This window comes from Bacillus sp. AFS029637 (assembly GCF_002584985.1).
Lineage (GTDB): Bacteria > Bacillota > Bacilli > Bacillales > Bacillaceae_G > Bacillus_A.
In genome coordinates this window covers 1-57,671 of sequence record NZ_NUPZ01000024.1, presented here as the reverse complement: position 1 = coordinate 57,671, position 57,671 = coordinate 1, and the positions used below count along the sequence as shown (strand labels likewise).

Genomic DNA, 57,671 nt, shown 5'->3' with positions numbered 1-57,671 from the left:
TTCACCTTCAACGAGTTTTGCGACAGGAATACCCGTCCAGCGTGAAACAATATCTGCAATCTCTTCTTCACTTACTTCCTCACGTAATAAACGATTTTCTTGTTTATTATGCGCGCCCATTTCTTCTGCTTCTTTTAACTCTTTTTCAATCGCTGGAATTTTCCCGTGACGAAGTTCAGCTGCTTTATTTAAATCGTAATTACCTTCCGCTTCTTCTAACTCTCGGCGCAGGCGCTCTAAATGTTCGCGTAAGTCACGAACTTTGTGAATATCTTCTTTTTCTTTCTCCCATTTCGCTCTCATACTACTTGCAACTTCTTTTAAATCCGACAATTCACGTTGCAACGTTTTTAGACGTTCTTGGCTACCACGGTCTGTTTCTTTTCCAAGAGCTGCTTCCTCAATTTCTAACTGCATAATACGGCGCGTTACTTCATCTAATTCTGTTGGCATAGAATCAATTTCTGTACGAATTGTTGCGCACGCTTCATCAACAAGGTCAATCGCTTTATCTGGTAAGAATCGATCAGAAATGTATCGATCTGATAAAACGGATGCTGCTACAATTGCACGGTCATGAATATTTACACCGTGATAAATTTCAAAACGCTCTTTTAATCCACGTAAAATGGAAATGGTGTCTTCAACAGTTGGCTCTTCTGCTAATACTTGTTGGAAACGTCTCTCTAGCGCTGGATCTTTCTCAATATATTTACGATATTCATCTAATGTTGTTGCCCCAATACAATGCAGTTCACCACGCGCAAGCATCGGTTTTAACATATTTCCTGCGTCCATCGCCCCTTCTGTTTTACCAGCGCCGACGATTGTATGAAGTTCATCGATGAATAATAAAATGCGTCCTTCACTCTTTTTAATTTCATTTAATACAGCTTGCAAACGCTCTTCGAACTCACCACGGAATTTTGCACCAGCTACGAGTGCACTCATATCTAACGCAAAGATTGTTCTATCTTTTAAGCCTTCTGGTACGTCCTTTTTCACAATACGCTGTGCTAATCCTTCAACGATCGCTGTTTTACCAACACCTGGTTCACCAATTAAAACCGGATTGTTTTTCGTTTTACGTGAAAGAATGCGGATCACACGGCGAATTTCACTATCGCGGCCGATTACAGGATCAATTTTCCCCGCTCTCACTTCCGCCACTAAATCACGGCCATATTTTTCTAACGCTTCATAAGTTGCTTCTGGATTTTGACTAGTCACTCTTTGATTCCCCCGAACTGTCATTAAAGACTGTAATAAATTATCTTTCGTAATATGAAGTCTTATAAATAATTGATTGATATCGCCTTTTTCTTCAGCAAAAGCAAGCAGTACATGTTCGACTGAAATGTAATCATCCTGCAGTTTTTCGGCTTCCTTCCCTGCTCTTACAAGCAGTTGTTGCAGAGTGCTTGTTATATACAATTTTCCAGCTTCTGCTCCACTTCCCGTTACAGAAGGTTTCTTTTTAATTAAGCTTTCTACGCCTTGCTTTAATGCTTCTATATCAACATTCATTTTTTGAAATATACGTACTGCTAATCCATCTTGCTCCTCTAATAATGCAAGTAATAGATGAACAGTATCTACTTCTTGGTGATGATGAGATACCGCTAAAGATTGGGCACTCATAATCGCCTCTTGTGTTTTTGTTGTCATTTGATTTAAGTCCATCTTTATAGCCCTCCAAAAGTTTGACTTTCTTTGACCTTTGATTTGATTATACGCCAACTGACTTTTTTATACAATAAATTTGCTTATGTATTTTCAAACTTATTATTGGAAAAAGAAAACAGGAACATGCATTGATGCTGTTCAAAACGGTACGGTAAATGAAATTATAATGCGTAACGTAAAAAAAGCCGCAATAACGATTGCGGCTTCTTTTACGGTTTTCTTTTATATGTCCACTGACGGTTATGATTCGTGTTATCTGGAAACTTTTCCCCGGCAGTTAATTTCACCATTTGCGGATCTTTCACCATGCTTCCTGTTTCACCAATTTCTACGTAAATTCCATCATTTGGCGCTTTTTGTCCAGAACGAAACCTGCGATTTTGTCCCATTTCCATTCTCCTTCCATGACGTCTTTGCCTCATTAGTATATCCATTTTAGAAGAAAGCTTTTCTGTCATGTTTAGGAAACAAGTACTACATCTCGTTCTTGTACATATATATGAATGACACAAGCGTAGAAAAGGATTTCTTTCCTATTTGTAAAAAAAGAAACCAACCTACTCTAGGCTAGTTTCAAAGGAGAGTCAAACATATACGAGAAGATTACATGTTCATTATAAGCTCCCTCATACGAGCAATGTAACCCTTTTCACAATTTGTACATAATGAAAGAAACATTGTTTGAACTTTCTAAAAAGATATTGACTTTTCTTCATTTCCAACGATAAATAGTAGACACCACAGCACTTTGGGACGTAAGATGGATATATAGTGAACTTTCCATCTACGGTGGTCTCACCGAGTCTAACCTCTTATTTCTGCATATTAAAAACGGAAATACAGATAGAAACAAAAAAATTATTATAAGAGGTGAAATTATGAACAAACAACATTTAATCGCATTAGACTTAGACGGCACTTTATTAACAGACAACAAAATAATTTCCAATCGAACGAAGCATACAATTGAAAAAGCAAAGGAACAAGGACATATTGTCGTTATTTCAACAGGACGTCCATTCCGCGCTAGTTATGATTATTATAAAGAACTTGGTCTGAACACACCTATCGTAAACTTTAACGGCGCTTACGTACATCATCCTCTTGATGCAAACTGGGGAACACATCACTCTCCTCTTGAGCTAGCAACAGCGCAAGAAATCGTCCGAGCTTGCTTTGATTTCGGCGTAAAAAATATATACGCTGAAGTAATGGATGATGTGTACGTTCGTGAAATTGATGAAGATAAAAAACATATTTTCGAATTCGGTTCTCCAAAGATTTTCACAGGAGACTTATTAAATATTTTAAATGATCATCCAACTTGCTTATTAATTGACGCACATGACGAGCATTCCACTGCCATTCGTCAACATTTAACTGATATGCACGCTGAAGTAATCGACCATAGAAAATGGGGCGCACCTTGGCCAATTATCGAAATTGTGAAAAGCGGATTAAACAAAGCGGTCGGATTACAAAAAATTTCTACTCATTACAACATCCCAAAAGAGCGAATTATTGCTTTCGGTGACGAAGATAACGACTTTGAAATGATTGAGTTTGCTGGTCACGGCATTGCAATGGGAAATGCCATCCCTGAATTAAAAACACTCGCTAATCATACGACGTTAACGAACGAAGAAGATGGTATCGCTCTATATTTAGAAGAGGTTCTTGGGTTGTAATCTAAAAATTCCCTGCTTATAGTTTCTCGCCAAATGTTCATACTATAATTAGACGCAGCATGATCGCGTCGATTGTTTTCAGCTAAATAAAGGGGGTTTTTCGAATGGGTAAAAAGAACAAATCAAAACGTTTTATCCAACAAGGAGCCGATTCTATTATGAAGCACGATGCAAGATTCCCGTACAGAGGTACATTAGCTGAGGCAGAAAAAGCGAGAAGTAACTCTTCTTTTGGAGGGGTTTAAATGGGGAACTTACTATTCCAACAAGCTAGAGACGCTGTTGCAAGTGCCGTTTCTTGTTCAAGTGGCGCTGAGCAACAAGATCTCGTATATAGAGCAAAAAACGCTTTGCAATCCGCTTATGCAAACTCTTCAACTGCTGAAAAAGTTCAGCTACGCGAAATGCAAGAGCAATTGCAAAATATTACGAACTTGCATTAAAAAAGAGGACCAGCTTTGGTCCTCTTTAATCTTTTCGAAACAATCCAAACACCCCGACCGTTTGCAGTATGTTTGTAAATGCACCTGGGTCCACTTGTTTAATAACCCTCTCTAATTCATATAACTCATAACGAGTAATAACAATCATTAGCATTTCTTTATTTTCATTTGTATAAGCACCTGTTGCTGGTATCGTTGTAATCCCTCTTACTAATCGCGAATGAATCGCCTTTCGTACATCCGCTCCATTCTTCGTAACAATTAACGCTGTAATCTTCACATGGCGAGTATGAATCGCATCGATAATTCTCGTTGACACATATAAAGTAACTAACGTGTATAATGCTTTTTCCCATCCATACACATAGCCAGCAGCGATAATGATAATTGCATTAAAGAAGAAAAAATACGTACCGACAGGCTTATCCTTTATTTTCGATAAAATCATGGCGATAATATCTAAACCACCTGTAGAAGCACCCCACTTTAAAGCAATCCCTACCCCAATTGCCGAAATAATCCCGCCAAAAATTGCATTCAAGATGATATCATTCGAGACCGCTCGAACTGGAATAATTTCTAGAAATAATGTCATAAATATGACGCATAGAAAACTAAAAAACGTAAAAGCCTTCCCAACCTTTTTCCACGCTAAAATAACGACAGGAATATTAAATAAACTAAACAATACTCCCGTAGATATATGAATGGATAAAAAATCACCTAATATTTGCGATAATAATTGAGACAATCCAGCAAAGCCACTCGCGTATACTTTCGCTGGTGTTAAAAATAAATTCATCCCAATCGCATTTAATAAACCTGCGACGATTACAACGATTAACTTCTTTATAAGTTCGGTATAATTTAACTTTAAATCCATTTCCAATCCACCTTTATTATTCATAAATGCACCGCTATACATAGTCTTTACGAAAAAGGAAATGATAAACGTACAACGTTTAGAAATGGAGTTGATACATATGCCACATACGAGTGATAACGACAAAAAAGCACGCGATAATAATGCAAAGCGCACACAAAAAAATGAGCAAGAACAAAAAAATATTCAGCAAGGTAAGCGTACGTATTCTAAAAAGACCGATCACCTTTGATCCTATCGTACATCAACATAATTGTTGATGTACTTTTTTACATTTTACAGGGAAAAACATTAAAAATTCACTTCATGTTCACTTCTATATTCTACAATAGCGATAACATATTCGGATGAGGTGTTAGCATGAGAGGGAAACATATTTTCATTATTACTGCACTAATAAGTATATTAATGCTATCTGCTTGTGGACAAAAAAACGGCTCAGATACAGTCGCTACAGCAACAGACTCAACCATTACGAAGAGCGACTTCGAAAAGCAATTAAAAGATCGTTACGGAAAAGACATGCTATATGAAATGATGGCACAAGATGTTATCACCAAAAAATATAAAGTATCTGACGACGCTGTAGATAAAGAAGTAGAAAAAGTAAAAAACCAATATGGAGACCAGTTCAAAACAGTACTAGAAAACAACCGTTTAAAAGATGAAGCTGATTTCAAAAATCAAATTAGGTTCAAACTTGCTATGAATGAAGCGGTTAAGAAAAGCGTTACAGAAAAAGATGTGAAAGACCACTATAAACCAGATATTAAAGCGAGCCACATTTTAGTAAGTGACGAAAATGAAGCGAAAGAAATAAAGAAAAAACTAGACGCTGGCGCTTCATTTGAAGAATTAGCGAAACAAGAATCACAAGACCTACTATCAAAAGAGAAGGGCGGAGACATCGGATACTTCGCATCAGGTACAATGACACCTGAATTCGAAACAGCTGCCTATAAACTAAAGGTCGGACAAATTAGCGATCCCGTTAAATCATCGAACGGTTATCACATTATAAAATTAACTGATAAAAAAGATTTAAAACCTTACAATGAAGTAAAAGACTCCATCCGCAAAAATTTGGAAGACGAACGTATCGCTGACCCTACATTCAGCCAAAAATTGTTACAAGATGAATTAAAAAAGGCAAATATTAAAATAAACGATAGCGACTTAAAAGATACATTTACACTTGTGTCTGAGCCAGTGAACTAAAAAAGCACCGCTTTATTTTTATAAAAAATAAGGCGGTGCTTTTTATTCAAATTATTTCTTAAAGTACGTCCAACCTTCTTCTTGGTACACTTTTTCTTCTTTCATCAACTTACCAAGCGCACGCTTAAATGCAGCTTTACTCATATTGAAACGCTCTTTAATGTCTTCTGGATAACTCTTGTCCCAAAACGGCATTGCTCCGCCGCGTTCTTCCATATACTCATAAATTACTGCAGCATCATCTTCCATTCCTTCTTCTTTACGAGGAAGAAGCGAAATGTTAATTGTACCGTCATCTTTCACATCAATAATACGACCTGTTACACGCTCACCAATGCGGACTTGTTCTTTTCTTTCTGTATGGTGTAAGAAAGCACGGAAATGCTCATCAGTTAATATGAATGAACCTACTTGAAGTGAACGATACACACGTCCATTTACGTTTTTATTGCGCATAGATGGCGTCGCATCTACGATAATCTCTTGCATATCACTATCTCTTGCCGGAAGCGCAATTAAACGATCACGATTCGTTAATTTTAACGTACAATATAATTCGTCGCCTACTTCTGGCCATACCGGCATATAAATTGGGAACTCATCAGCCGGGATTAGTATATCTTTTGATACACCAATATCAACAAATACACCTAAACTAGGAATAACCTCTACAACCTTTACCCAATTCCAATCATATGTTGTAATAATTGGTTCCTTCATTGTTGCTGAAATACGATTTTGGTGATCCAGGTATAGGAATACATCAATCGTATCGCCTTCTTCAATTTCTCCAGCTACTTCGTTTTTATGTAGGAAGATTTCTTCCTCTTCGTTTCCAACCATATATCCAATTTCTGTTTCACGTAAAACAGTTACCTGTTCAATCGCTCCTAATTGCAAATACATATTTTTTTAATTCCCTTCTATATATATCAAATTATCTTTTTTATCATTCCAAACAAAAGTTAATTATAACACGATTTTTCCTTTATTTGTCCAACTGTCCAAAATTCACTATAATAAAAGGAGGTTACATGAATATAAGTATGAAAACACTTAAGTCTAAGCTCGTTTTCAGCTATACTTTAGTATGTACAGTACATAAAAAGATTAGAATTTTATTTGGAGGTGCTAACTATGGCAAAAGATAGTTCTTTTGACATCGTTTCGAAAGTAGAATTACCTGAAGTAACAAACGCAATTAACATCGCATTAAAGGAAATCCAAAACCGATATGACTTTAAAGGAAGTAAAAGTGATATTAAACTTGAAAAAGAAGTACTTGTTTTAACTTCTGACGATGAGTTCAAACTAGAGCAAGTAAAAGATGTTTTAATTTCTAAACTTGTAAAACGTAACGTTCCAATTAAAAACTTGGACTACGGTAAAGTAGAAGCTGCGACTGGTAACACCGTTCGCCAACGCGCAACACTTCAACAAGGTATCGATAAAGATAACGCGAAAAAAATTAACAATATCATTAAAGAAATGAAATTAAAAGTAAAAACACAAGTACAAGATGATCAAGTACGTGTTACAGCGAAAAGCCGCGATGACTTACAAGCAGTAATCGCAGCCGTTCGCAGCGCTGATTTACCAATCGACGTACAGTTCATTAACTACCGCTAAAAAGAAAACTCCTCTCATGAGAGGAGTTTTTTATTATGAGCAGCAATATATTGCTTTATCAAATGATTTTTCCGGAATATACACTTTATCGTTTTCGATTTTGTATTTAATATTATTCCTCTTAAGAACTGCCGTATCAACAGAATGAACACTATCACCCCACTGAACAAATTCCCCATCGTCACCGTTGTCCCAAAAACGCAAACTTACGAATACGATAAGAAAACAAAAACATAGAACGAACCACTTCTTTTTCTGCAAATATCTCACCTCTTCTTAAACTGCAGGCGAACTACTAAAGAAAAGAGTTACTTATTTCCGTTTCTTTTTAACCGCAATTAAAAATGCAATAAATAATACGTTCACACCGACGATTAAGGAAATAAATAACCAATTCATACCTGTCTCTTCACTAACTTTATATACATTTGATTCTTCTCGCTTTAAAACGAGATAAAATCGGCCGTTTTCTTCTCTTATAATTTCATCTTCCAATAAGCCACGTAATTCCTTTTTCTCTCCAATCAAATTCGCATGAAGAGGAACTTTTTGTGTCTCTTTCGTATTGTTAATCGCTACTAGCGTTACCTCATCTTTATACTTTCGTTTTAATACACTCATTCCATCTTTATCGTATAGAAGTTCAAACGTCCCGCGTCGCAAAGATGGTCTCGTTTGCCTAAGCTCACCGAGTTTAGTGATATGCTGCATAAACTTTTCATCTGATTTAAAATCCATTAATCGTCTATTATCCGGAATATCCCCTCCATCTAATGCGATTTCAGTTCCGTAATAAAAATTCGGTATCCCTGGCGATGTGAATAAGTAAGTGAGCGCTAATTTTAAACGAGACGGCGGATAATACATATTTTCTTTTGCAATACGGGTAAATCTTTTTGTCTCCTGATTATCTAAAAACGTATTCGTTAACTCCTTTTCCTTAGAAACAACATGCAATCGTGTCAAAGATGTATTCGTTTTCGAAAATGCTTCTACAATACTTTCATAATACTCATCATCTTTACTACCTTCATCTGTCATAACAAAAAAATCTTTCTTTATCACTTGCATATCTTTTTGCACTTCATCCCAAAAGGAATGCGGCTTTTTCTCACTATGTATCACATAACTTCCATCTAGATCGACTTCTTTTATCCACCATTTCATTGAGTCAATTACTTGTTGTTCGTTTTCTCCAAGCGGAAATTGAAATACCACTTTCATTCCTTTTTCGTGAGCTTCTTTTACAAGCTCTTTCACATCATTTTCCGTTCCGTAATGTTCATTTACTTTTTGAAAATTTTGCACGTCTAATCCATCGTACTTTCCACTTTCAAATAGCGGAGAAAGCATAACAGTGGTAAATCCCATGTCTTTTATGTAATCTAATCTTTTTATAATTCCTCTTATATCTCCGCCCTGATACCCTTCTAAATTAACGACGTCTAACTGTTTGTCATTTTTCGGCTCTCCATTATTAAAGCGATCAATCATAATAGAATATATGACTTCGTCTCGCCACTCTCTCTTTTCTTCTGCAAAAGTATGTATTGGCACAAACAAAATGACAGCTAAACAAAAACAAATGAATAGTTCCCTAGTCCGTATTTTTCCCACATGCATCCCCCACGTTTTCAATTGTAAGAATATTATACCAATTATTCAAACGAAGCGCATACGCTGATTTCATTCCTCACAAAATACTTCATGTCAGATTTTCTAACATCAATTATAAATTTTCTGAATTTTTAGTTGATTTTTCTTTTTATTTCGAATATGATATGAAACATAACAAATTGATGTTATTTTTTGTAACATCAGAGGAGGGAACAGAATGAATACAGGAGATACTGTTTTTATGTTTGTAACGACAGTAATGGTCATGTTAATGACACCAGGATTAGCACTTTTTTACGGGGGCATGGTTCGTAGTAAAAATGTACTTAGCACAACAATGCATAGCTATAGTGCAATGGCAATCGTTTCAATTCAATGGGTTATGATCGGTTATTCTTTATCATTCGGACCAGATTGGCACGGACTTATCGGCAATCTCGATTGGCTCGGTCTAAACGGAGTTACCTACGCACCAAACCCAGACTACTCATCTACTATTCCTCACAATTTATTTATGATGTTTCAACTTATGTTCGCCATCTTAACTCCAGCTTTAATTTCAGGTGCATTCGCTGAAAGAATGCGATTTTCTGCCTTCCTTATTTTTATCCTTCTATGGACAACACTCGTTTACAATCCTGTCGCTCATTGGGTATGGGGCGTCGGCGGATGGCTAAGAGAACTCGGGGCACTAGACTTTGCTGGTGGTAACGTCGTTCATATTACTTCTGGTGTTGCCGGCCTTGTATTAGCAATTTTCCTCGGAAAACGAAAAAATATAAACGGTACTTCTCCTCACCATTTACCATTTACGATGTTAGGCGCTGGGCTACTTTGGTTCGGCTGGTTCGGTTTTAACGTCGGCAGTGCATTATCCTTAAACGACGTAGCTTTAACCGCATTTATTAATACCAATATAGCCGCTGCTGCTTCCGCTCTAACTTGGATGCTTTCCGAATGGTTCTTCCAATCAAAACCGACTGCGATGGGGGCTGCTTGCGGCGTTGTTTCTGGTCTAGTCGCTATTACGCCAGCTTGCGGATTTGTTACACCTTTCTCCGCTCTTCTTATCGGAGCAATTGGTGGCATATTATGTTTTGGCGCTGTGTTCTTCTTAAAAACAAAATTCGGATACGACGATACACTCGACGCTTTCGGATGCCACGGCATTGGAGGAACTTGGGGCGGGATTGCGACCGGACTATTCGCAACTACTACCGTAAACGGGGATGGTGCGAACGGATTATTTTACGGGAATGCCACTTTACTGTTTAAACAACTTGTAGCAATCGGCGCAACATATGCATTTACCATCATCATGACGTACGCCATTATTAAAGCGATTAACTTCTTCCTCCCTGTTCGGGTCGATGAGCACGAAGAACAAATGGGGCTTGATATTTCGATGCATGGAGAGAAAGCTTATGAATATACTGAGCGAGTGAATTAAAAAAGAGATGCAATCTACTAGTAGTAGATTGCATCTCTTTTTATTGTACTTGTTGGTGATATACCCCATCTAGTATCGACATAAATATATCAGCGATTCTTCGGATATATCGACGATTTTTTAAATATATCAGCGATTCTTTCAATATATCGACGTTTCGACACAACATATCGATTTACTAACAAATTTCGACATGATTTAAACGTAACATACCCCGTTAAATTTCACACAAAAAAGACGACCGAAGACCGGTCGTCTTTCCCTATTTATTTCGGAGCATTTCCTACATATTGCGTAATATCAACATTTAATGCCTGCGCTAAACGCATACCGTACTCTTGGTCTGCACGGAAGAAGTTACAAACAGCTAATAACTTCGTACGTTCATTTACGTCTTTTAGGTCATTTTTTAAGTTCGCAATTAAGTTATCTTGCTCTTCTTTAGAGAATGAACGGTAACGCTCACCTGCTTGTTTGAAATCATTTGGTTTCTCAATTTTTTCACGAGATACGTAGCCTTCTACTTTCATAGTTGAATCACGGTACGCTTTGTCTTCAACCGGATTTTCTGTATGACGACTCGGTTCGTAGTTTATTGTAGATGGATTTTGATTAACTTGCATTGCACCATCACGTTGTTGGTTACGAACAGCTGCATACGGGCAGTTTACAGGAATTTGTAAGTAGTTTGCACCAAGGCGGTAACGTTGTGTATCTGGGTAAGAGAATAAACGACCTTGTAATAATTTATCTTCAGATGGTTCAATACCATTTACAGTTGCACTTGGCGTAAACGCCGCTTGCTCTACTTCTGCGAAGAAGTTTTTCGGGTTACGATTTAACGTCATTGTCCCTACTTCAATTAATGGGAAGCGATCTTCTGGCCATACTTTCGTTGGATCTAGCGGATCAAAGTCTAAAGAATCCGTTTCATCTAACTGCATGACTTGTACGTGTAAATCCCATTTCGGATAGTTTCCTTTTTCGATTGCATCAAATAAGTCACGAGTTGCATGATTGAAGTCTTTTCCTTGTACCTCTTGCACTTCTTTCGCATTTAAGTTACGTACGCCTTGCTGTGGTTTCCAGTGATATTTAATGTAAACAATTTTACCTTCTGCATTAATCCATTTGAATGAATGGACGCCGAAACCTTCCATTTCGCGATAATTTGCTGGTGTACCATAATCAGAAAATACCCATGTCATCATATGTGTTGATTCTGGAGTTAGCGTCATGAAATCCCAGTAACGATCTGGTGTTTGAACATTTGTATCAGGTGCTGGTTTTAAAGAATGCACCATGTCCGGGAATTTAATTGCATCACGAATGAAGAAAACTGGTAAATGGTTACCTACGATATCATAATTTCCTTCTTCTGTATAAAATTTAACAGCGAACCCACGTGGATCACGCGCTGTTTCTGGAGAACCTTGACCATGAATAACCGTTGAAAAACGAACAAATACAGGCGTTTCAGTTCCTTCATTTTGTAAAAATGCTGCTTTCGTATATTGTTTCATGCTTTTTTTCGTTACGAATACACCGTGAGCACCTGCACCACGTGCATGCACAACGCGCTCCGGAATACGTTCACGATCAAAGTGTGCAAGTTTTTCTACTAAATGATAGTCTTCTAACAATACCGGTCCACGGCGACCAGCTGTACGAGAATTTTGGTTGTCTCCAACTGGAGCACCTTGGTTTGTTGTTAAGCGATTATTTGGATTCATGTAGGGGGATCCTCCTCTTTCTTTCGTAGTAATTATTGTTTGTTTAAAATTATTATAAATTAATTATCATTCAAAACTAGATCTTTGTCAACTATTTCCTTCATACCCTTTAAATATGTTATTCATTGGATCTGTTAATTTATGCGCTTACTCTTTCGTAATTTTCGCAAGTGGTGAAATGCCGCCAATCACTTTATAGCGTCCGATTAAATCTTGGAGCGCTTCTACGTTATCTAATGATCTAATGTTTCCGGTGTTCCATATGCCATTACGAGTAAACCTATTTTTTCTTGGTCATCTATATAACACTTCAATTTTGTAAATGAGAATCTTTTTCAAGAACATTCGTTTCCAATTGTAACAAACAATAATAAGTACGTCAAAATAATTATTATAAATAAGTATTATTTCTAATATGATTTTGAATTTTATTTGACAATTTTTTTAACAAAAAAGCGACTTACACAAATGCAAGCCGCTCTTTCTCTATTCTTTAATATTTACCCCGTACTCTTTAAACCAAACATGAATTTGCGCTAAATGAGCTAAAAGTTGAGGCCCAGTCATTAATTGACCGAACCATGGTGTTTGGAATGCACTTCCGCCAGACTCGATTAATCCACTCAGCTGCTTTTTATCAAACAATTCATGCAAAATGGAGCCTTTATCAGTTAATAAATCTTGAAGCCATACTGTTACCGCTTTTGTATAGTGCGGATTATGCGTTTTCGGATACGGACTTTTCTTTCTATACAATATATCATTTGGAAGTAATCCTTCTAGCGCTTTACGCAATAGACCTTTTTCGCGGTTTTTATACATTTTCATTTCCCAAGGAATATTCCACGCATATTCGACAAGTCGGTGGTCAGCAAATGGAACACGTACTTCTAAGCTTGCTCCCATACTCATACGGTCTTTTCTGTCTAATAATGTTGTCATAAACCATACCATGTTTAAATAAAATAATTGTCTTCTTTTCGCTTCTAGTGGGCTTTCCCCCTCTAAAATCGGAACCTCTTGAATGGATTCTTCATAGCGCCTTTGTACATATTGTTGTAAATTTAGTTTACTTCTCCATTCTTTTTTTAGCAGTTGCTCCCGCGCCTCTGTAGAACGCATCCACGGAAATGCACTTGATTGCAAATCGTCTTCTCTATAAAACCACGGATACCCACCGAATATTTCATCTGCACATTCTCCAGATAAACCGACAACAAAATCTTGTTTAATTTCACGGCAAAACCATAATAATGACGAATCAATGTCTGCCATACCAGGCAAATCACGAACGAGTACTGCTTCTGTTAAATACTCTGCCAGCTGTTCATTCGAAATGACGCATCGATGATGAATTGTTTCAAATGTCTCCGTCATTAAATTAATAAACGGCGCATCTGAATTTGGCTGGAATGCATTTGCTTTAAAGTATTTTTCATTATCTTCGTAATCAATTGAATACGTGTGTAGTCGCCCTTTCCCTGCCCTTTCATACTCTTTCGCAGCAATTGCTGTAATCGCACTCGAATCTACGCCGCCCGATAAAAAAGTGCATAACGGTACGTCAGAAACGAGCTGCCTTGTAATGGCATCTTGTAATAAAAAGCGCGTCTTCTCTACTGTTTCTTCAAAAGAATCTTCATGTTTTTTACTTTCAACATTCCAATATCTCCATATACATAAACCATTCTTTGAAAATGTCATCGCATGGCCCGGACGCAATTCTTTCATACCAGCATAAATACCATGGCCAGGCGTTCTAGATGGTCCGAGACCGAATACTTCTGATAAACCTTCTAACGTTACTTCCGCCTTCACATCTGGATGTGCCAATATTGCTTTTAACTCGGATCCAAATAATAATCGTCCGCTATCATATTTATAAAAAAGCGGTTTTACACCTAATCGATCTCTGGCAATAAACACTTGCTCTTTCTGTTCATCCCATACTGCAAACGCATATATACCGTTTAAATGATCGACACATTCTTCTTTCCATTCAATATAAGAAGCTAATAACACTTCCGTATCTGAGTGGCCTTTGAACGTATATCCTCTTCTTAACAATTCTTTTCGAATATCTTCTGTATTATATAGTTCACCGTTGTAGCAAATGGCATAATTCGTTTCATCCTTTAAACAGGTCATTGGCTGTTTACCACCCTCAGGGTCCACAACAATTAACCGCTTATGCCCAAATGCAACATTTCCTTTAATCCAAACTTTATTATCATCTGGACCACGCTTCGATAATGTCTCAGCCATCTTCGTAACGACGTCTCTTTCTCCTTCTAATGAGCGTTTATAATCCACCCATCCTGTAATCCCGCACATATGAATCATCCTTCCATCTTATTTCTTTTCCTAAACAAGCAGTAATCCCCACCCTAGAGGTGCGGATCAAAAAAATGACAAACTTGACGATAACCTACTATCCACATATGGAATAGCATTTTCACTCAGTAAAACGTGTTTTATTGTATGCCCACCTATGTCTAGATGTGTCTAGTTATAAAGAACGCACGAACTGTCTATAACAAGAATAACTACTTTCAATAAAGGAGAAATCATGTATGATACAACGTAAACATATTTTATATAACCAACCCCGCGCTCATACAGTCGGTAATGTAGAATATATAAACAATGAATGGGTGTTCTTTGATGATGAAAATGAGGAAGCATTTTTATTAGAAGATATTGCCGAAGACGGGTTTGAAATTTTGTATAACAACAATTGGCTTCCTGCCCGTTTCTACGAACAAGATGTATTACAAATCGCCAACGAGCAGCACCATTTGCAAAACGGTGAAATGATACGTATTCGAAAAAAATTACTTCTTAGCTATCATGAATGGCTTGAGGAATTACCTGATTCTGTCTTTACATTATTAACCGAGTCATTGCAATCCCTTCACTACTCTTTATATGATTGCATGTATTGTCATAATTATTTATCCTTCTTACCGAAAGAGGAAGCATGCGAAGGAGTAAACATTCTTTTATTCGATAACGAAGAGATGATCTGTACATTGCAGCACCATTTCGTTCGTCACGCTACTTCAAATAAAAACATGTTCCGTTTTACTAAAGTAAATGGAGAAGAGTTACATATTGATGCGACATAAAGTGAAACTTTAATGAGGGGGGTTTTGTTCATCACCACTCATTATCAGCCTGACTTCCACCTAATTCCTTTGTTCCAGCCAAATTTTAAGATAGGAGTTTTGTTGCCCACAAATAGCCGGATAAAATAAAAACCACCTTATCTCCCAAATCCTGGAGGTCATAAGGTGGTTTTATTTTTATTTGAATACGTACCAGCCAATCGGTAATTTTAGTCCAAGATAAATTACCGCTACTAGTGCGACAATAAATAAGCCCCAAACCGCCCCTGTTGGTTTGTTTTTGCTCATTTTTACAAGAACCATTTCCATGCCGCCAATGACTAAAATACCAGCTAACATTTTCATGCCGTACCACATGTGCATGCTACCTGTTGCTGTCTTTACAATACTCATGTACAACATGAAGCCTGTCACAATAATGAAGATATACATTAGGCGAAGCCCCATATGTACACCTTTCCCTTTTCTTCCTGCCGAATAAAGTGAATACGCCACAAAGAATAAAATTAAACCTAACGCCCATGCTGTAATATGCATATGTACCATCGTATCCCTTACCTCCTCTTTTCACACTTTTTCACTTTATATGATAACATGTTCATTTATTTTCAGGAAATGTTTCGCTTTTTTACATTTAAATGATATAATATTTAGAGTATTTACAAACTTCTTGTAATAACAAAAGGGGGAACAATCATGATTCAAACTAAGGATATTATCGAACTTACAGACACATACGGAGCAAATAACTACCATCCACTTCCAATCGTTATTTCTAAAGCAGAAGGTGTTTGGGTAGAAGACCCTGAAGGAAACCGCTATATGGACTTACTAAGTGCATATTCTGCAGTAAACCAAGGTCACCGCCATCCAAAAATTATTAACGCTTTAATCGAACAAGCTAATCGTGTTACGTTAACTTCTCGTGCTTTCCATAGTGATCAACTAGGTCCTTGGTACGAAAAAGTTGCGAAACTAACTAATAAAGAAATGGTACTTCCTATGAACACAGGTGCTGAAGCTGTTGAAACTGCAATTAAAACAGTTCGCCGCTGGGCTTATGATGTGAAGAAAGTAGAAGCAAACCGCGCTGAAATCATCGTTTGTGAAGATAACTTCCACGGACGTACAATGGGTTCTGTTTCTATGTCTTCAAACGAAGAGTACAAGCGTGGATTCGGTCCAATGCTTCCAGGCATCGTTGTAATTCCTTACGGTGATTTAGAAGCATTAAAAGCTGCAATTACGCCAAACACAGCAGCATTCATTTTAGAGCCAATTCAAGGTGAAGCAGGAATTAACATCCCACCAGCTGGTTACTTAAAAGAAGCTCTTGAAGTATGTAAAAAAGAAAACGTTTTATTCGTAGCAGATGAAATCCAAACAGGCTTAGGCCGTACTGGTACAGTATTTGCTTGTGATTGGGACAATGTAACTCCTGACATGTACATACTTGGTAAAGCACTTGGTGGCGGCGTATTCCCAATCTCTTGCGTTGCAGCAAACCGCGACATTTTAGGCGTATTTGAGCCAGGTTCTCACGGTTCTACATTCGGTGGTAACCCACTTGCATGTGCTGTTTCTATCGCAGCTCTTGAAGTATTAGAAGAAGAAAAATTAACAGAGCGTTCTCTTCAATTAGGAGAAAAATTAGTTGGGCAATTAAAAGAAATTGATAACCCAATGATCACTGAAGTTCGCGGTAAAGGTTTATTCATCGGTATCGAATTAAACGAGCCAGCTCGTCCTTACTGTGAACAATTAAAAGCAGCTGGTCTATTATGTAAAGAAACGCATGAAAATGTAATTCGTATCGCACCACCTCTAGTAATCTCTGAAGAAGATTTAGAGTGGGCATTCCAAAAAATTAAAGCTGTATTATCGTAATGATAGAGAGGTTGTCCTAATGCGCAGGACAACCTCTTCCTTTCTCTAATCATTTACCTTAAAATAAGATTGAATATTCAGTTTTTTAAAGGAGGAGGAACTGCGTGCTATTAAAATATGGGAAACATATTAACTATTTAGCTACTATTCTTATTTCTATTACATTCATCGGATTCCTATTATCCACAACGTTACTCAGTCACTATTCCACTTCTCATACATTTACATTACTTAAAGCCTCATTTTGGGCTTCCGTTTTCCTTACAGTTATCGGATTTGATCGTGAAAGAAGTTCTCTTGCCGTTATGCTAATCGGGATTTGTACGTTAGCACTTATCGGATTTTATATTTTCGCTATTTTAGATTTTTTCAATAATCCAAGGCCATAAAAAAGAGCTATCTTTTTATAAGATAGCTCCTTTCTTCATTTCACTATATTTCGCAAAGTACCAATTCCTTCTACTGTAATAACCACTTCATCACCTGCATGCAAAAATTTCGGTGGTGTAAAACCTTTTCCTACACCAGCTGGCGTTCCAGTTGCAATAATATCTCCCGGTTCTAACGTCATCCCTTTACTTATCGTTGAAATAATTTCTTCTATTGAAAAAATCATTTTATTTGTATTTGAAGATTGCCTTACTTCTCCATTCACTACTGTTTCAATGTGTAATGCGTTTGGCGTTCTAACCATCGATTTATGAATTAAATACGGTCCCATCGGACAAAACGTATCGAAGCTTTTCCCAAGGAAAAACTGCTTATGCTTCCTTTGAATGTCTCGAGCAGTTACATCATTTATAACCGTATAACCAAAAACATGCTCAAGCGCTTTTTCTTTTTTTATTTGTTTCCCTCGCTTGCCAATAATGATAGCTAGTTCTCCTTCATAGTCTAGTTCATCCGTTGCATGAGGGTGACCATTAATTTGCTCATTTATGCCAATAACTGTTGTTGGCGCTTTCGTAAAGATCATGATATTTTCTGGAATAGACTCTACTCCGCCCATTTCTACTGCATGCTCACGATAGTTTTTTCCAACGCACAGAATATTCTTTCTCGGCCTTGGAATCGGTGCTAATATTTTCACCTCTGTTAACGGATAATACGCCGCTTCCCCGTTCTCTTTTGCCCAATTTACAATTTCACATACCTTCTCAAAGCATTCAGTCCCTCTTTCAATACACTCTAACATTGTAATAGGAATTGTAACCTTTTCCCCTTTTTGCCTTTGCGCTTCCCTTAAATGCAATACCTTTTCTTCTTCTTCATCCACAATACCTACAAATACCTTTTCTTCTTTCTTCGCCGTTACAAAACGCAATATTTCCACTCTCCATCCTAAAACTCATACCATTTAATTGTATTCGCATCCGTAAGAAAAAAACCTTCTCATGCACGCTAATTTTTACAATATTCTTCTCGTACTCTATTCGTTACTCAGCACTATTTGACATAAAATGTAGAAATTATACTTTTTTTAGCGAAAGTGTTTCTTTTTTATGGGATTTTTGTATAATATGTACTACATATATACATAAAATTTATTGAGAGATGGAGCCGATTTCAATGTTTGAGCAAGCTATCGAAAAAAAACGCGAAAAAATGATCTATTTTGCTGAACGCTACGGAATGACTTCTCAAAAAACAGTAAATTGTAGCCAAGAATTGGACAGGCTCTTAAATGTCATTTGGCACATACACACAGATTACACACACACTCAAATGTTCGAAACACATTCGTAATATCGGATGTGTTTCTTTTATTTCAAAAAAGTACACATTTTATTAAAAACGCCCATACAATAGTAGAAAAGAAAATTTAAAAAACGAAGGGTGTTTTGTATGCCAGCTATGGTTGGACATATTCGTATCGTTAATATCGGATCAAGTGGGATTTTTCATATTGGAGATGTATTTGCGATTAGGCCCATTAGTTATTCACGCGCTTTCGCTGGGGCCGGCTCTTTTAATGTTGGAGATAATGTTTCTGTCTACAATTATCAAAGTTCAACGACTGTCAACGATTCAGATGTAATCGATCAAGCAATTATTGGTGCAACTTAAAGGAGGCGATTACATTGAATCTTTACGTAAACCAAAGTATTATCATCAACAGTATTAAGATTGATAGCATTACAACCTCTTCTGTATTCCAAATTGGTACTGCCGGAAGTATTAAAGCTCTATCTAAATTTTCAAATACTGGTGGATTTACAGAGCCTCTTCGCCCATTACAGGCGAAAGGACAAATTATTTCCATCAAACCATCAACTAGTTCTTCTTAAGGCATCCTTGTCATAAATATATAGCAGGAATATATTTACCCTCCCTATTGAAAAGGAGGTTTCACAAAATGAATCAAGATATATATACTTACTTACACCAACTTCAACAAGCTCTCCAAATACAACAGGCAACCATCCTTAACCTAGAAGAACAAGTCCGCCTATTACAAGAAGAGCTTACTGAATTAAAAAGTCGTCCCTCCTCTTCTATAGGAAAAGTGGAATACAAATTCGATCAATTAAAAGTAGAAAACTTAAATGGCACTTTAAATATTGGTTTAAATCCATTTTCAGCAAAAGGACAACAAATTGAGAATTTTGAAGTGGATACAGAAACATTGAAGGTAAATCCTGAAACTGACACAAACCCAGACTTTTACCAAGGTATCCTCCAGGAAATGCATCGATACTTAGATGAAGAAGCATATAGTCGAATTCTCCATTTTGAACAAGAAGAGAGAACGCCACTTGATGAGATGTATCGACAAATGATGGTGGATGACATAAAAAAACAGATGGAACATAGACTTCCTTATTACTTATCACAAGCTCAATCGTATGAAGGGATTTCAACAGATCCTGATTATTTACGAGACCTCATTATTCAAGCAATGAAACAAGATATTGACAAAGCCTTCCTCTCCTTTATTCAGCACATACCGGGCAATTATAGAAAGGAGTAAATATGCATGAATTTAAATGTTATAAACCGAGAAATAAAAGTTGGAAACATAAAAATGAATGGTGTATCTTCATCCGCACTTTTTTTAATTGGAGATGCAAATTTTCTCATTATGTCTTCCATTCTTGATACACCATTCGAATCCGTTACAGAGGGACCATTTGTACCGCTTGTAACAGATGTCCCTCCGACTCCAAGTTGAGGTGAGGAAAAATTATGCTCCGCCATACTTCAGTTGTACAAAATGTTTCTATCATTTCTATGGGGGTTGCGGCCGTCTTCCAAGTTGGGGATGCAAATCAAATGGACTTAAAAAATAGAGCGCTTATTGTTCACCGAGAAATACCTTGTTATATAAAAGGCGAAGGTCGTTTTAATGCGTTTGAAATTTTTACAGATGAACACATTACAATTCCAAAACGCACAACTGATGTAAAAATGAATATTGTCAATGAATGCCCTTTTATTGAAGTCAATGATGTTGAATTACGAACACTTTTAAATTCCGGTTGCTTTCAAATCGGCAATGTTGATTATGTTTTCTCTAATTCTCGTACACTACAGATTCGTCAATATATTACAAATGAACCTTCTAATAAATAAATCATATAGTAATTAAAAAGCTTAGAAAAGTAGGTGAATGGTATGCCCTCTGTTGTTGGAAATCTTGTCGTTCAAAACAGTAATGGCTCTTTTAATTTAGGAGATTTTTATAACGTATCTCCGAAAGAAAATACGAAAGCTTATAACGGATCTGGCGCTTCCAATGTTGGATTTGTCGTGAATACGTTTAGCGGCGTTAGTGCAACAAATACGTTTGATTCTGATGTGGCGGATCAAGATCAGATTGGAACAGCGTAGAAAAAGAGGTGCCCTTCGTACGGGTAGACAGTAAAAAATGTCTCCGATGCCCAAGGTATCGGAGACATTTTTTACAACCTTTGAATAAACCGCTGTATTTTTGGCATACTCAAATAGAAATTCCCTTGATTCATATTTTATGGAGCCATTAGAAGTTGCTCCGTTGATCTCTAATTTTCGGTACCGCCACGCTTCTTCCCAGTCTTACTAATATCTTAAAAGAAGCTGCTAAGCACTGAACCAAGATGCTTGCGAAAAATATTTCATCTTTTCCCACAACTATTTGATAGGTGAATATATTTATCTAAAAGGTTATGGGAGGTTTCTTTTTCATGTTTTTTTAATACTTCTTGTATTGCAGTACCTGTTTTACTTTCAAAACTACCCTCTAATTTTGATGCTATATTACGGATACTCGTTTGCAGAACGTGAAACTCCCTAATATTTTTTTGTAAAGTATGGTTGTCCTCCTTTATAATATCTAATGCTTTCAGGTCTACCTCTGTTTTTAGCATTACACGTTCCATTTGTCTTTCGATTTGTTTTTTAGCAGCTTGTAATTCATCAATAACTTGATTGGCTAAGTCCCCTGTTGTATTAGCAATTTGATTTTCTATTTTTCTTATTTCTTCAATGAAATTCATTTTACACCCCTCACTTTACTAACCCTTTGAAATTTTTATTTAATTGACCATCTTTGTCTCTTAATGAATTAGCTGCATAGACAATTTCTTCCCCAAACTGTTGAAATTCTCTTTGTTTCTTTTTTAAATTATGTATTAATTCTTCTGCAAGTTGTACATTATAAAAATATTCTTGACCATTTTGAGTTGTTTTTGCGACTTCTCGAATAGCATCGTCTATTTCATATTCTGCTAAAAGATGATATTTTCCACCTGGTTGTGTTTCATATTTTAATTTTCTTTTTAATTCTGATATTCTCTCTGCTTCTTTTTGTTGAAACTCCTCTATATTTCTAATTACAGTAGATACTACATCGCTTAACCGCTGAAATTCTCTTGCATGTTTAATAATTTCATCAGGCTCTAACTCTAATCGGACACTACCATTTTTACCGAACATGTCTTTAAAGGTCTTCATAGGATGTTCTCCCATAAATAACACCGCAAGGACTCTATCTACCCCATTACTTTTTGTTGTAAATTGTTTACCAATTGTAGGTGCCCCGAACTGTTCAAAATTTCCTACAGCATCTTTTTTATGTGTATAATCTACAGCCTTATTTTCCATGACACCTTCATCTACCCGTTTTTTTGCTTTATCACTAAGTAAGCGATAAATATTCGGTGCAGCAAATGTTGTTGTATAAAAATTCCTCTCTGCTGCTACATATTGAGCTTCTGCGGCCCCTTTACTGTGTCCAGTAGTGTGAACAGAAGTTGGTTCATATTTTTTATTCACTTTATCTACAAACTCTAGCGCACTATCAAATGATGTAGGTAGATTTTGTACCTTTCCATCTACCATACCTAAGTTTTTTTTCATCCCACCTGAAATCTGAAATGTGTCTGTAGATAAGTCTCCATCAAATTTCCCAAACTCTGTTCCACGGAATGAATAGATGATATTTTCATAATGTTTTTTATTTGGTTTATATTCTTCTGCAGGTACTACAGCGATTGCTTGCAATCCGTTTTTTATTTTCTCTTTATCTGCATCTATTGTTTCTATAACTTTCCATTCTTGACCATTAAATCCTGTTATTTTTGCTCCCTTTTTTAAGACTTCGTCATCATAAACATGATCCGAGAGTTTAAAATAATCTTCATCTGTCGCAATAGGATTCTTTTTAAATTCATTCATATGTTTCAACTCATTTCATGGTATATTTTAACTATATTCAACTTCAAGGGGATATCCTATGAAAAACAAATTGGTAATTTTTACATTTATTATTTGTATTATAGCAGGAGGGTATTTTACTATGGAATACTTAAAACAAAAAGAACAGGAAGAAAAATTTTGGAAAGTGCAAGAAGCAAGAGTCGAAAAGTATATACATTATAATATTAAGGATGTAAAAACGATTACATTTAAGGAGCACAGTGTAAGTCCAATGGGTGTTCCTAGATTAAAAGGTTATATAAACAATGATGAAAAATTAGATTTTATAGCTTATATTAGTACTACAGAAAATTTTGAAGATGATTTTACATGTTCTGGAGAATTAGATGAAATGATAAAAAAACCAGCAAAATCTGTAACCGAAATTGCAAAAGAAGAGAAAAGAGAAGAGTAGTCTTTACACTACTCTTCTCTTTTGCGTCCTACAGTATCTTTTTTACGTGTATAATCTACGACCTTATTTTCCACGACACCTTCATCTACCCTATTTTTGCTTTATCACTAAGTAAACAATAAATATTCAGTGTAGCAAATTATGTTCCAACTCATTCCATGGTATATTTTAACTATATTCAACTTCAAGGGGATATCCTATGAAAAACAAATTGGTAATTTTTACATTTATTATTTGTATTATAGCAGGAGGGTATTTTACTATGGAATACTTAAAACAAAAAGAACAGGAAGAAAAGTTTTGGAAAGTACAAGAAGCAAGAGTAAAGAAGTATATTCATTATAATATTAAAGATGTAAAATCGATTACATTTACAAAACGGGATGTAAGTCCAATGGGTGTTCCTAAATTGAAAGGTTATATAAATAAAGATGAAAAATTATGGTTTATAGCCCATATTAGTACTACAGAGAATTTTGAAGATGATTTTGGACGTTCTGGAGAACTTGGGAAACTTATAAAAGATCCTGAAAAATCAGTATCTGAAATTGAAAAAGAAGAGAAAAGAGAAGAGTAGTCTTTGCACTACTCTTCTCTTTTGCGTCCCGTTTTAAAAAGAATGCAGCGGGACGCTTTTTATAAGGACTAAGGAAGTTATATAATACTCTTTTTATTTAAATGATAACCCGCTCTCCTCCAAAGCTTTTCTAAGCTTCGGCATAGACGCAGGTCCCATTCCATGCAGTTTTAAAATTTCTTTCTCGCTATAAATTGAGAGTTCTTCTACAGTGTGAATTCCATGATGTTCTAGTGCCCTTCTTGCTGGCGCTGAAAGAAGAGAGAGAAAACCTTCTTTTGGCTTTCTCTCTTTCTCACAGGTTGGGCAAGTTGGACAATCGCTACTTTTATAGTACTCGTGTCCCTGTTCACAAGTTCTTAACGTTGCCATTTTTTATAGCCCCTTTCTGCTCTCTATTCCTCAATATGCACAACATGATTCCCATCAAAGAAGTATAAACACTTCTCTTTCACAGGATGTTGTAAGCTTTTTTCGAGTGCTTTTGCATATAACGAAAGCTGCACTTTATATCGATCTTCTAAAATTGGTTTCGCTTGATCGAATCCGCCTGGGAACTTTCCTTCAATCGTATCCGTTTTAAAGTCGATTAACGTAATGCCGTCTTCCTCTTCAATCATACAGTCGATAACCCCTTGGACAAGAATTGCTTCTTCGCTCTTCCCTTGCCAATCTTGATATGCTTCTTCTGCTGCCAGCATCATCGTAAATGGTACTTCACGCTCTACACTTTTTGCCGCTAATACTCTTTTACCTAAATCACTGTCAAAGAATGAAATTACTTTTTCAATCGCTATTTCTTCCGCCTGCTCGAATGTTAATAATTCTTTATTTACCATTGCTGCGATTTGTTCTTGTAGCGTTTCGGTCGTAATCGGTTTCTTCAAATCAACATGCTGCATAACAGCATGGACTGCTGTTCCGCGCTCTGCGTACGTTAATCCTTTTTTCTCCATGAAACGAGGACGCGTTTTAATTGGCGCACGTAGTTTTTTAATAAAGGCGTTATCACTACCATCTTCTGATTGATAGTTTCTCTTTATTTCTGTAACAGATTGCTTCGCGCGGTGAGATGTTGCTTCCTCATATCCGTACTTCCACATTAATCTATCGTACACTTCTTCTTTCCGTTCACTTTCTAACGGAACAGCCTTTTTCTCACGCAACGCTTCTAACAATTCTTGTTTCTCTTCCTGAACTGGTTCTGGTGCAAGTAACGTGTTACCATCAACAACTTCTACTTTCCAACTAGTGTCATACCCATAAATTTCACCTGGAATATTTCCTTGTCCTAATTCAAGTAGTATTTCACTATCACGATGTCTATATAGTGAAGGGGCAATCCAGTCTAAATAACAAGACGCTCCGGCACGAATGTGATCTGGTAATAACCATTCACTATGCTCCCTCGCATCAAGCCATTTTTCCATTTCCTTATTTGCATCCTTAACTGTCCCGATTAAAATTAACTTCTCTTTCGCACGCGTTAACGCTACGTATAATACGCGCATTTCTTCCGCAATTAATTCCATCTTCATTTTACGCTTAATCGCAAGTTGTGATAATGTCGTATATTTAATACGTTTACGAGGATCGATAAATTGCGAACCGAAACCGAAATCTTTATGCAGTAAGAAACGTTTCATTAAGTCTTGTGTATTAAAGCGGCGACCTAGTCCAGCTACGAATACGACCGGGAACTCAAGTCCTTTACTTTTATGAATCGTCATAATGCGAACGACATCTTCTTGTTCCCCTAAAGCTCTTGCCGTACCCATATCATCACCGCGTTCTAAAATACGTTCAATAAAGCGTAAGAAACGGAATAATCCTCTAAATGATGTTGCTTCGTATTGCCTTGCACGGTCGTATAATACACGCAAGTTCGCTTGCCTTTGCTTTCCAGCTGGTAAACCGCCAACGAAGTCGTAATACCCTGTCTCACCATATACTTTCCAAATTAAATCAGAAAGAGATTGTTGACGCGCGAATTCACGCCATCCTTGCAGTAAATTATAAAACCACTCTAATTTATCATGTAGTTCTTGCTCTTCTTCAAGCGGCGCTCCTTTTAAGAACGAGCTCATTACTTCATAAAATGACCCTTTCTTTCCGTGAGCACGAAGCATTGCAAGTTCTTCATCATTTAATCCTACAATCGGTGAACGAAGCACTGCTGCGAGCGGGATATCTTGCATCGGATTATCGATAACGCGGAATACGTTCATCATAATATTTACTTCTGTTGCCTCGAAGTAACCAGTCGCCAGGTCTGCATATACCGGTATTCCTTGCAATTTTAATTCTTCCATAATTTGCGGCGCCCACGGCATCGAGCGAAGTAAAATAACGAAATCACGGTATTGTACCGGGCGCATACTATCATTTTTACGGTCATACACTTCATAACCTGAATCAACCATCGCTTTAATGCGCTGCGCCATAAGACGGGCTTCTAGTTGTGCTTTTTCTACTTCTGCACCTTCTTCTCCGTCCATTACTTCTTCTTCCGTTTGCTGAATGCATAGTAGTTCAGCCGCTACATCTTCACCTTCTGGATAGCTAGCACCTAGCTTTAATTCAGCGTCAGCATCGTAATCGATTTCCCCAACTTCTTCGCCCATAATTTGTTTGAAGATAAAGTTCGTACCTGCTAGCACTTCATGACGACTACGGAAATTTTTTGCTAAGTCAATCTTCATTCCGCCGCCCGATCCTTCTTGTGTGAAGCGTTTATACTTTCCTAAGAATAGGCCTGGTTCTGCTAGTCGGAAACGATAAATCGACTGCTTTACGTCGCCAACCATGAACAAGTTTCCTTCACTCTCAGAATCTTTCGTTACGAATTTAATAATCGATTCCTGTACGAAGTTCGTGTCTTGATATTCATCGACTAATACTTCAGCAAATTTATTACGATATTGAAGTGCTACTGCGGACGGTTTCATTTCACCGTCTTCACTTTGCTCACTTAAAATTTGTAAACAGAAATGCTCTAAATCTGTGAAATCGACCATTCCTTTATCGCGCTTCATCGCTTGGAAACGCTCTGTAAATACTTTTACGAGCTGAACGAGTTTCTCTAATACAGGATGCATATCTTGAAAATCTCGTAAGAAACTTTCTGGTCTGCGGCTAAATAGCTCTTCTTGTAATTTCTTCACTTCATCTTTCGCTTTGTTGCGAAGAGAGTCTACTTGTTTTACAACATCTTCGTTGTAATCACTTTTCTTAATACGCTTTAACGTTTGCCACGATACATTTTGCATCGCTTCATACAAACTTGTCCACGATTCGCGGGCTGCTGATGATAACGTTCCAAGTAAAGCTACATCTGCTTGCAGGGTTTCAACGCGAGGCGCTGGGCCATCTGGAAGCATCGCGAGTTCCGTCGCTTTTCGAATATGCTGTTCCGCCGTTTCAAGCTGGAATTTCACATCTTCTAATAAGTAAGAAGCGTACACTAAATCTTCAATTGTCTTTCCTTCTACGTCGTATGCTTCTACTAATTTATCAAGCCATTTCTCCGGATTTGGATGCGCTCTTGATTCTGTATGAAGCGCTAAAATCATACGTTGTAAATCATCGTCACTACGATCACTCGTATAACGATCAACGAGTTCAAAGAATATCGTATTATCTTCAATTCCATACTCTTCTTCTAATATGTCATCTAATACTTCTTCTTTTAATAATTCATTTTCTGTTTGATTTGCAATGCGGAAACGAGGATCCACATCGAGCATGTAGTAGTATCCTCTAATTACTTGTAAACAAAATGAGTGAATCGTTGAGATAGAAGCTTTATTTAATAGGCTCAGCTGCTTTCTTACGTGCTGCGAACTCGGCTCATCAATTAATACTTTTTCTAACGCTTCCCCAATTCGGTTTTTCATCTCTTGCGCCGCTGCGTTCGTAAATGTTACAACGAGCAGGCGGTCGACATCGACTGGATTTTCTTCGTTTATAATCTTTTTAATAATACGTTCGACTAATACTGCTGTTTTTCCTGATCCAGCTGCCGCTGCGACTAAAATATCACGTCCATTCGCTACAACGGCTTTCCACTGGTCATCTGTCCATTGACTACCTTCTGGTTTTTTAGGCCAATTTTCTATCATTCTCCGCCAACCTCCTCTCTTATTTTCTCCATCGCTTCGCTATCTTTCATATCTTTTAATGCACGGAACTGATTATCTTCAAGTGACTCATCAAACTGACAAACAGATTTGAAGTTACAGAACGTACATGCCGCTTTATTCCCCATTTTATAAGGTGCAATATCGATAACACCTTCTGTAATGTCTTTTCCGATATTTTCAAACGTATGGTGTACGTATTTTTGCAGTACGTTAAACTCTTGCTCACTTGCAATACTTGAACGCGCACTAAAGCTACCGTCTTTTTTCAGACCAGCAGAAATAATATCTGAACTTCCTGTTGAAAGTTTGTTATCCATTAAACGAACAACGTCAGCATCTCCTAGTACGAGTCCTTTCATTTTAAATTTCTTCAAAATTTCTTTTTCAATTTCTGCTTCCGTTGCATCACCTTTCATTTCAACGATCGGGTTATGAATATGGAAGTACAGTACACCAGCTGGTGATGCTGTGTCGCCTTTTTTCATCCACGTCTGTGCGTTTGAAGTAACAACATCTAAATACGTTAACATTTGAAGCGCTAATCCGTAATACACTTCCGTTAAGTCTAACGCTTTTGCACTTGATTTATAGTCAATAATACGAAGGAACGTACCGCTCTCATCTTCCGCCTTATCAACACGGTCAATACGGCCGACCACTTCCATCTTCACACCATTTGGCAATGCGAATTCCATCGGCGGAAGCGATCCTGTACCGCCCATACCGAACGGCACTTCTAAATCAACTGGTACAAATCCGCTTGACTTCGCATGTTCTCGTAGAATGATTGACGTACGGAAAATAATTTGTTGTAGTTTTTGTTTTAAATAGAAATGACGGTTTGAACTTAATAAAATTTGCCTTTGTAATAACGGCGCGATTTCTTCTATTACTAAAACAGAAAGATGCTCACACTCTTTTATTGATAAATCTGCCCAAGTACGATTTTCACGCAACAACTTGTCCGCAATTTTCTTTAGTGCTGCGTGGAATAACTCGCCAATATCTGGTGCATCAAGCTTGAAAATATCACGCTCTCTTAGCGATAAACCGTGCTGCGCAAAATGAGCGTACGCACAACGGTTAAATAATTCCATACGAGAGACGCTTCCCTTAATTGTATCTCCGTATAAATCCCTACTTACAGCTGTACTTAGTTTTTGCGCACGATTTCGGTAAAATAAACTTGATAGCACGCGGCTACTTTTTTGTTTCCATTCATCGGAAGTTACGTAGAAGTTATATACGTCCCACCAAAAGTCTAAATTCCCTTCAAATCCGTATCGCTTCCACGTTTGTAATTGCTGCATAACGTAAGATAACGTCACTTCTGGCGTTGCTACGTATGAAATTTGTTCAGAACGCGATAAGTCGTTTACATCATTCGTAATAAACGAGTCGTTTACATCTGGGAACATTCTTTTTATTTTCTTAATGAAGCTAGACGCTAGTAACGTCTTTCCTTCTTCATCTGCAAGCGGGCATGAAATGTATAATTTCTCAGTCGCTCTCGTTACCATTTGGTACATAACGAACTGTTCTTCTAATAACGTTTGTCTCGTGGTTGGCGCTAATTCAATTCCTGCCGCGCCAAGAACTTCTCTTTCCTCATCAGAAAGCATCCCTTCATCCATCGGTGCTGCTGGAATGACGCCTTCATTTACGCCGATAATGAAGGTTGCTTTCACGTTTGATAAGCGAGAGTGATCAATATTCGCAACTAACACTTGATCTAATGACGGTGGAATGTTAGCGAATTGAAGCGCCTCAAGACCTGTCGACATAACGTCTGTAAACATAGAAAGTGACATTTTCTCTTCACCAAGCATCTCTACAAACGTATCAAGAAGGCTCATTACTTCTTCCCACACTTGCTCATGGTCTGTCGCAAATAAGAAATCTCCGCTCTCTTCTGCACGTATACGTAATTCCTCTAGCTTCTTCGGAACGTCCAGTTCTTCTAAAAATAAGTAAACGGCTTCGCACATTTGCATAACAGTTCCCGCACGCTTCAGTCTTTTTTGCATGCGAATAACAGGCGTTCTTACAACGTCACGCAGCCTGTTTATTTTCTCTTCCATTTCACGCTCACTGTCTGTAATCATCCCGTTCGTATCGTCAAGAGAACGATAGCGGCGATACATCCACGGATCCTCAGAAGTCCATCTCTTTCCTTGTACACCGTACGCTAGGCAGTAATTTTCAAACTCATCCATCTCTTCGCGCATCGCTTCTTTTCTTACGTCTAGCGGATATAAAAGCTCCGTTTTCACGCAACGGAACACTGCATCATAGCGCCAATTCCCGCTAATAATCTCGAGTGCAGAACGAATGCATTCTACTAATGGATGATGTGACATCGGGCGTTTTTCATCGATGAAATGCGGAATATTATAATCCGTAAATAACGTTCGCATCACATCGTAATAACTTTCTCCGTTACGAAGAAGGACTGCAATATCTCGGTAACGATACTGTTCATCCGCGACAAGTTTACGAATTTCACGAGCAACTCCTTCTACTTCCGCTCGTAAATTCGCTGCTGTACTAATTGTGACACTTGCTTCCCCATGAAACTTTTCATTTGGACGAGCTTCATAATGCGCTTCTAAATGAGCTAATGCCGGAGAATGAAAACGAGGCTGTTCCATGAGTGGAATTGTTTTTTCAATTTCTATTTTCTCTTCACGTGCTACTTGTTTTATTTTTTCATATGTTAACGTCGTCTCATAAAATAGGTCCAGTTCATTTACTGGCTGCGCTAACGTTTTTTCATCTATCGTTAACGTAATTGTGACTCTCGCTCCGCACATCATGAGCTTTCTTAAAATTTCTAGCTCTTGCGGGGAGAATGAATGAAATCCATCTATATAAATTTCAGCTCCATTTACATATTCAGACTGCGGAAGCTTTTCCACTAGTAATTGCAAGTAGTCTTCTGAATCTAAATACTTTCCAATTAAAGCACGTTCAAAATCATCGTATAATAGTTGTAAATCATATACTTTATTCGCTAATAGCTTTTGTTCTGCACTGCTACTATGCGCATCTAATTGTTGCCACATTTCATATACGTTAGATGGCGTCACATTATACCGTTTAAACTCTGCAATCATACTGCCAAGATGTTCAAAGAAACCGTTTTGCTCCGCTGCTTTTTGGAACACCGATAATCCATCTTTACGAGACTCTACAATTTTACGAAGTAACATATGTACGCCCGCTTCATCAATATGAAGACGGCTCGCTCCGCCAACTTCTTGCAGCACTTTCCACGCTAATCGTGAAAAACTAAAAACTTGTGCCCGAATAGAACCTCTTACATCCTCACTTCCAATTAACGCCTGCTGCGTTTGGAATGTCATCTGTTCTGGCACAAGATATAATATTGTTTTCCCTCTCGGGCGCTGTTTTAACTCTTCCTGTACTTCGTGTAAACAAAGTGTACTTTTTCCACTTCCCGCTCTACCAATCACAAATCGGAGTGACATGTAACCCCACCTTTCACTTACATAACGAACGTTAGTTTGCTACTATAATTGTATTATAGTACACGAAAAAAGACAAACGGAGTTGTTTGTCTTTTCTATACTTCTACTTCATTATATCAACCTTTTGAAAAATTCGTTTGTACCTCTTTAATTGGCCAATATCGTAAATCAACTTTACCGACAACTGTATCAGCTTTCACAAATCCGAAGTGCCTACTATCCCAACTACCGAGTCGATTATCACCAATTACAAAAATATAACCGGGAGGTACAGACTTTTCTTTCGTTAACTCTTCTAGTTTAAAATCGCCCGTTAGTTGCCGTCCACTTATCTCTTTCTTAAATGTTTCTAAATAAGGCTCATCAACGAATTGTCCATTTATATAGAGTTTATCATGCTTATATTCGATATGATCCCCAGGTAAACCGATAATTCGTTTTACATAGTCCTCTTTTTGATTCGCATGAAACACAACAACATCGAACCTGTTCAAGTCCCCTACTTGATAACTCACCTTATTGACAACGAGCATATTGCCATCTTGCAATGTCGGCATCATTGACTTCCCCTCTACAACGTACGTTGAAAAGAAAAACGTTCGAAAAAATACAGCTAATAATACACCAATTAAAATTGTTCGTATCCACTCTATGCCTTCTTTTTTCAAAGTTTTCTTCATCCGCTTCTCCCCTTACCCTTTAATAATGAAGCTTGCCTTTACAAAGAAGACTATTCTTAATGTAGTTCTAACTTTACTTCAATTTTTTTACCGACATACCATAAAATAAAAATACAAATTGCTACAATTACTGATTTCACCGGGTTATGAATAAATGACATTAAATCATGACCGATATACGTTAAAATAAAAATCATCACAAGCTTTCCAAATACTAATGCAAGTCCAAACTGCTTTACGCTAATGCGAGATAAACCAGCGACAACGTTTATAAGCGCAGACGGTGTAAACGGAAAACAAAATATGACGAAAATCGGTGCGAATCCTTTTCTTTCAATCCATCCCATTGCCTTTCGCACTCTCTCATGCTTATTTACAAAAGAAAAGAAACGACTGCGTCCAAAATGACGGATAATGAAAAAAACAAGCATGGCACCTATTACCGAGCCAATCCATGAATATAGAAAACCGTGCCAAAATCCAAATGCAACAGCATTCGCTAACACAAACACAATAAGTGGTAATGCTGGAATGAGTGCTTCTATCATCGGTAAACCAATACCAAGAAGTGGTCCGAACGCTTTATAACTTTCCACAATATGATCCATATTTTCTGGTGAAAAATACTCTTTGATTGACTGAAAATCCATTCTACACTTTACCCCTTTACTCTATTACTACCTCTACTGTATCACTGCTTAAATGAAAGAGGAATTGGTAGATACGACATATGGAGATGTATTTATTAAACTTTCCATACCTTTCATTAGAATTCCTTCATTATTATGCTATGATAATCTATCAATATTCGACAGAACGTGAAGTTAATTTAGATAACGTGCCGGGATTATAGCTTAATGGTTATATTTTTATGAGAAAGAAGAAAATACAGAAAGTAATAATTAGTCTTTTTCATAAGAATACCCTTACTACATGTAAGGGTATTTCTATCTATATGGAAATGAGTAGCCTTTTCTATTGGCTAGTTCTTACAAGCAATTTTTTTAGCAAGCGTACACTGTCAATCACGATAAGTATTAATATATGTAAGAAAGATAGTATTAATACTGTACTCGAAATAGGTAACATTCGAAATTTGTATAGAAATTTATCAATCATATATATATCTTCTTCATTCGTTATAGTTGCAGGAGTAAAGATAAGGTAATCTTTCCAATTATCTATCCAAGTTAAATTAACTGCGGAAAATCCCATCGTTCCTAACCACAAGTAAAGAAAAATTGGTATAAGAATCATATATTGCAGGCTATGTAATATCTTTCTTTGCTTCTTACATTCAATAATTTGAAAGACAATAAGTGCCAGTACATACACGATTGACAGAAAACATACTATAGTAACAAACGGTTGAATTGAAAAAGCAAATAGCAATTTATCAATTTCACTAATTTGACTATAATCTGTTGCATTTTGAGGTGTGAAAACAAAATATCGTTTATCAGCATCTATCATCAACTGACTACCAGTGAAACTAGTAAACATAAATGCAAGAAAAAATATAGGCAAAGCAAGAATATATTGCGCCCAAAATAACAGGGTCCTTTTCAACATACCATCTCCTTTTTATACAGGATGAAAAAAATATAATGTATGTTCACACTATAGTAAGCATATAGAAGAATTACCATTATATTGTAATTCTATATTATCTTGAGCCCTTCGAGAACAAAAAGTTTGTACATTTCTCTCGTTTTATTTATGAATCTTACAGCGTAAACGGTATATATAATGAAATCAAAAAGGATGAGTCTTCCCACCCTTTTCCTCTCATACATCCTCTTCTCTAACAAAATACACTTTCTCATAAGCTGGTTTTAATGTTAATCCATCTCTTTGATCGACCTCTTTAAAACAAGGATTCCCTTGTTTTTTCCTACGATCTTCATACTCTGTACGCAATTTCGCTGTACGATTTTGTTGATTTTCAAAACTAGTTCTTGATATTTCTAACTTCACAGCAAAGCCATTTATAAATCTAATAATAAGATTTCCATCTTTTAATTCTTTATTACTTTCAATATAAAAATGAGACAACCACGCGCACTCTTTTCTAGAATAAGAATAGGTAGGGAAAAAATAAAGTTGATCTGTCGGACTAATCGCGATCGGTGCTTTATGTGTAATATGAGTTAACTCTTTCGTTCCTTCTTTTCTGCCTAAGAAACTAGAGCCATGTTTGCGGCAACTTCTTTCTATAATATCTAGAGGCTTTTGAAATACGAAAAAAGAATCTTCTATTTCAACAACTCTCGTAACAATTTTCTTTTCACTAAGGATAACAGGAAGTAAGGCCATCGTATTTTTATTTACAACATAATTTTCAACATAACGTTCTACTTTATTTTCCATACTCTATTATCTCCTTTTTATCATTTATATTAGCAGCTGCATTTATAATTTTAGCACTTGCAAATAGGAAATGGCTTACTGATTCCGCTTTTTTACAATCTTTTATCATTTATTAAACAACTTATAAATTTTAAAACACCGATATAGAGATAAATGAATTTATAGTGATAAAAAAGCAATTGCTATCTACAAATAGTAGCAATTGCTTCCTCTTTTTACATCATTACAACAATTACCTCTGCTATAATTAAAATACAAAGCCAATATATGGAGGTTCCTTATGGAAGAAAAAGAGATTCAACCAAACATTCACATGAAAAATAGCAGCATTGTGATCATAAAAAACTCAGCTAGTATTATATTTGGTTTATTTTTCATTCTACTATTTTTCGCCAAACCATTTCGCAAATCCAAATGTCCAGAATGTAAGAAACGTGAGAAGAAAAAAGCAGAAAAAGAACAATAAAAAAAGGATGGCATGAGCCATCCTTTTTTCCATCATCAACTATAAATTATAGTTTGATTACGTTTTTAGCTTGAGGTCCACGGTTACCTTCTTCGATTTCGAAGCTAACTTTTTGACCTTCTTCTAAAGATTTGAAACCTTCAGTTTCGATTGCAGAGAAGTGTACGAATACGTCGTTTTCGCCTGGAACTTCGATGAAACCGAAGCCTTTTTCGTTGTTAAACCATTTTACTTGTCCTGTTACTGCCATGATTATTTCCTCCTAAGAAAATACAAATTTTTAATTTTTTAGTCTTCCTGTCTAAAAAAAGAATCCACACATTATCAAATACGAAACATAAACTAGTTCTCACATACTTTTTCTCGTTCGTTTTCAGCACTTGATAACATATGGATTGCTTAATTTAACTATTCAACTGACATCATCATAGCACACTTAAAATGAAATGTACAATCTTTTTTGAAAATAACTGACAAATTAAATTGAGTTTACATTCACTAATATTCGATTCTAATACACATAGATTTCACTGTTACATGAACACATATTTCATTTACTCTCAAATCGTTCAGAAAATAACAAGGGGCACCCTTCCAAAAGGTGCCCCCTTCCTTTTATTTTGTAAACTGTTCTTCTTCTGTAGATCCTTTTAACGCTGTCGTTGATGAAGTACGGCCTGTAATAACTTGTGCTACTTCATCAAAGTAACCTGTTCCTACTTCGCGTTGATGACGTGTTGCAGAGTAACCATGTTTTTCAGCTGCGAATTCAGCTTGTTGTAGTTCAGAGTACGCTGCCATACCGCGCTCTTTATAGTCGCGTGCTAATTCAAACATGCCGTAGTTTAATGAGTGGAATCCAGCAAGTGTTACGAACTGGAACTTATAACCGTAAGATGCGATTTCTTTTTGGAAGCTCGCAATTGTTTTCTCATCTAATTTTTGTTTCCAGTTAAATGAAGGTGAACAGTTGTAAGCAAGTAGCTTTCCTGGATACTCTTTATGAATTGCGTCCGCAAATCGTTTTGCATCTTCTAAATTTGGTTCAGACGTTTCGCACCAAACGAGGTCTGCATACGGTGCATATGCTAAACCACGCGCAATTGCTTGATCAAGACCTGCTTTCGTACGGTAAAATCCTTCTGGTGTTCTTTCTCCTGTAATAAACGCTTTATCAACTGGATCGATGTCGCTCGTAATTAAATCTGCTGCATCCGCATCTGTTCTTGCAACGATAATGGTTGGTACGTCCATTACGTCTGCCGCAAGGCGTGCAGAAATTAAATTGCGCACCGCTGTTTGCGTCGGTAGTAATACTTTTCCGCCTAAATGGCCGCATTTTTTCTCTGAAGATAATTGATCTTCAAAGTGCACACCTGATGCACCTGCTTCAATCATACCTTTCATAAGTTCGAATACGTTTAATTGTCCACCAAATCCAGCTTCTGCATCTGCTACAATCGGTACGAAGTAATCTGTATCACCGCTTCCTTCCATATGCTGAATTTGATCCGCGCGTTGCAGCGTTTGGTTAATTCGTTTTACTACAGCAGGTACGCTGTTCGCTGGATATAAACTTTGATCTGGATACATATGTCCAGAAAGGTTTGCATCAGCTGCTACTTGCCAACCACTTAAATAAATTGCTTTTAACCCAGCTTTTACTTGTTGCATCGCTTGGTTTCCTGTTAATGCGCCAAGTGCGTTAATATAATCTTCCGTATGAAGTGACTCCCAAAGTTTTTCTGCACCGCGGCGCGCTAATGTATGTTCAATATCAATCGATCCGCGCAGGCGAATTACATCTTCTGCCGAATATGGGCGTGTGATCCCTTTCCAGCGCTTATCTAATTCCCAGTTCTCTTGTAATTTCTCGATTCTTTCGTTTTTCATATGTTCCATCCCCTTTTCACTTTATAAAATTTCATAACCCGGTAATGTTAAAAATGGTACGAATTCATCATTCCGAACGAGATTTGTAAATAACGTTGTTGCCTCTTTGAATCTCCCTTTCTTAAAGGCTTCCTTACCAATCTCTCTTTCTATTTTTGCTAACTCTTCTTCTTTCAGTTCTTCCATCAACTCAAGCGTAATATTGCGGCCATCCTTTAGCTTTCCGCCTTCATGACGAATCCATTGCCACACTTGTGCCCTTGAGATTTCCGCTGTTGCCGCATCTTCCATTAAGTTATAAATTGGTGCTGCTCCCCGTCCGCTTAACCAAGATGCAATATATTGAATACCTACGCTAATATTCATGCGAAAGCCCTCTTCTGTAATCGTTCCCACTGGCACTTCTAGTAAATCTTTTTCTGTAACATGTATTTCTTCACGTTTTCTAAAAATTTGATTTGGTGTTTTCATAATGTGATTAAATACTTCCATCGCGACTGGTACAAGTCCCGGGTGGGCAACCCAAGTCCCGTCATGACCGTCTAAAGCTTCGCGCTCCTTATCAGCACGCACTTTTTCAAAAGCCGCCTCATTTGCTTCCGGATTATTTTTAATCGGAATTTGTGCCGCCATCCCTCCAATTGCCGGTGCATTACGGCGGTGACACGTTTGAATTACTTTCAAAGAATACGCGCGCATAAACGGCGCCGTCATCGTGACTTGCGCTCTATCTGGTAGTAAAAATTCATTATGATTCCGGAAGCCTTTTAAAAAGCTGAAAATATAATCCCAACGTCCGCAGTTTAATCCAGCAGAATGATCTTTTAGCTCATACAAAATTTCATCCATTTCAAACGAAGCGTGAATCGTTTCCAGTAACACCGTCGCTTTAATTGTTCCGTTTGGAATACCGATGTATGTTTGAGCAAATACGAATACATCATTCCACAACCTCGCTTCTAAATAACTTTCCATTTTCGGTAAGTAGAAATATGGGCCGCTCCCTTTTTCTAAAAGAGCTTTCGCATTATGGAAAAAATAAAGTCCGAAATCTACTAAGCTACCAGACATATTCTGTCCGTCCACTTTCATATGTTTTTCTTCTAAATGCCATCCTCTTGGCCTCACGATAAGTACTGCTGTTTTATCATTTAATCTATATTCTTTTCCTTTATCATTCTTATGTGAAATCGTTCCCTTTACTGCATCTCGTAAGTTCAGTTGGCCTTCCACCGCATTTTCCCAAGTTGGTGAATTCGAATCTTCAAAATCCGCCATAAAAAGATGCGCTCCTGAATTTAAAGCGTTAATGACCATCTTTCTATCTACTGGTCCAGTAATCTCTACGCGACGATCCTCTAAATCTTTTGGCAGCTTAGCGATTGTCCAATCCGCTTCACGAATGTGCTTTGTTTCTTCTAAAAACTTCGGAAACTTTCCTGCATCAATTCGTTTTTGTTTCTCTACACGCTTTTGTAAAAGTTCTATGCGGCGCTCATTGAATTTTCCATGCAGTTCCTTTAAAAAATTAAGCGCCTCAGGTGTCAATATTTCGTTGTACGCTGGTAACATTTCTCCTACGAGTGTAACCCGTGAAGTTTGCGTCGACATATTAGCATCCCCTTCTTAAACTGTTTTATAACAGATTTGATTTCATGTTTTATATTATATAACAAATCTTCAGAAAAGGAAGTTTTTTTTGAAAATTCATTTCATTTTTTTCCAAAATGCGATGATTCCGCGCTTTATTCCATACAAAAAAGGCCACTGTTATACAACAACGACCTTTTTGTATGATTTTTAAATTCTACTTTTACTGATTAAACTTTATTGCTGCTCTTCTTCCACATTCTGCAACATTGTTTTATATAAAAACTGTGCGTATTGTTCTCTTGTTACTTTCATAGACGGACCAAATTTATTTTCTCCGATTCCAGCTGTAATATCATTTGTTTGGATCGCACTAATTGCGTTTTTTGCCCATGAATCTGCTGCAACATCATTAAACGTATGAGGTCCCTTTGCCTGTAAGTCAAAAGCATTCGTAAGAACTTGCGCCATTTCTGCACGCGTTAACGTCGCCTTCGGTCTAAAGTTTCCCTGCTCGTCTCCCATGAAAATTTCCATTTCCGTTAAAGCCAATATTTCCTCGATAAAGTCTGTCGAGTTTTCATCGATATCTCCATATGGATTTTCATATTCATCTTGTTCTTCTATATCAAACACACGGTAAATTAAAGCCGCAACTTGCTCACGTGTTACATTATCCCCAAAACCGAAGATTCCATCTCCATATCCAAAAATAATTTCGTTTGCCGCTAAATCATGAATTGCTTCATATGACCAATGTCCTTCTGGTACATCTTTAAATACAATTGTATTTGTATTTTGTAGCGGTGCACTTTCCGCTTTTACATTATTACCCTCTGCTGAGAATAACACCCCACCCATAATCGTTAATGCTGTAGCTGTTTTTAATAATTTTTTGCTCATGAAATTATCTCCCCAATATGTATATGTTTTTTTTAAAATATACATAATTAACGGTATAGTAACAATATATTTTTCGACAAATTCCGTGACATTTTTGTGAATCATATTACACATCGTTTCTTTTTTACGAGGTTGATTATCAAGCTTATGTACAATAATAAACACACATATAGACGTATATTTATTCTTTTTAAACAAACAAAAAAGCACAAATATTTCTATTTGCGCTCTTCTATTTCACGCTATTTCCAATCCTCTTTCAAATGATAATTAATAATCGCATTATTTATAAACTGTGCATATTGTTCTCTCGGTACAAAGCCATTTAATTCATACATATCTTTTCCAGTTCCTGTAACAACCTGATTAGATTGCAGGGCACTAATTGCCTCTTCTGCCCAATGTCCTTTTGGTACATCTTTAAATGTATGCTTTTGTTTCGCTTCGAAAGTATATGCCTTTTGAAGTACTACTGCCATTTCAGCTCGAGAAATTGGTGATTTCGGTCTAAAGTTTCCGTTTGTATCACCTTTAAAAACACCACGTTTTGTTAATGCTAAAATTTCCTTTTTGAAATTAGTAGAACTTTCAGAAATATCTTTGTATGGATTTGCTACTGCTCCTTCGTCTTTCATTTCAAGTGTTTTATAAATAACCCCAGCTACTTGTTCACGTGTTGTAAGATCTCCAACACCATACTTTCCATTTCCATACCCAACTATAACTTTATTATAAGCTAAATCTAAAATAGCATCATATGCCCAAAATCCGTATGGAACATCATCAAATACAATCATTTCCGGATACTCTTCCGCTTTTACAGGCGCCACATTCGTTCCTGCAAATATACCTCCTACCATTGTCGCAATCATCATTACACCCAATATTTTTTTCTTCATTGTCCTCTCTCCCTATTTCTATTTTATGTTAAATAGAAAAATAATAGATAATACGAAGCATTGAACTTCATTGTTTCAGGAGTACTAATTTGTTGGTGAATGTAAGATAAAATGCCAATCTTCTAGAAGAAACATTTTGACTACCTTTCTGCTTTAGACCCCCTTCTTTCTTTTTCAAAAGGAAGTTGTCACATCTTAGGTGTTATATAATAAAATATTCTACAATCTCTTTGTGAACTCCTTTGCATTTTTAAATTTCACTTTATTGACACAAAAAGCGAGAAAAGTGAATTATGTTGCGCTCGTATTCACTGATAGCTCCTTCTCTGTTCCCTTTCGAAAAGTAAATGCCATTCCTACGAATATAAGAACAATCCCTACTACTTGCATACTAGTCGGTCTAAATCCAGTAAAGACTGTATCTAATAGTATCGCAACAGCAGGATCTAAAAATACTAATACAGAAATCAGTCTCGTCGGTAAATCTCTTAAGCTGTCAAAAAATAAGTAATACACAAACCCAGTATGTATAAGTCCTGTCGCTGTGATCATCGTCCAGTTCATCTCGGTTAATCCTTTAAACTGGCCAAAATCTACGAATGGTAATAATAAAAATATGCCTAAAAACGTTTGTACAAATGTCATCGCATACGCACTCGTATGCTTGATTCCTTTCCCTAGTAAAGTCGTAAAAGCATAAAATAACGCCGCAAGTAGTGCCCATACCATTCCAGATGACATGAGTTTCTCAAGCGACACACTTCCATCTACTCCAGCTACTAAAACTGTACCGATGAAACAAATAGCAATCGCCATAACCGCAAATGTTGTTAGCTTCTCTTTAAATACGATACTCCCAATCATTAAGACGATAATTGGCGCAAGATGGTAGACAGAAATCGCAATGGTAATTGACATAACTTCAAACGCTTTAAATAGAAATACCCAGTTAAAAACGAGAAATACACCGCACGCTACTATTTGCACGATCTCTTTTTTATTCCATTTTTCGTTTTTATATTGTCCTGTTACGAACCAACATAACGTTAAAAATACAGTGGCACAAATACAACGAACGAATACTAATTCAAACGACGGTAAACCCGTTTGGACAGAAAAAAATCCAATCGATCCGAAAATAGACATCGAAAGAATCATTTTGATAGCCGGCATTGATTTTGAATGAAACAAAATATTAACCTCCTAAACATTTCACTGAATATTCTTTTTATTATACACTATAATTTTCCAAAACTCGAATACGCCATAATAAAAAGAAGCAGTACACTACTGCTTCTTCGCTTCTTCATATTGTTCAAACGTATGAATTCTTTCAAAAATTGGTGGGTGCGTGTATAAGAAAAATTTCACTAACGCAGGTGGATTCACTTGGCTTAAGCTTGTTTTTGATAAATATTGAAATGTTTTCACACCAGATTTTCCGTCCTTCGTCATATTTAAAGCGTATTGATCCGCCGCGCGTTCTTCTATACGTGAAACATAGTTTGTTGCTGGTTGTGATGCAAAGGATAATACAGAGGAAATTAAGAAAAATAAAGGTAAAATTGAGAAACATGCCACTTTTGAAATTTGCAGCGTATCTCCCCATTTTCGAATACACATATTCAAAATACGGCTAATTAAATACATACCTATAAACGATAGTAAAACATAACTAGCAACACCCCAATATATATGTTTCATAACATAATGTCCCATTTCATGAGCCATTATAAATAAAATTTCTTTATCTTTTAATTGCTTAAGTGTTGTATCCCACATTACAATACGCGAGTTAAGACCGATTCCTGTTACATATGCATTTAACGCATTTGTTTTTTCTGACATATTTACTTCATATACATGTTTAGCAGGAATATCAGCTTTATCCGCCATCGCTAAAATTTTCGTTTCTAGCTCTTTATTTTTCAGCGTCGAGAAGTCGTTATAAAGTGGATCAATAATGACAGGCTGTATGAATGTTAAAAAGATTGTAAATGGAACAGAGAGTGCCCATCCCGCTAGCCACCATCTCTTCGGAAATTTACGGATAAGCCATAACAGAACAGTAACTACGATTAACATAGTTGCATAACTCTCCCAAAAACCGATCACATGATCTTTTATCCAGCTTTGTGTACTTTGCGTTGAAATGCCGTAATCAACGGATACTTTACGGCTAATCCATTGCATCGGCAAGGCAAGAACTGTAGTAAGTAATGATAAATAAAAGAAATAAATCGCAACTTGTAAGACACTTATTTTCGTCGTTTCCTTCGACCATTTCTCAAACTTTCTTGAAATACCGAGCACAAGGACAAGTAATAAAATAATCCATTCAAGAGGCGTCGCTAAAAAGTACAGTAAATTTTTCACGCGCGAATAATCTTGGCTTAGCGCAAGCTCCCTCGCATTCATAAAAGTTTCTGGATCTGAACTCGTTCCTTTATACATCTCCGGAATGAGTTCATGATTCCATCCAAATAAATACCAATATATAAGTAACGCAAATCCAACGTACAAAAAAAGCGACCACCCAATAACTTTCCTCACGCTATTCCCTCCTCTATGCTGCCTGTCTATTATTATTGTAAGTTCGTACATGCTAAATTAGAACAAGCTAATGACATAAAAAAACTCTTCTACATAAGAAGAGTTTCACCTACCTGTATACACTCTATTCGGTTAGAAACACACTCGCATACTTACTAAAACAAGTGCTCTCCTTAAGGTAGAACATCTATTAACAAACTAAAATCGTGTACCGAAAAAGAACTATATTTCATAATACCTTGTACAGCTAAAAGTAAAATAAGACCGATGACACACATATAGTTAATACTTTCTTCACCCTTTTTTTCAGTAACTATTCCGCCACTTATACATAAAATCCCTAATAAATGGAGCGCTAAATACATGAAAAAGTAAGCTTCCTCCCAACGAAGAATAACATTTCCTGTCGTGATTAGCACGATACTAAGTAAAATCAAATAAAAAAACTTATTTGATGATATCGTTTCATTCATATAATTTTATACATTCCTTTCAAACGTCTTCTTCATCTCATTTATCCCCCACTACATCTGAAAAACTCTTTGCCTGCTCTCCATATATAACTGGAACTTCTTTACTCCAATATTTGCGGTTCACAAATAAAAAGATGAGTACTAAGTTTAATCCTGTTATAAAAATTATAAGTCCCGGGAAAAACGTCGTGTAGTTTGAGAAATCTGCAAAACTCATGATCTTTTCTCTACTTACTAGAAACGAAGCACCGATTACAAATGCATTGTTTAACATATGGATTGCAATTGGCATGAGTAAGCTTTTCGTACGAATATATATAATGGATAGTACGATGCTAAATAAAGCGGCACCGAGAAAATCGACATGTAACATCGCAAATAAAAGTGCGACGGCAATCATCGCGATACTCGTTCCCCATTTTGCAGCAAAGCGCTGCAGTAAAAATCCGCGAAACACAAACTCCCCAATAATTGGTGCGATAAATACAATCATAATAAGTTGATATACATATCCCCCGGCACTATCTACAATTGGCTCATGCAAAGCATTCATAATAAAATCTGGTGTAATCCATGCAAAGCTGTACATGTACAAAATAAGATAACCGTAACTGAACATGCATAATATAATCGCAATGTAAAAAACTTGCACCAAATTAAATGTTTCATTTTTATTAATAAAACATGAAAATGAAACACGGTGTTTTCTATATTCATAAAAAATCCATGTAATCGGAAGGATATAGAATATAAGAATATTTATGAAAGAAGAATTTTGTATATGAAATGTACTTTCTAGCAATTCCCCGCTACTTCTCGCTACTAAAGTTAATAGTGCAAATACAATTAAAAAATATCTAGCTCGCATCATTTGAAACGGATTCACACTCATCTCCTCCCCTATGTTACTTTTATCATATCATTTGATTCTTAATTTTTTGTGAAAGAAAACCTTAAAATTTCCTTAAAAATTCCATAAGTTACAAAATGATGGTATGATATTCGAGGAAATTAGGAGGGATTGTTATGTATCAAGCAAATATTTTACTCGTTGATGACGAAACAGCAATTTTACAACTACTAACTACCATTCTTGAAAAAGAAGGTTTTTCCCATATTACCACTGCAACATCAGCTGAAATAGCTTTATCTCTCATCGGGCAACACAATTACGATTTAATCATTTTAGATGTCATGCTTCCTGGACAGTCTGGTTTTGATATTTGTCCAATCATTCGCCAACAAACAGATTGTCCGATTTTCTTCTTAACAGCGAAAGCATCTGATTTAGATAAACTATCTGGTTTTTCATACGGTGCAGATGATTATATTACGAAGCCATTTAATCCACTAGAAGTAGTAGCACGTATGAAAGCGCAACTTCGAAGACATATAAAGCAAGTAGTATCACACGAATCTAAAGCACACTCCATTTCATTCGGAAGATTTAAAATTGATCAACATTCCGCAGAACTTACAGTAGATGGACACGTTGTCGAATGTTCCGCTCAACTCTTTCAACTACTACTCTTCTTTTGCGAGAATCCGAATTACGTATTTTCAAAAGAGGAAATATACGAAAAAGTTTGGGGGGCACCAGCTTATAACGGGGATGACAATACCGTTATGGTCCACATTAGAAAGCTACGCGAAAAAATTGAACAAGATCCAAGTAAACCAGAATATATAAAAACTGTGCGCGGGCTTGGCTATAAGTTCGTTACAAAGTAGGTTGAAAATATGAATTTTAATAAGAGACTTATAATCCAGTTTATCTTACAACACGTTTTTGTCTTAGTTACGTTACTTATCGCAGTAGTTGCTTCTTTTTCTTATTTAATTTTTCTTCTTAATAGTACTTTATATGAACCTAATATTTCTGATTATGATACCTTTACAATCTCCCAATATATTTCTTCTGAAGACAATAACATTACTTTAAAATCTGAGGTAAAAGATTTAATAGCAGAAAAGAGTGATTGGCTTCAAATTGTAGATGAAGATGGAAAGGTTCTTTACAGCTTTAATACACCTAACGATGTTCCGACCTCTTACACAAAGACATCCTTGCTTACATATTTACAGAATGGTAGCAACAATCTTTATAAATTTAACTATTGGGAAATTGAATTAGAAAAGAAACAGGCTCTCGTTATTTACGGTGCCAAACTAAAAAGTAATGCATTACTAAAAACGATACAACAAGAACATCCTTCTTTATCATTAAATGAATTTGCTTTAACTGAACAAGAACAACAATTACTTTCTAAAGAAAAAGCAACACTGCAAATATTTAATAACAGTGGCGAAGAAGTTTTTTCTTATCCAACAGGGAAGAAAAAAACATTTTCAGCTATACAAACGGCTCTTAATGAAAAAGAACCGTGGAATTATAAAGAAAATATATCTAGTTTTTACGATTCAAATAGCGGTCACCTCGTCGTTGTATCCGCTCCAAACGCCCATTATTATCCAGATGATGAATTAGATGATATATTTACTAAGAAACTTCTAATCGGATGCAGTTTAATCCTCCTTATTGTGTTTGTTTATTTAGTCATTCTTTCAATTTGGTATGGAAATAAGTTTGGAAAGCCTTTGTTACACACAATGCGCTGGCTTAAAAACATAGCCGGAGGAAAATATGAAGAGCCTGTTAGTAAAAAAGGCAAACCTGTTCGGTTCCGGCACTCTGGTAAAGAAAAATGGTCGTTCCGTATATTTAAAGATGTTACAAACTCACTAGAGCACCTTTCTATTACCTTGAAAAAGAACGATGCAATGAGAAAAGTACTGCAACAAACACGTGAAGAATGGGTTACCGGTTTAACGCATGATTTAAAAACACCACTTAGTTCTATTTACGGATACGCGTTATTACTAGAATCGAAGCATTACAACTGGACTGAGCAAGACATCCAACAGTTCGGTAGCGTTATGAAAGAGAAATCTCAATATATGACTACATTAATTGATGACTTAAGCTTAACGTATCAACTAAAGAACAACGCCCTTCCTGCACAACACGTAAACGTTGAAATGAATCAGTTCGTCCAAAAAGTATTACTGCAATTCATTAATAATCCGACACTACAAAATCAAAATATTGAATTTGTACCAAGCTCAAACAAAATTCAATATTTTATTGAAGAAAAGTGGTTCCAGCGTATTATCGAAAACTTACTCGCAAACGCTATAAAACATAATAATGAAACGACAAATGTAATCGTAAACCTTTCACAAAATGCTAACTCCTTTACACTATCTATTTCAGACGATGGAAAAGGGATGGATGAAAAAACGAAAGGACTGTTATTTGAACGCTATTACCGAGGAACAAATACAGAAGAAAGCAACATCGGAACTGGGCTTGGTCTCGCCATTACAAAGCAGCTCGTTCATGCTCATAACGGGACAATTTCTATTGATAGCGAACTTGGGAAAGGAACGACGATTATTCTTGTGTTTCCGTTTCGTTCATAGAAAAGGCGCTGTGTCGTGCCTTTTCTTTTTTTAGGTAGTTTGGTGATAAATGAAATTATGTTAAGTATCTTTTATTCTCGGTGATTCCAGCGGTACATGAAATTATATCGACGATTTTCAAAATATATCTATCATAACTCGCATTATATCAACGATTTTTAGGATATATCGATTTACCGACAAAAACCAACAAATATAGCAACCTGTATTATAAGAGCAGCTATTTCATATTTTTTACAAATAGCGATTCAACAATCGGGCTTTTATGAAGTAAAAAAGCGAACCACTCATCGGTTCGCTTTTCTTTCTATTATTTCTTCTTCACTGGTATCCAAAGCTCTACTTGCGCGAACTCACTTTTATCTTCGTGGCAACGCTCATCGTATAGTTCGAACTCTGTAACGCCGCAATGTTCATACCCTGAATGCGGGAACCATTCTGAGAATACTGCATTCCACGTTTGGTGGATAGATGGTACCATTTCTTCGTGAGGCACTTTCGGTGTTGTGAATACTGCATATGTTGCTGCTGGGAACGTACGCTTTGCAACTTCATTTGGTACATTTTCAAAGTCTGTAACTTCCATTCCGATAATATAAGTGAAGTCCCCTGTTTCTAAATTAAAATCTGTACATAATCCAAGCTCTATCCATTGACTCGTATCTTTACGATTCGGAATCGTCGTTCCAAGATCTTTTTGTAAATATTCTTGCCAAAATGCTGGGATGTCTTGATGATTCTTCCCTTCTTTACTTGTCGTCTTCAGTTCATAACCCGCCACTAAAAATTCTGGTTTATTTACAATACGATATTCCATTTGTATGCCCCCTAAATACGGATTTAATTTTCTTTGCTTTACATTCACTCGGTAATACATCGGTGTTTCGATTTCTTGTTTTCGATATTCACTCGGTGTCATTTGAAATAATTTTTTAAAGGCTCTCGTGAACGTTTCATGAGATTGAAAGCCATGCTCAAATGCGATATCAATAACTTTTTCATCCGTGTGAGAAAGTCGATAAGCTGCCCGGGCTAACCTCCTCTTTCGAACATACTCCATTACTGTATCACCTACTAACGCCTGAAATACACGATGAAAATGCGACTCAGAAAAACCTGCGATCCGCGCTAAATTACGCAGCGTCTGTTTTTCCATTACATCTTCCTCAATATAATCAATGGACCTTTGAATTTGTGTTTCATAGCTTTCCATCTCTGTTCACCCGCCTTATATGTATTATGATAAAAGAGAACGCAATCCAATTCTTGACGTTTTTTACTATAATTCCAAAAACAAATGTAACTTTTTTATATGTATTTCGTTGTTATTTATGAAGGGAGGGAAATTAGTGAAACGCAAACAATCATTAGAAGACATTTATTCAGAGCATATGCATGATTTATTTCGCTATCTTCTCTCCCTAACCGGAGATTCTCACTGTGCTGAAGATCTCATGCAGGAAACCTTTTATCGCATGCTCGTCCATATTGACTATTATAAAGGAGAAGAAATTAGGCCGTGGTTATTTACAATTGCCTACAACGCCTTTATCGATTGGTATCGAAAAGAGAAAAAATATAAAACAACTACAGTGGAAGAATTCCATTTACCAAACGTGCCAAGTACAGAACATGAATATTTCGTAAAACATGAGATTGCTAGTTGGTTAGACAGTTTATCTTCTCTTCCCCTTGAAAGACGAAATGTCCTACTACTACGAGATTACTACGGATTCTCGTATAAGGATATAGCAGAAATGACCGGTCTCTCATTAGCGAAAGTGAAAATTGAGTTACACCGCGGACGGAAAGAAGCGAGAAACATAAAGGAGTGATACAGATGGGTTGTGCAGCATTTAAAAAACTATGGGAAAAATATGAAATAGGAATACTCACACGTGATGAACAAGAAGAATTAGAAAGTCATATAGAGACTTGTGAGGAATGTGAAGTGTATTTGGACGAATTGCTTACGAAGAGTGAACCGATCAAGAAAAAGTTACCGCCAAAAGATCTTAAAGTTCCATTTTGGAGAATTAAGTGGAAACAGCGTTGGCAAACCGTTAGTTTTGTTCTTGCTGTTTGTATAGCAATCTATTTTGTCGGTCATTTTTCATCTTCTTTTTACTTCTATAATATGAAAAAGTTAGTCGAAGTAGATGAAATTCCAGCACTCACACTAGAAGCAACAATGCCAAATAGTCGTTCCGCTGGAGGCAGCACAAAGATTAAACCCTTTTTCCGTACAGAAAATGAAATCGATTTATATAAAACGGTCGGCAAAAAAGAAATTCCAATCGGTACAGTAACAACGCGTAGTTTCTTGTCGTCTGTAACTGTCTCAAATCCATCCTGGGAAAACAGATCTTATTCAAACAAACTTTCCTTTGTTCACCCAAAAATCAAGCAAGGTGATCATTTGAAAGAACCATCTAAAAAAGTGTGGGATACACTTGCAAAAGTACATGAGGGAACTGTTGCAGAAGTAGCGATATCTTTCGATAAAGCTTACACTTTACAAGAATTAGAATCAATTCTATATAGCGTATTTGAAGCACAAGAAATGCCGCCAACCCCTGTATGGTACGCTTTAGACACAGGACAAGAAAGAATAAATGAAGAAGATTTTATCCTACATGGCAGAGAGGTTATCGGATTTCGAGAGCATATAAATCTCCCTAATAATGAAGCAAAACGACCAAAGACAAAAGAAGATGAAGTAATAGAAATGATGCGTATTCTTTCTGAACATAAAGAAACTGTAAGTAAAACTACTCAAACTCATGAAAAAGAGCTGAACTTAGATAAGCGCTATCAGTATGTAAAAGATAACGGCGTGAAAGTATACGGCATTGTCATTACTGGGCCGTCAAAAGAATTATTAAAACTACAAAACTCCCCGCACGTACGTTATGCGACTCTTGGAGATATTGAGGTTTGGAATTGGTTTGATTATTAAAAACGAAAAGGTGTCATCATAATTGATGACACCTTTTCCTTTCCATTAATCCGAAATCACTTTCACATACGTCCCTCTCACCGCTTTTTCATAAGCTGTATCACTCATCTGTCTTATGTTTTCTGACACGACAGACGATGGAACAACTTCCCGGGCGCGAAGTAACGGCGGATCAATAAGGCGCACTTTATTTTTCTGATACAAATCATAATCGTTTCTATCTTCTTTTACTGCTACATTTGGATGAACTTTTCTTAATAAATCTTCCACTTCTGGATCGTTACATTGCTGTAATTTCACTATAAGCTCGTCATCTTCAAGAAGAAAATCGTCTGCATGAATGAAACTTTTATGAAGAGCCAACTTTAACGTTTTCGCTAACATATCATTTCCGTATATATTCATTGGCTTCATAAAGAAATCAATTACCTCTTTGTAATACGCTTTTGTAAACCATTCTGCAATTTCGATATTTTGAAGCACCATTTTCCCGTTCACTTCGATGACATCCTCTAAAAAGCTATGAACCTCTTCCAAAGAAATATATCCGTATGTATACATATCTCGTAACGTATAATCCACTCGGTCTGCACATAATTCTGGCGCGGACCTTTCGAGTAACGTCCACTTCGAATCATCTAACAAAATATCTTCATAGTTATAGCCATGCTTCGCAAGAATCGCTGGAATTTCTGAATTTTTCACAACCGAGCTAAATATCTCTTCATGATAACTTTCATTGTCGTTATCAAAAACGTAATCAATCACATGAGAAAAAGCAGTATGCGATACGTCATGCAGTAAACCTGCAATTTGTTCTTCTACTGAACCACCAAGTTTTTTAATTAACAACATAGCACCAACTGAATGATCAAAGCGCGTTACATTCCACTTCTCGTTCATTAAGTAACTCGCTCCGTTTTGATGAATGCCTTTCAATCTTTGCACAGGCTTACTTACAATCAACTCTTCTAACACTTGATCTACTTCAAATTCTCCGTATAGTACATCTGATATAAGCACTTATAATCCCCCTTTATTTCAGCCGCGTTTTATAATCGTACCTCTTTTATACAAATAATACCAACAGAAATATGTATTTTTATCAAAAAATAGAGAGCCATCAGCTCTCTATTCAAACGTAACCTCCACCTGCACAATCTCTGACCTACTTCCAAGTCTAAGCGGTGGTCCCCAAAATCCGAAACCAGAAGAAACAATCGCGTGGAATGCCCCTTTTTGTACGTATCCCCAGTCCAGTTCATACATTCTTCTCGTCACAATATGATTTGGTGCCATTTGTCCGCGGTGCGTGTGACCGGATAATAATAAATCTACCCCGGCATCCGCTGCTTGTTTCAATTCAAATGGCTGGTGATCCATTGCGATAACTGGCATCGCTTTATCTACCGCACTCATAATCTTCTCAAAGCTTTGGCGATCTCGCTCAGTTTTATCTCTTCTTCCAACGAGATAAAAGTCATCTTCAATTGTGATCACTTCATCTAAAAGAATACGAATATCAATCTTATCCATCTCTTGTAAAAATTCCGGAACCGCTCTTCCGTAATATTCGTGATTTCCTAATACGCCGTATACGCCTAATGGAGCTTTCATTTGTTTCATAATAGGCCCCATGTTTTTTTGAATGAATACGCCTGGATGATCATCGATAATATCACCTGGCAGCAAAATAATATCGGGCTCCATTTCATTTACATGACGGACAAGTCTCTTTAAATGTGAAACACCAGACAGTTTACCGAAATGCATATCAGAAGCCATCGCAATGCGTAAACTTTTACGTCCTTCTACTTTTTTCGGTATATGTACTTCGTATTTTCTTACTACCGGGCTATACGCATTAAATACGCCATACGAGAAAATAAAGATAAACGCAAGTATTACGGCCGTCCCTGTCCAAATAATTGCCGTTTCTTTTTCCACCCCAAATTGTAAAAGGAAGACTGTAATATCAGCAAGCGGTAACAGCATAAGCGCATATTGTATGACCGCAAACCAAATCGAACCAATCGTCCGTAGAAATGGAAGGAACTTAAATACTTGCACGAAAATGTACGCATATGCAATAAATCCGACTACAAAAGCGTAATATCCCCAAGACTCCCAGCCGAATACTGCATGAAGCCAAACCCATCCATTCCAGCCGATGTAAAACATGAGTAGTGTGTATATAATTAATATCGTAAATATATTGAGATAACGAAGATTTTTCACAGCGAGCCTCCTTATTAATTTCTTCTATTATAACTTGTTATGCACGTTAAACGTAAATATTAAGCACTTCGTTCGTCATAGTAAAAACCTCTAATTGTTAGATTTGCATCTAACACCCCAATTGGATTAGCTTCAAGATTTAAACAGCCAATATTCTACCCCATAACAAACAAATACTTTTTTACCGTCATTTTCTACTTATGAAACCTTACAAGATTGTCACCTTTACGTAAGGTTATTAGATAGTTTATTTACTATTGCAATGTAATAATAAAAATCTGGTTCTGTTACAATGTCTTCGAAAACTTTGCAACAAAACCTGAAATATACACTTTGCTAGTAACAATGATGAAGGAGAATAGAAAATGAAAATAGCAAAGAGAAGTAGGAACATGCTTATAGTATTTGTTGCTATTTTTGTGACCTTATATACTTATTCGACTTTTACAAAAGAACCCGTTATAGACGCTACAGCTGCTATATTAATGGATGCACAATCAGGAAAAGTTGTTTATGGTAAGAATGAAAATATGCCCCTTGCTCCAGCAAGTATGTCAAAGATGATGACTGAGTATATTGTACTAGAGAAAATTCATAACGGTACATTAAAATGGAGCGATCCCGTCAGAATTGGTCCAAATGCTGTAAATAGCATTGGAGCTAAGATCAATGTAAGAGTTGGTAATCGTTTGACTGTTAGAGATTTATTTCATGCGATGGTAATATCATCAGCCAATAATGCTGCTGTTGCTTTAGCTGAGCATATTTCTAAAAGTGAAGAGAATTTCACAAAACTTATGAATGCGAAAGCAAAGCAATTAAATTTATCTAATGAAACTCATTTTGTTAATGCTACAGGACTACCAAATGCTCAACATCAAGAATCAAAAATGACTGCTTTTGATGTAGCAACGCTCGCACAACATTTGTTACAAACATATCCCGAAGTTTTAGATATAACCAAGCTAACAAACTATACATTATCGTATAATGGTGCAACTATAATGACTACAAATAAGATGCTCGATACATCTAATGATGAATTGTATTTCCAAGGAATTGATGGTTTGAAAACTGGATTTACAGATGAAGCAGGATATTGTTTTACAGGCACAGCAAAACAAGGTGAAAACAGGCTAATTTCTGTTGTTATGGGAACTAGCGAAGATACTAAGAGATTTATAGAAACAAAAAAATTATTTTCATATGGATTTAATAAAATTAGCTCAACTTTTTTGAATTGGTAGCATTAATCTTTAAATTATAATAAATAACTAATATGAATTATATAGATATGTAAAAGCAATTCACTAATTAGCTTCATCACAAATGATGAAACTTTTAAAATAGATCAGCTATAAGGAGTAAATATAATGATTAGAAAATTAATAAGATTAGTAGGGGGCGCTGTTTTTCTCTTCCTATGTATATATATTTTTTTACCTAACATCACTGACATTGCGAAAAGTAAAGACGATATACAAAATAATGATGGATCTGTAACGATTGCATCCCCCGATACTGTAGATGTAGTAGTTAATAAAACTAGGAAACTTCCAAGTAATTATAGACCTGACGATTTAGTTGTACCTAAGGTTACATTTGCATTTGATGGGATTCAAGAAAAAAGTCATTTACGAAAAGAAGCTGCTATCGCTTTGGAAAAATTATTTGCCTTAGCGAAACAAGATGGAATCGTATTACATGCTATATCTGGATTTCGTTCTGAAGAATATCAACAAACTGTTTATAGACGAAATGTAGAGAAACAAGGTCAAATCCAAGCTGATAAAGTTTCTGCAAAGCCAGGGCACAGCGAACATCAAACGGGGTTAACGATGGATGTATCTGCGAATAGTGTCAATAATACACTAGAAACGCAATTCGCGAATACGATTGAAGGAAAATGGCTTAAAAACAATGCTCATCGCGCTGGCTTTATTATACGTTATTTAAAAGGAAAAGAGCACATTACGGGTTATTCATATGAACCATGGCATATTCGATACGTAGGTGACATTGCAACAGAAATATATGAAAAAGGTATCACTTTAGAAGAATATCACAATGAAAAATAAACCATTACCTTGTTAAAACTACTTTAGGAGGTATATGATGAAAAAATTATATACTGCATCCTACCCCTCTGTACCTATAGAATTATCCGGTAATAAAAACAGGGCAGTGGAATTTATTCGTAAATGAACTCAAATGAATATAAAACTGAGAAGAACAGATTAAACAAAAGGCTAAANNTTTAGCCTTTTGTTTAATCTATTTATGTTAAAATATTGCAAGTAACATGCTGTTCTTAACGATTTGATCAAGTAGTAAGCAAAATCATTTAAAAGCGAAGAAAGGATAGTACTAACATGGAAAACGTATCAAATGTACAGAAAGAGGAGTCAATAAAATCCTTACAGTCAACAATTCGTAAACTCGAGAGTGCCTTTTCACAAATGACTCAGAAAGGCTCAAATACTACGTTAGTAAAAAAACGCCTCAAAGCAGCTTGCATCGGCTTAGCAATGTTAGAAAGTGTTTGGAATCAAAAGCCCCATCATTACACCCAAGAAGATTTAGCAGAAGCTCGCACTGTTCTTACTCGTTTGCTTCCATCAATTGAAAATGCTTATGTTAAGTCAAAGGTTGGTAGTCCTCAAAAAACTCTTTTAGAAAGAAGGATTACATCGTTGGAACTTGCTATTCAAGCGATTGATACTACTTCTAATGAATAATTTTTCCGAATAAAACAACTGTAAAGAGCCTTACTACAAACGTGTAGCAAGGCTTTTGTTTCGATTTTTATTATTCGCAAATCAATCGGTCGACTGAAACACGTTCCACTTACTTCTTCACTGATAATTATTATCAATAAATGTTAAAAATAATAAACATCCCATTACACGATGAATGTTTATTTATTACACAAATATGCTTTACGATCATTTTTAAATAATAAATAGTGCGCTGTATGAACTTTTCTCTCTAAATAATCGATTGAGTACGTACCGGATGGATCTACTAAATCTCCAATTGCACCTGAGAGCTGGTCAATTACTTTCTGCAATGTTTCTGAATTTTTCTTCTTATTTTCAGCGTTCATTTCATCCATAATGTCACAAATAAGATATTGCACTCGCCGCAAACGTAATTCCTTTTGCTCCACGTATATCTCCTCCTTACTAGTCATATTACGGTTTAAATATATGGCATCATAGCTTAACCAATGCTAAAAAATATGAAGGCAACCACCTTCATAACGGTGGTTGCCTCTATTTTTTATACTTGTATCGCTTTTTCTCGTAATGCTCTTCGCAGTAATTTACCCGTTGTATTCTTCGGCAATTCTGCTAAAAATTCAATACTCATCGGTACTTTATATTTCGCTAAATGTAACGTGCAGTAATGCATGAGTTCTTCTTCTGTTACGTTCGTTTGTTTCAAAACGACGTAAGCTCGTACTGCTTCTCCTAAGTTTTCGTCCGGTACGCCGATTACGACAACTTCCGCTACGGATTCGTGCGTGTATAATACTTCTTCTACTTCACGAGGATATACGTTATAACCGCCAACTAGGACGATATCTTTTTTACGATCAACGATATAGAAGTAACCTTCTTCATCCATTTTCGCTAAGTCACCTGTATATAGCCAGCCGTCTTTTAATGTCGCAGCTGTATCTTCTGGCGCATTATAGTAGCCCTTCATAACGTTAGGGCCACGCACAATTAATTCACCGACTGCACCGACTGGTACTTCTTCCCCAAGTTCATTTACAATTTTATTTTCTACATGCCAAATATTTGTGCCAATTGATCCTGGTTTACGAGGACGATCTAACGGATTGAAACAAGTAACTGGTGATGCTTCTGATAAACCGTATCCTTCTGAAACAATTACGTCAAAACGTTTTTCAAAGTTTTGCAGAAGGGCAACAGGCATGGACGCACCACCTGAAATACAAAGACGAAGTGTCTTCACGTCTTCTGCGCTCGCTTCCTCAAATAAATATAAGTAATTGTACATCGTCGGTACACCAGCAAAAATCGTTGGCTCATACGTGCGACAAATATGGAATACTTCTTTCGGACTGAACTTCGGTAACATTAAAATGGTCGCCCCGTTCACAATCGGCGCATTTACCGCAACTGTTAAACAGAACACGTGGAACATCGGCAGTGCCGCAACGACGCGGTCATCAGCCGTATATCGTAAATACGACGCCACATCGCTCGCATTACTATATAAATTTTTATGTGTTAACATAGCGCCTTTCGGTTTTCCAGTTGTGCCTGACGTGTATAGGATAACCGCTACGTCTTCTTCATCTAGTTCAGGACCTTCGTAAGTTGTATCTCCAGTTCCTACAAAACTAGTAAACGTTTTCATTTTTTCGGTTTCTGTATGGTTAAAATCTGATGAGGTTTCGCATATGATGATGTTTTCTAATGAAGGAAGTCTTGTTGTAAGAGATTGTATAACAGGTAGAAGGACGTCGAGTACGATGATTGTTTTTACATCTCCATTTTGTAAAATGTAATGTATTTCGTCTGCTGTATAAATTGGATTAACTGGAATGACAGTTGCTCCCGCTTTCATTGTTCCGTATAAACCGACCAAAAAATGTGGTGAATTCCCAACAACTAATGCGACATTGTCCCCTTTTCCAATGCCCATTTTTGCTAAATTGCTAGAAAACCTTGTGACCATTTTGTTTAATTGGTCATACGAGACCGACTGATCCATAAAAACATAAGCCGGTTTATCCCCCTTCTTTTTTGCCGTTTCAGCCAAAGATTGAACGAGATTCACAAAAACCCCACCTTTATAAAATTTAGAATATTTAAAAATTCTAAATTAATTATATTAAAAGAAAATTAAAGTGGCAAGTGATATTCTATTAACTGCATATACACAAATCACCTCCACTTGATTCACTTTGGAAGGATAAGGGAATTTCGTTTGCAAGTAATTTATGAAACTAGCCCAAAAATCATTTTAGGATAATATGCACTCATCTTTTCTCTAAGTCTTTCAACTTCCTCTTTATTTAAACTCGTATACTCCCCGTACAAGTTAAGAACGTCTGCTCCATCTTCATGGAAGAACACAGTAACATACAATGTCGGCAATCCTTTATTGTCCTCATCTATTGAAAAGACGACATCTGGTGTTTTATTCACAGTGCTGAATGTTTCATTTCTTTTCCACTTCTTATTTTGAAACATGTCTTGTATTTCCTGTATCTTTCGTTTGTTATCTGTATGCGTAAAATATATAACATTACCTTTCGCTGGCTTTCCAATAGATAAAAGTGTGCGACTTGAGGAAGTTTCACTGTTACACGCTGTCATTCCTATTACGAAGCTGAGCAATAATACAACGTACATTACTCTTTTCATATCAATCCGCCTCCTTTTATTATGTATATTCATTTATAAGGGGCAGATGTCCTGTGATTTTATGTTTTGTGGTAAATGAAATTATATCGGCGATTT

61 protein-coding genes and 1 pseudogene (1 of these 62 running past the window's edge) are annotated in these 57,671 nt (G+C 36.5%); 27 read left to right on the top strand and 35 right to left on the bottom strand.

The window, feature by feature from the left end; translation table 11 throughout:
* Both clpB and COE49_RS13600 read right to left on the bottom strand, forming a co-directional pair.
* On the bottom strand, nt 1–1,683 hold the 5' portion of the coding sequence (gene clpB / locus COE49_RS13605; protein WP_098945926.1) for an ATP-dependent chaperone ClpB. Its footprint begins 918 nt before the window's first position; only the first 1,683 of its 2,601 coding nucleotides appear in the window; the start codon lies at nt 1,681–1,683; the stop codon falls past the left edge of the window.
* A 212-nt stretch (nt 1,684–1,895) separates the two neighbouring features.
* Nucleotides 1,896–2,075 (bottom strand): YjzC family protein, encoded by a 180-nt coding sequence (locus COE49_RS13600; RefSeq protein WP_000531421.1) that lies wholly within the window; start codon nt 2,073–2,075, stop codon nt 1,896–1,898.
* A gap of 489 nt (nt 2,076–2,564) precedes the next feature.
* Here COE49_RS13600 and COE49_RS13590 point away from each other — a divergent pair, with 489 nt between their 5' ends.
* The 3 genes from COE49_RS13590 to COE49_RS13580 all read left to right on the top strand — a co-directional run bounded on the left by COE49_RS13590 (nt 2,565) and on the right by COE49_RS13580 (nt 3,817).
* Entirely contained in the window at nt 2,565–3,374 is an 810-nt protein-coding gene (locus COE49_RS13590; protein WP_088231448.1) for a Cof-type HAD-IIB family hydrolase, read from the top strand.
* Nucleotides 3,375–3,478: 104 nt separating this feature from the next.
* Complete coding sequence (locus COE49_RS13585; RefSeq protein WP_000516818.1) at nt 3,479–3,619, top strand: hypothetical protein; 141 nt, start codon at nt 3,479–3,481, stop codon at nt 3,617–3,619.
* Nucleotides 3,620–3,817: a DUF3813 domain-containing protein gene (locus COE49_RS13580; RefSeq protein ID WP_088231449.1), complete on the top strand. Its 198-nt coding sequence runs from the start codon at nt 3,620–3,622 to the stop codon at nt 3,815–3,817. It abuts the gene before it with no gap.
* A 25-nt stretch (nt 3,818–3,842) separates the two neighbouring features.
* On the opposite strand, the gene COE49_RS13575 is transcribed toward COE49_RS13580, so the two are convergent.
* Nucleotides 3,843–4,700, bottom strand: a complete 858-nt coding sequence (locus COE49_RS13575; RefSeq protein WP_088231450.1) for a YitT family protein — start codon at nt 4,698–4,700, stop codon at nt 3,843–3,845.
* A 100-nt stretch (nt 4,701–4,800) separates the two neighbouring features.
* Between COE49_RS13575 and COE49_RS13570 the strand changes: the two genes are divergently transcribed.
* Nucleotides 4,801–4,932, top strand: coding sequence for a DUF3941 domain-containing protein (locus COE49_RS13570; RefSeq protein WP_080743523.1), 132 nt, complete (start codon nt 4,801–4,803; stop codon nt 4,930–4,932).
* A gap of 128 nt (nt 4,933–5,060) precedes the next feature.
* Nucleotides 5,061–5,918, top strand: coding sequence for a peptidylprolyl isomerase PrsA (gene prsA, locus COE49_RS13565; protein WP_088231451.1), 858 nt, complete (start codon nt 5,061–5,063; stop codon nt 5,916–5,918).
* Between the two features lie 51 nt (nt 5,919–5,969).
* Here prsA and COE49_RS13560 read toward each other — a convergent pair whose 3' ends face one another.
* Nucleotides 5,970–6,824, bottom strand: coding sequence for a CvfB family protein (locus COE49_RS13560; protein WP_088231452.1), 855 nt, complete (start codon nt 6,822–6,824; stop codon nt 5,970–5,972).
* A gap of 231 nt (nt 6,825–7,055) precedes the next feature.
* Between COE49_RS13560 and COE49_RS13555 the strand changes: the two genes are divergently transcribed.
* Nucleotides 7,056–7,547 carry a YajQ family cyclic di-GMP-binding protein gene (locus COE49_RS13555; RefSeq protein ID WP_001040149.1) on the top strand — a complete coding sequence of 164 codons (492 nt, stop codon included), beginning with the start codon at nt 7,056–7,058 and terminating at the stop codon, nt 7,545–7,547.
* 33 nt (nt 7,548–7,580) lie between these two features.
* Here the strand turns inward: COE49_RS13555 and COE49_RS13550 are convergent, their stop codons facing one another.
* Entirely contained in the window at nt 7,581–7,808 is a 228-nt protein-coding gene (locus COE49_RS13550; protein WP_088231453.1) for a hypothetical protein, read from the bottom strand.
* Nucleotides 7,809–7,859: 51 nt separating this feature from the next.
* A complete protein-coding gene (locus COE49_RS13545; protein ID WP_098945925.1) occupies nt 7,860–9,170 on the bottom strand; it encodes an alpha-amylase family glycosyl hydrolase in 1,311 nt (436 codons plus the stop codon).
* A gap of 211 nt (nt 9,171–9,381) precedes the next feature.
* Here COE49_RS13545 and COE49_RS13540 point away from each other — a divergent pair, with 211 nt between their 5' ends.
* Nucleotides 9,382–10,614, top strand: a complete 1,233-nt coding sequence (locus COE49_RS13540; RefSeq protein ID WP_088231455.1) for an ammonium transporter — start codon at nt 9,382–9,384, stop codon at nt 10,612–10,614.
* 266 nt (nt 10,615–10,880) lie between these two features.
* Here the strand turns inward: COE49_RS13540 and katB are convergent, their stop codons facing one another.
* From katB to asnB, 3 genes and pseudogenes are all read right to left on the bottom strand, one after another.
* Nucleotides 10,881–12,347: a catalase KatB gene (katB, locus tag COE49_RS13535; RefSeq protein WP_098945924.1), complete on the bottom strand. Its 1,467-nt coding sequence runs from the start codon at nt 12,345–12,347 to the stop codon at nt 10,881–10,883.
* Between the two features lie 150 nt (nt 12,348–12,497).
* Nucleotides 12,498–12,616 (bottom strand): annotated as a pseudogene (locus COE49_RS13530) (ferrochelatase); the annotation flags it as partial.
* 217 nt (nt 12,617–12,833) lie between these two features.
* Nucleotides 12,834–14,681: an asparagine synthase (glutamine-hydrolyzing) gene (asnB, locus tag COE49_RS13525; RefSeq protein ID WP_088231457.1), complete on the bottom strand. Its 1,848-nt coding sequence runs from the start codon at nt 14,679–14,681 to the stop codon at nt 12,834–12,836.
* A gap of 239 nt (nt 14,682–14,920) precedes the next feature.
* Here asnB and COE49_RS13520 point away from each other — a divergent pair, with 239 nt between their 5' ends.
* On the top strand, nt 14,921–15,475 hold the full coding sequence (locus tag COE49_RS13520; protein WP_088231458.1) for a DUF2777 domain-containing protein: 555 nt from the start codon (nt 14,921–14,923) through the stop codon (nt 15,473–15,475).
* A 177-nt stretch (nt 15,476–15,652) separates the two neighbouring features.
* Here the strand turns inward: COE49_RS13520 and COE49_RS13515 are convergent, their stop codons facing one another.
* On the bottom strand, nt 15,653–16,021 hold the full coding sequence (locus COE49_RS13515) for a YisL family protein (protein ID WP_088231459.1): 369 nt from the start codon (nt 16,019–16,021) through the stop codon (nt 15,653–15,655).
* A gap of 150 nt (nt 16,022–16,171) precedes the next feature.
* Here COE49_RS13515 and rocD point away from each other — a divergent pair, with 150 nt between their 5' ends.
* Both rocD and COE49_RS13505 read left to right on the top strand, forming a co-directional pair.
* Nucleotides 16,172–17,362 carry an ornithine aminotransferase gene (rocD, locus tag COE49_RS13510; RefSeq protein WP_098945923.1) on the top strand — a complete coding sequence of 397 codons (1,191 nt, stop codon included), beginning with the start codon at nt 16,172–16,174 and terminating at the stop codon, nt 17,360–17,362.
* Between the two features lie 104 nt (nt 17,363–17,466).
* A complete protein-coding gene (locus tag COE49_RS13505) occupies nt 17,467–17,751 on the top strand; it encodes a hypothetical protein (protein ID WP_088231461.1) in 285 nt (94 codons plus the stop codon).
* Between the two features lie 35 nt (nt 17,752–17,786).
* On the opposite strand, the gene COE49_RS13500 is transcribed toward COE49_RS13505, so the two are convergent.
* A complete protein-coding gene (locus tag COE49_RS13500) occupies nt 17,787–18,686 on the bottom strand; it encodes a fumarylacetoacetate hydrolase family protein (RefSeq protein WP_170933773.1) in 900 nt (299 codons plus the stop codon).
* A gap of 245 nt (nt 18,687–18,931) precedes the next feature.
* On the opposite strand from COE49_RS13500, the gene COE49_RS13495 reads away from it, so the two are divergent.
* From COE49_RS13495 to gerPF, 7 genes are all read left to right on the top strand, one after another.
* Nucleotides 18,932–19,108, top strand: a complete 177-nt coding sequence (locus tag COE49_RS13495) for an aspartyl-phosphate phosphatase Spo0E family protein (protein WP_088231463.1) — start codon at nt 18,932–18,934, stop codon at nt 19,106–19,108.
* A gap of 99 nt (nt 19,109–19,207) precedes the next feature.
* Nucleotides 19,208–19,429: a spore germination protein GerPA gene (gene gerPA, locus COE49_RS13490; protein WP_088231464.1), complete on the top strand. Its 222-nt coding sequence runs from the start codon at nt 19,208–19,210 to the stop codon at nt 19,427–19,429.
* Nucleotides 19,430–19,443: 14 nt separating this feature from the next.
* Entirely contained in the window at nt 19,444–19,650 is a 207-nt protein-coding gene (gene gerPB, locus COE49_RS13485; RefSeq protein WP_001055456.1) for a spore germination protein GerPB, read from the top strand.
* A gap of 68 nt (nt 19,651–19,718) precedes the next feature.
* Complete coding sequence (gene gerPC / locus COE49_RS13480; protein WP_088231465.1) at nt 19,719–20,333, top strand: spore germination protein GerPC; 615 nt, start codon at nt 19,719–19,721, stop codon at nt 20,331–20,333.
* 6 nt (nt 20,334–20,339) lie between these two features.
* On the top strand, nt 20,340–20,534 hold the full coding sequence (locus COE49_RS13475) for a spore gernimation protein GerPD (RefSeq protein WP_088231466.1): 195 nt from the start codon (nt 20,340–20,342) through the stop codon (nt 20,532–20,534).
* Between the two features lie 14 nt (nt 20,535–20,548).
* The gene (locus tag COE49_RS13470) at nt 20,549–20,935 is read left to right on the top strand and encodes a spore germination protein GerPE (RefSeq protein WP_088231467.1); all 387 of its coding nucleotides are present in this window, start codon (nt 20,549–20,551) and stop codon (nt 20,933–20,935) included.
* Nucleotides 20,936–20,977: 42 nt separating this feature from the next.
* Nucleotides 20,978–21,193 (top strand): spore germination protein GerPF, encoded by a 216-nt coding sequence (gene gerPF, locus COE49_RS13465; RefSeq protein WP_001141570.1) that lies wholly within the window; start codon nt 20,978–20,980, stop codon nt 21,191–21,193.
* A 263-nt stretch (nt 21,194–21,456) separates the two neighbouring features.
* Here gerPF and COE49_RS13460 read toward each other — a convergent pair whose 3' ends face one another.
* Nucleotides 21,457–21,837, bottom strand: coding sequence for a hypothetical protein (locus tag COE49_RS13460; RefSeq protein WP_071711096.1), 381 nt, complete (start codon nt 21,835–21,837; stop codon nt 21,457–21,459).
* 10 nt (nt 21,838–21,847) lie between these two features.
* A complete protein-coding gene (locus tag COE49_RS13455) occupies nt 21,848–23,017 on the bottom strand; it encodes a hypothetical protein (protein ID WP_088231468.1) in 1,170 nt (389 codons plus the stop codon).
* 58 nt (nt 23,018–23,075) lie between these two features.
* Between COE49_RS13455 and COE49_RS13450 the strand changes: the two genes are divergently transcribed.
* On the top strand, nt 23,076–23,453 hold the full coding sequence (locus COE49_RS13450; protein ID WP_098252446.1) for a DUF1433 domain-containing protein: 378 nt from the start codon (nt 23,076–23,078) through the stop codon (nt 23,451–23,453).
* A gap of 199 nt (nt 23,454–23,652) precedes the next feature.
* Nucleotides 23,653–24,030 carry a DUF1433 domain-containing protein gene (locus tag COE49_RS13445; protein ID WP_098252447.1) on the top strand — a complete coding sequence of 126 codons (378 nt, stop codon included), beginning with the start codon at nt 23,653–23,655 and terminating at the stop codon, nt 24,028–24,030.
* A gap of 93 nt (nt 24,031–24,123) precedes the next feature.
* Here COE49_RS13445 and COE49_RS13440 read toward each other — a convergent pair whose 3' ends face one another.
* From COE49_RS13440 to COE49_RS13410, 7 genes are all read right to left on the bottom strand, one after another.
* The gene (locus COE49_RS13440; protein ID WP_088231471.1) at nt 24,124–24,402 is read right to left on the bottom strand and encodes an RNA polymerase alpha subunit C-terminal domain-containing protein; all 279 of its coding nucleotides are present in this window, start codon (nt 24,400–24,402) and stop codon (nt 24,124–24,126) included.
* 23 nt (nt 24,403–24,425) lie between these two features.
* Nucleotides 24,426–28,151, bottom strand: a complete 3,726-nt coding sequence (gene addA, locus COE49_RS13435; protein WP_098252448.1) for a helicase-exonuclease AddAB subunit AddA — start codon at nt 28,149–28,151, stop codon at nt 24,426–24,428.
* On the bottom strand, nt 28,148–31,663 hold the full coding sequence (gene addB, locus COE49_RS13430; protein ID WP_098252449.1) for a helicase-exonuclease AddAB subunit AddB: 3,516 nt from the start codon (nt 31,661–31,663) through the stop codon (nt 28,148–28,150). Before addB ends, addA begins: the two co-directional genes overlap by 4 nt.
* 116 nt (nt 31,664–31,779) lie before the next feature.
* Nucleotides 31,780–32,343: a signal peptidase I gene (lepB, locus tag COE49_RS13425; protein WP_088231474.1), complete on the bottom strand. Its 564-nt coding sequence runs from the start codon at nt 32,341–32,343 to the stop codon at nt 31,780–31,782.
* A 56-nt stretch (nt 32,344–32,399) separates the two neighbouring features.
* Complete coding sequence (locus COE49_RS13420) at nt 32,400–32,993, bottom strand: TVP38/TMEM64 family protein (RefSeq protein WP_098252450.1); 594 nt, start codon at nt 32,991–32,993, stop codon at nt 32,400–32,402.
* A gap of 325 nt (nt 32,994–33,318) precedes the next feature.
* Complete coding sequence (locus COE49_RS13415) at nt 33,319–33,915, bottom strand: DUF4306 domain-containing protein (protein ID WP_098252451.1); 597 nt, start codon at nt 33,913–33,915, stop codon at nt 33,319–33,321.
* 216 nt (nt 33,916–34,131) lie between these two features.
* On the bottom strand, nt 34,132–34,713 hold the full coding sequence (locus tag COE49_RS13410) for a competence protein ComK (protein ID WP_098252452.1): 582 nt from the start codon (nt 34,711–34,713) through the stop codon (nt 34,132–34,134).
* Nucleotides 34,714–34,993: 280 nt separating this feature from the next.
* Here COE49_RS13410 and COE49_RS13405 point away from each other — a divergent pair, with 280 nt between their 5' ends.
* Nucleotides 34,994–35,179, top strand: a complete 186-nt coding sequence (locus tag COE49_RS13405; RefSeq protein ID WP_088231478.1) for a hypothetical protein — start codon at nt 34,994–34,996, stop codon at nt 35,177–35,179.
* 46 nt (nt 35,180–35,225) lie between these two features.
* Here the strand turns inward: COE49_RS13405 and cspA are convergent, their stop codons facing one another.
* From cspA to COE49_RS13360, 9 genes are all read right to left on the bottom strand, one after another.
* Nucleotides 35,226–35,429 carry an RNA chaperone/antiterminator CspA gene (gene cspA, locus COE49_RS13400; protein WP_000301522.1) on the bottom strand — a complete coding sequence of 68 codons (204 nt, stop codon included), beginning with the start codon at nt 35,427–35,429 and terminating at the stop codon, nt 35,226–35,228.
* Between the two features lie 365 nt (nt 35,430–35,794).
* The gene (gene aceA / locus COE49_RS13395; RefSeq protein ID WP_088231479.1) at nt 35,795–37,072 is read right to left on the bottom strand and encodes an isocitrate lyase; all 1,278 of its coding nucleotides are present in this window, start codon (nt 37,070–37,072) and stop codon (nt 35,795–35,797) included.
* Nucleotides 37,073–37,093: 21 nt separating this feature from the next.
* Nucleotides 37,094–38,683: a malate synthase A gene (gene aceB, locus COE49_RS13390; protein WP_088231480.1), complete on the bottom strand. Its 1,590-nt coding sequence runs from the start codon at nt 38,681–38,683 to the stop codon at nt 37,094–37,096.
* Between the two features lie 216 nt (nt 38,684–38,899).
* Complete coding sequence (locus COE49_RS13385) at nt 38,900–39,679, bottom strand: S-layer homology domain-containing protein (protein ID WP_249278328.1); 780 nt, start codon at nt 39,677–39,679, stop codon at nt 38,900–38,902.
* A gap of 128 nt (nt 39,680–39,807) precedes the next feature.
* Nucleotides 39,808–40,464 carry an S-layer homology domain-containing protein gene (locus COE49_RS13380; protein WP_098357349.1) on the bottom strand — a complete coding sequence of 219 codons (657 nt, stop codon included), beginning with the start codon at nt 40,462–40,464 and terminating at the stop codon, nt 39,808–39,810.
* A gap of 291 nt (nt 40,465–40,755) precedes the next feature.
* Nucleotides 40,756–41,655, bottom strand: coding sequence for a DMT family transporter (locus COE49_RS13375; RefSeq protein ID WP_088231482.1), 900 nt, complete (start codon nt 41,653–41,655; stop codon nt 40,756–40,758).
* A 96-nt stretch (nt 41,656–41,751) separates the two neighbouring features.
* The gene (locus COE49_RS13370; RefSeq protein WP_140417405.1) at nt 41,752–43,017 is read right to left on the bottom strand and encodes a M48 family metallopeptidase; all 1,266 of its coding nucleotides are present in this window, start codon (nt 43,015–43,017) and stop codon (nt 41,752–41,754) included.
* A 173-nt stretch (nt 43,018–43,190) separates the two neighbouring features.
* The gene (locus tag COE49_RS13365) at nt 43,191–43,490 is read right to left on the bottom strand and encodes a DUF2101 family protein (RefSeq protein WP_088231484.1); all 300 of its coding nucleotides are present in this window, start codon (nt 43,488–43,490) and stop codon (nt 43,191–43,193) included.
* A 37-nt stretch (nt 43,491–43,527) separates the two neighbouring features.
* Entirely contained in the window at nt 43,528–44,376 is an 849-nt protein-coding gene (locus COE49_RS13360) for a CPBP family intramembrane glutamic endopeptidase (protein ID WP_140417406.1), read from the bottom strand.
* A 140-nt stretch (nt 44,377–44,516) separates the two neighbouring features.
* On the opposite strand from COE49_RS13360, the gene COE49_RS13355 reads away from it, so the two are divergent.
* The gene (locus COE49_RS13355; protein ID WP_088231486.1) at nt 44,517–45,221 is read left to right on the top strand and encodes a response regulator transcription factor; all 705 of its coding nucleotides are present in this window, start codon (nt 44,517–44,519) and stop codon (nt 45,219–45,221) included.
* A 9-nt stretch (nt 45,222–45,230) separates the two neighbouring features.
* Nucleotides 45,231–46,973, top strand: a complete 1,743-nt coding sequence (locus COE49_RS13350) for an ATP-binding response regulator (protein WP_098252456.1) — start codon at nt 45,231–45,233, stop codon at nt 46,971–46,973.
* A 310-nt stretch (nt 46,974–47,283) separates the two neighbouring features.
* Here COE49_RS13350 and COE49_RS13345 read toward each other — a convergent pair whose 3' ends face one another.
* The gene (locus COE49_RS13345; protein WP_088231488.1) at nt 47,284–48,186 is read right to left on the bottom strand and encodes an AraC family transcriptional regulator; all 903 of its coding nucleotides are present in this window, start codon (nt 48,184–48,186) and stop codon (nt 47,284–47,286) included.
* 118 nt (nt 48,187–48,304) lie between these two features.
* Here COE49_RS13345 and COE49_RS13340 point away from each other — a divergent pair, with 118 nt between their 5' ends.
* Together COE49_RS13340 and COE49_RS13335 are read left to right on the top strand one after the other, a co-directional pair.
* Complete coding sequence (locus COE49_RS13340; protein ID WP_098252457.1) at nt 48,305–48,808, top strand: RNA polymerase sigma factor; 504 nt, start codon at nt 48,305–48,307, stop codon at nt 48,806–48,808.
* Between the two features lie 5 nt (nt 48,809–48,813).
* Nucleotides 48,814–49,932 (top strand): anti-sigma factor, encoded by a 1,119-nt coding sequence (locus COE49_RS13335; protein WP_098945922.1) that lies wholly within the window; start codon nt 48,814–48,816, stop codon nt 49,930–49,932.
* Nucleotides 49,933–49,977: 45 nt separating this feature from the next.
* Here COE49_RS13335 and COE49_RS13330 read toward each other — a convergent pair whose 3' ends face one another.
* Both COE49_RS13330 and COE49_RS13325 read right to left on the bottom strand, forming a co-directional pair.
* Nucleotides 49,978–50,955, bottom strand: a complete 978-nt coding sequence (locus COE49_RS13330) for an HD domain-containing protein (protein WP_098945921.1) — start codon at nt 50,953–50,955, stop codon at nt 49,978–49,980.
* A gap of 108 nt (nt 50,956–51,063) precedes the next feature.
* Nucleotides 51,064–52,170: a metallophosphoesterase gene (locus tag COE49_RS13325; RefSeq protein WP_088231492.1), complete on the bottom strand. Its 1,107-nt coding sequence runs from the start codon at nt 52,168–52,170 to the stop codon at nt 51,064–51,066.
* Nucleotides 52,171–52,535: 365 nt separating this feature from the next.
* Between COE49_RS13325 and COE49_RS13320 the strand changes: the two genes are divergently transcribed.
* The 3 genes from COE49_RS13320 (at nt 52,536) to COE49_RS13310 (ending at nt 54,908) form a co-directional block, all read left to right on the top strand.
* Complete coding sequence (locus tag COE49_RS13320) at nt 52,536–53,417, top strand: D-alanyl-D-alanine carboxypeptidase family protein (protein ID WP_088231493.1); 882 nt, start codon at nt 52,536–52,538, stop codon at nt 53,415–53,417.
* Nucleotides 53,418–53,543: 126 nt separating this feature from the next.
* On the top strand, nt 53,544–54,248 hold the full coding sequence (locus COE49_RS13315) for a M15 family metallopeptidase (RefSeq protein ID WP_088231494.1): 705 nt from the start codon (nt 53,544–53,546) through the stop codon (nt 54,246–54,248).
* 294 nt (nt 54,249–54,542) lie between these two features.
* Nucleotides 54,543–54,908 (top strand): hypothetical protein, encoded by a 366-nt coding sequence (locus COE49_RS13310; protein ID WP_088231495.1) that lies wholly within the window; start codon nt 54,543–54,545, stop codon nt 54,906–54,908.
* A gap of 179 nt (nt 54,909–55,087) precedes the next feature.
* On the opposite strand, the gene COE49_RS13305 is transcribed toward COE49_RS13310, so the two are convergent.
* The 3 genes from COE49_RS13305 to COE49_RS13295 form a co-directional block, all read right to left on the bottom strand.
* Nucleotides 55,088–55,339 (bottom strand): hypothetical protein, encoded by a 252-nt coding sequence (locus COE49_RS13305; protein ID WP_088231496.1) that lies wholly within the window; start codon nt 55,337–55,339, stop codon nt 55,088–55,090.
* A 113-nt stretch (nt 55,340–55,452) separates the two neighbouring features.
* Nucleotides 55,453–56,985, bottom strand: coding sequence for a fatty acid--CoA ligase family protein (locus tag COE49_RS13300; protein ID WP_088231497.1), 1,533 nt, complete (start codon nt 56,983–56,985; stop codon nt 55,453–55,455).
* A gap of 161 nt (nt 56,986–57,146) precedes the next feature.
* The gene (locus COE49_RS13295) at nt 57,147–57,575 is read right to left on the bottom strand and encodes a hypothetical protein (protein ID WP_098945920.1); all 429 of its coding nucleotides are present in this window, start codon (nt 57,573–57,575) and stop codon (nt 57,147–57,149) included.
* Between the last annotated feature and the right edge of the window lie 96 nt (nt 57,576–57,671).

Bases quoted from the DNA above. Each gene is read 5' to 3' on its own strand.
- COE49_RS13600 (WP_000531421.1), bottom strand. From the start codon at position 2,075: ATGGGACAAAATCGCAGGTTTCGTTCTGGACAAAAAGCGCCAAATGAT.
- COE49_RS13590 (WP_088231448.1), top strand. From the start codon at position 2,565: ATGAACAAACAACATTTAATCGCATTAGACTTAGACGGCACTTTATTA.
- COE49_RS13585 (WP_000516818.1), top strand. From the start codon at position 3,479: ATGGGTAAAAAGAACAAATCAAAACGTTTTATCCAACAAGGAGCCGAT.
- COE49_RS13580 (WP_088231449.1), top strand. From the start codon at position 3,620: ATGGGGAACTTACTATTCCAACAAGCTAGAGACGCTGTTGCAAGTGCC.
- COE49_RS13575 (WP_088231450.1), bottom strand. From the start codon at position 4,700: ATGGATTTAAAGTTAAATTATACCGAACTTATAAAGAAGTTAATCGTT.
- COE49_RS13570 (WP_080743523.1), top strand. From the start codon at position 4,801: ATGCCACATACGAGTGATAACGACAAAAAAGCACGCGATAATAATGCA.
- prsA (WP_088231451.1), top strand. From the start codon at position 5,061: ATGAGAGGGAAACATATTTTCATTATTACTGCACTAATAAGTATATTA.
- COE49_RS13560 (WP_088231452.1), bottom strand. From the start codon at position 6,824: ATGTATTTGCAATTAGGAGCGATTGAACAGGTAACTGTTTTACGTGAA.
- COE49_RS13555 (WP_001040149.1), top strand. From the start codon at position 7,056: ATGGCAAAAGATAGTTCTTTTGACATCGTTTCGAAAGTAGAATTACCT.
- COE49_RS13545 (WP_098945925.1), bottom strand. From the start codon at position 9,170: ATGCATGTGGGAAAAATACGGACTAGGGAACTATTCATTTGTTTTTGT.
- COE49_RS13540 (WP_088231455.1), top strand. From the start codon at position 9,382: ATGAATACAGGAGATACTGTTTTTATGTTTGTAACGACAGTAATGGTC.
- katB (WP_098945924.1), bottom strand. From the start codon at position 12,347: ATGAATCCAAATAATCGCTTAACAACAAACCAAGGTGCTCCAGTTGGA.
- asnB (WP_088231457.1), bottom strand. From the start codon at position 14,681: ATGTGCGGGATTACAGGATGGGTGGATTATAAACGCTCATTAGAAGGA.
- COE49_RS13520 (WP_088231458.1), top strand. From the start codon at position 14,921: ATGATACAACGTAAACATATTTTATATAACCAACCCCGCGCTCATACA.
- COE49_RS13515 (WP_088231459.1), bottom strand. From the start codon at position 16,021: ATGGTACATATGCATATTACAGCATGGGCGTTAGGTTTAATTTTATTC.
- rocD (WP_098945923.1), top strand. From the start codon at position 16,172: ATGATTCAAACTAAGGATATTATCGAACTTACAGACACATACGGAGCA.
- COE49_RS13495 (WP_088231463.1), top strand. From the start codon at position 18,932: ATGTTTGAGCAAGCTATCGAAAAAAAACGCGAAAAAATGATCTATTTT.
- gerPA (WP_088231464.1), top strand. From the start codon at position 19,208: ATGCCAGCTATGGTTGGACATATTCGTATCGTTAATATCGGATCAAGT.
- gerPC (WP_088231465.1), top strand. From the start codon at position 19,719: ATGAATCAAGATATATATACTTACTTACACCAACTTCAACAAGCTCTC.
- COE49_RS13475 (WP_088231466.1), top strand. From the start codon at position 20,340: ATGAATTTAAATGTTATAAACCGAGAAATAAAAGTTGGAAACATAAAA.
- COE49_RS13470 (WP_088231467.1), top strand. From the start codon at position 20,549: ATGCTCCGCCATACTTCAGTTGTACAAAATGTTTCTATCATTTCTATG.
- gerPF (WP_001141570.1), top strand. From the start codon at position 20,978: ATGCCCTCTGTTGTTGGAAATCTTGTCGTTCAAAACAGTAATGGCTCT.
- COE49_RS13460 (WP_071711096.1), bottom strand. From the start codon at position 21,837: ATGAATTTCATTGAAGAAATAAGAAAAATAGAAAATCAAATTGCTAAT.
- COE49_RS13455 (WP_088231468.1), bottom strand. From the start codon at position 23,017: ATGAATGAATTTAAAAAGAATCCTATTGCGACAGATGAAGATTATTTT.
- COE49_RS13450 (WP_098252446.1), top strand. From the start codon at position 23,076: ATGAAAAACAAATTGGTAATTTTTACATTTATTATTTGTATTATAGCA.
- COE49_RS13445 (WP_098252447.1), top strand. From the start codon at position 23,653: ATGAAAAACAAATTGGTAATTTTTACATTTATTATTTGTATTATAGCA.
- COE49_RS13440 (WP_088231471.1), bottom strand. From the start codon at position 24,402: ATGGCAACGTTAAGAACTTGTGAACAGGGACACGAGTACTATAAAAGT.
- addA (WP_098252448.1), bottom strand. From the start codon at position 28,151: ATGATAGAAAATTGGCCTAAAAAACCAGAAGGTAGTCAATGGACAGAT.
- addB (WP_098252449.1), bottom strand. From the start codon at position 31,663: ATGTCACTCCGATTTGTGATTGGTAGAGCGGGAAGTGGAAAAAGTACA.
- lepB (WP_088231474.1), bottom strand. From the start codon at position 32,343: ATGAAGAAAACTTTGAAAAAAGAAGGCATAGAGTGGATACGAACAATT.
- COE49_RS13420 (WP_098252450.1), bottom strand. From the start codon at position 32,993: ATGGATTTTCAGTCAATCAAAGAGTATTTTTCACCAGAAAATATGGAT.
- COE49_RS13415 (WP_098252451.1), bottom strand. From the start codon at position 33,915: ATGTTGAAAAGGACCCTGTTATTTTGGGCGCAATATATTCTTGCTTTG.
- COE49_RS13410 (WP_098252452.1), bottom strand. From the start codon at position 34,713: ATGGAAAATAAAGTAGAACGTTATGTTGAAAATTATGTTGTAAATAAA.
- COE49_RS13405 (WP_088231478.1), top strand. From the start codon at position 34,994: ATGGAAGAAAAAGAGATTCAACCAAACATTCACATGAAAAATAGCAGC.
- cspA (WP_000301522.1), bottom strand. From the start codon at position 35,429: ATGGCAGTAACAGGACAAGTAAAATGGTTTAACAACGAAAAAGGCTTC.
- aceA (WP_088231479.1), bottom strand. From the start codon at position 37,072: ATGAAAAACGAAAGAATCGAGAAATTACAAGAGAACTGGGAATTAGAT.
- aceB (WP_088231480.1), bottom strand. From the start codon at position 38,683: ATGTCGACGCAAACTTCACGGGTTACACTCGTAGGAGAAATGTTACCA.
- COE49_RS13385 (WP_249278328.1), bottom strand. From the start codon at position 39,679: ATGTGTAATATGATTCACAAAAATGTCACGGAATTTGTCGAAAAATAT.
- COE49_RS13380 (WP_098357349.1), bottom strand. From the start codon at position 40,464: ATGAAGAAAAAAATATTGGGTGTAATGATGATTGCGACAATGGTAGGA.
- COE49_RS13365 (WP_088231484.1), bottom strand. From the start codon at position 43,490: ATGAATGAAACGATATCATCAAATAAGTTTTTTTATTTGATTTTACTT.
- COE49_RS13355 (WP_088231486.1), top strand. From the start codon at position 44,517: ATGTATCAAGCAAATATTTTACTCGTTGATGACGAAACAGCAATTTTA.
- COE49_RS13350 (WP_098252456.1), top strand. From the start codon at position 45,231: ATGAATTTTAATAAGAGACTTATAATCCAGTTTATCTTACAACACGTT.
- COE49_RS13345 (WP_088231488.1), bottom strand. From the start codon at position 48,186: ATGGAAAGCTATGAAACACAAATTCAAAGGTCCATTGATTATATTGAG.
- COE49_RS13340 (WP_098252457.1), top strand. From the start codon at position 48,305: ATGAAGGGAGGGAAATTAGTGAAACGCAAACAATCATTAGAAGACATT.
- COE49_RS13335 (WP_098945922.1), top strand. From the start codon at position 48,814: ATGGGTTGTGCAGCATTTAAAAAACTATGGGAAAAATATGAAATAGGA.
- COE49_RS13320 (WP_088231493.1), top strand. From the start codon at position 52,536: ATGAAAATAGCAAAGAGAAGTAGGAACATGCTTATAGTATTTGTTGCT.
- COE49_RS13315 (WP_088231494.1), top strand. From the start codon at position 53,544: ATGATTAGAAAATTAATAAGATTAGTAGGGGGCGCTGTTTTTCTCTTC.
- COE49_RS13310 (WP_088231495.1), top strand. From the start codon at position 54,543: ATGGAAAACGTATCAAATGTACAGAAAGAGGAGTCAATAAAATCCTTA.
- COE49_RS13295 (WP_098945920.1), bottom strand. From the start codon at position 57,575: ATGAAAAGAGTAATGTACGTTGTATTATTGCTCAGCTTCGTAATAGGA.